The following is a 57,671-nucleotide window of genomic DNA, read 5'->3' as shown; positions in this document are numbered from 1 at the left end:
TCCTGGTCGACGTGCGTGACGACGTACACGTCGATCGGGCCGTCGAGCTCGGCGAGCACCGGCTTGATCCGCCGGTAGGTGCCGCGCCGCCCGCCGTCGACGAGGATCCTCCGCTGAAAATCGCCATTGCCGTATTCGAGGAGCAGACAGTCGCCGTCCTCACCGGGCATCATCCTGAGCCGGATCATCACGCATCCCCTTCGCGCAGGTCGAGAATCAGGAACGGCTCGCGCATGTCGGCCAGCCAGGACAGCCGGCGAGCCTGGTCGAGGCGGCGCACGCACTCGAAGTCGTCGGGGAAGGCGGAGAGCCCGTCGATGAGCCAGGCGAGGCCGAGGGTGTAGTACGGGATGCCACGATCGAAGGCCTCGATCAGCACATCACGTGCCGTGAGCCGGTCCGCGGTGGACCGCGCGCGGCGCAGCAGCCTCATGCCGCGGAGGATCGCCCCGTCGCTGAGCCACGTGAAGCCCTCCCGCAGCCGCTCCAGCCAGGGATCCCAGTACGTCTCGCCCTCCGTGTGATCGGTGCCGAGCAGGACATAGGCTCCGGCCGCGGCCGCGATCGGGTTCTCGAACTTGGAGTACAGCAACCCCTCGACATCGCTGAAGAGCTGGGCTGCCGTGTCCAGGGCGCCCTGCGCCATGTACGCGAGCCCCGCGCCGACCGCCGGGTCGCGGACGGCCACGGCGACGGCGCTGCCGGTCGGACTCTGCCGCAGATTGACGAGCACCTCGACCTGGGAGGTGCCCCAGGGGAGCGGGAGCGTGACCAGCCGTGTGGACATGGCTGTCTCCACGATCAGGAACTGCCGTTCGCCGACCGGGCCGGCGGGGGCGCCCACCGGACCGTCGGGGCCGAAGCGGTACAGCGGAGAGATCGCGTCCCCGAACTCGGGTCTCGGCAGCACGCCGACCGGCCCCCGCGCGATCTCAGGTGCGACCGGCCCGCCTGTCCGGTCCTTGTCCAGCGCCAGCATCGAGGCGAAGGACCAGCTCGGGGGCGTGGAGTCGCCGACCCAGGTGACGACCGCGCTCTGATCAGGGGCCGACTCCGGGATCACCCCGTCCGGGCCGGGGGCGGGGGCCACCATGGACCGCGATCCCCGCGACTCCGCGAGCGGAATCTCCGAGGAGCTGTCGTGGTACACCCGGTTCCGCTCGATGTTGCCCAGGAGGTACTGCCAGGAGTGCGACTCGTACGGCGAGTCCACCATGTTGAGCCTGACCGGGGTCGGAGGACCCTCGCGTGCCTCCGCCTCCGCCGAGAGCACGATGCCGGACGGGAGCCGCGCGGACACGACGTAGCGCCCCGCCGGCACCTCGTACTCCTTGGGGGTGGGAGCGTCTCCGCACGGGATGAGGATGTTGGTCCTCGTCACGCCCTGGGGGTCGGCCGGATAGATGTCGCCGACGATCACCGCGCCGTCGGCGAGGTCGTTCTCGTAGTCCGACAGCAGCAGACTGACGGCGAGAGTCGCGCTCATGGCTTGGCCAATCCGATGTGGCGCAGCGGTGGGTGGGTGACGAGGGAGGCCCTGCGTACGTCGCCGGGGCCGACAGTGGCCTCGATCTCATAGGTTCCGAGCGACAGATCCTGGGGCCACTCGGCGTTGGGGGTCTCGGCCTCGAACACGGGGCCCCGCCGGCGCTCCGGTTCGCCGGTCCCCCGGACGACGAACTCGGCGCGATCGTTGTCGTGGGCCGGGTCGCAACCGATGTAGACCGGGACGACCGGGTCGTGCGTCAGCACATGGAAGTCGAAGTTGAACGCCTCCGGATTGACCGGTACCTGAACTCCGGCGACGGTGCCCGCGAACTGACGCTCCGCCATGAAGAGCCGCATCGCGAGCGACAGGGAGTCCACGCTGACCCGCCAGACGTTGTTGTGGATGTTCTGGCTGCCAGGACCCTTGAGGCTCCGGATGAGTGCTTCCGTGAAGAGGCTGACGGAGTCGTGCCGTGCGTGGGACTTCTCGCCGTCCAGTGTGGCGTAGTAGACAGCGTGCTGGCGTTTCTTCGCGGATCCCTCCGGGCGCTCCTCCCCGCCGGAGATGGGCACCTTGCCCCGGTTGTCCGTGCCGAACCGACTGATGAGCCGGTCGGAACTGGCCCGGCAGGCGTCCACGAAGAAGATCTGCTGGCTGGCGAGACACCGGTTCAGCCCCCTCCAGAGCGCGCCGAAGTCCAGCGCGCCGTTGAAGGGGCTCTCCTCGTCGGCGAACATGTCCGAGGCGAAGAGGGACACGTCGGTGCCCTGCGAGACGCCGTGACCGCAGAAGTAGAAGACGAGCCGGCTGTCCTCGTCGGCGTCGCCCCTGCGTTTCCACTCCTTGACCGCCGCCTCGATGTTGTCGATGGTTGCGGCTTGGACGACATGCTCCTCGTGTGTCGTCGGATGGACGAAGGGTGAGGGCGTGGCCTCACTCAGCAGCAGCGCCACGCTGGCCAACGGCTTGAGCGGTTCGTTGTAGCCGTTGATCAACCATGTCGCGAATGCGCGCGCCGACAGGGGTGGCGAGGACAGCTGTCGCATTCCCGCGGCACCGACATGGGTCGTCGGGGACTCACCGCCGTCCAGATGCGTGTACTTCCCGACCCCGATGACGAGCGCGTGTGTGGACGCGGGGCCCGCGTTCTCGTCCAGGTGAACCGTGAATCCGGTCATGGAACCTCCGTGTGACACACCGGCAGGCCGGTGGGAGGCTTTGCTCTTATTATAAGAAAAGGGGTGGTACATGTCCCTCGGAGGCCATGATGGGAAAGAACATCGTGGTGTGCCTGGACGGGACGGGCAACCAGCTCAAGGCCCGCGGGAACACCAATGTCGTCACGCTCTACGAGATGCTCGACCTCCGCGACCCCACGGCGCAGATCGCCTACTACGACCCCGGTGTCGGCACGTTCTCCGCCGCCGGCGCCTGGACGGTCCCGGCCCGCAAACTCTCCAAGCTCCTCGGGCTCGCCTTCGGCGTCGGACTCAAGGAGAACCTCGCTGAGGCGTACACGTATCTGATGCACCATTACGAACCCGGCGACCGGATCTACCTCTTCGGATTCAGCCGGGGCGCGTACACCGCTCGGGCCCTGGCGGGGCTGCTGAAAGCGGTCGGTCTGCTCCGCCCCGGTTCGGAGAACCTCGTCCCGTACGCGATCGCCGTCTACGCCAAGAACCACACCTGGACCGACGACGACTGGAAGCAACTGCACCAATTCGCCGATGCGTTCAGCAGGAAGGTGGACGAACGGACCGGAATCCCCGTTCACTTCATGGGGATCTGGGACTCGGTGAAGGCCGCCGGCATCCTGCGCTGGAATCTGCGCTGGCTCTTCACCCGGCGGATCCCCAACGTGGGGCGCGTCCGCCACGCCGTCTCCATCGACGAGAAGCGCCGACCGTACGAGGAATACCTCGTCCTGCCCCCGGAGGACCCGGGGTCACCGGGCCCGCTCATCGATGAAGTCTGGTTCGCCGGGGTCCACTCCGACGTGGGCGGCACCTTCGACGACGACCCGAAGCTGCCCGCCGTCACGCTCAAGTGGATCGTGGACGGCGCACTCGATTCGGGCCTGCTCCTCAAGGAGAGGACGTACACCAAGCGCCTCACCCTCGACCCCGGCCACGCGCTGGGCACGGTCCACCGCATGGGCGCCGTCTGGGCCCTGCTCACCTACCGCCGCCGCCGCGTTCCCCCGAGCGCCCACGTGCACGAGAGCGTACGGCTGCGCATCGAGACCGACACGGCATACGCGAGACGCATCCCGGCCGGCGTGATCTGGGCGGACAAGGAGTGGCTGACTCCGCACCCCCGCGCCGGGTGACCGGATCGCAGGCGCCCACGGCGAGGCAGACCGGTCAGGAATCGAGAAGCGCGGGCCCCGGGCCGGAGCTAGCGTGACGGTCACGAAGACACTCCGCCCGACAGATGGAGAGACGAAAAGCATGGCCACGAGGAAGAGCACGCGCCCGCCCGCGCCGCACGTCGCCGACAGCCACGAAGTGATCCGTGTGCACGGGGCGCGCGTGAACAACCTCAAGGACCTCAGCATCGAGATCCCGAAGCGCCGGCTGACGGTCTTCACCGGTGTCTCCGGCTCGGGCAAGAGTTCGCTGGTCTTCGACACGATCGCCGCGGAGTCGCAGCGGCTGATCAACGAGACGTACAGCGCCTTCGTGCAGGGCTTCATGCCGACGCTGGCCCGGCCCGAGGTCGACGTGCTCGAAGGGCTGACGACCGCGATCATCGTCGACCAGCAGCGGATGGGTGCCGACCCCCGCTCCACGGTCGGCACCGCCACCGATGCCAACGCGATGCTGCGCATCCTCTTCAGCCGGCTCGGGAAGCCGCACATCGGCCCGCCCAGCGCGTACGCCTTCAACGTCCCCTCCGTCCGGGCGAGCGGTGCCATCACCGTCGAGCGCGGTGCCCAGAAGGCGGTGAAGGCGACCTTCAAGCGCACGGGTGGCATGTGTCCGCGCTGCGAGGGCCGGGGCACGGTCTCCGACCTCGACCTCGCCGAGCTCTTCGACGACTCCCTGTCGCTCGCCGAGGGCGCGATCACCGTCCCCGGATACAAGGGGGGCGGCTGGAACTCCCGGCTCTACAGCGAGTCGGGATTCTTCGACCCGGACAAGCCGATCCGCAAGTACACGAAGAGGGAGCTGCACGACTTCCTCCACCGCGAGCCGACCAGGATGAAGATCGCGGGCATCAACATGACCTACGAGGGGCTGATCCCGCGGATCCAGAAGTCGATGCTCTCCAAGGACAAGGAGGGCATGCAGCCGCACATCCGGGAGTTCGTGGAGCGGGCGGTCACCTTCACCACCTGCCCCGAGTGCGACGGCACCCGGCTCAGCGAGGGCGCCCGGGCGTCGAAGATCAAGCGGATCAGCATCGCCGACGCCTGTGCGATGCAGATCAGCGACCTGGCCGCATGGGTCCGCGGCCTCAAGGAGCCCTCGGTGGCGCCGCTGCTCACCGCGCTTCAGCAGACCCTCGAGTCGTTCGTGGAGATCGGCCTCGGCTACCTCGCGCTCGACCGGCCGTCGGGCACGCTGTCCGGCGGCGAGGCGCAGCGCGTCAAGATGATCCGTCACCTCGGTTCCTCGCTCACCGATGTCACCTACGTCTTCGACGAGCCCACCGCGGGCCTGCACCCGCACGACATCCAGCGTATGAACGACCTGCTCCTGCGGTTGCGGGACAAGGGCAACACCGTGCTGGTCGTGGAGCACAAGCCCGAGGTCATCGAGATCGCCGACCATGTCGTCGACCTCGGGCCGGGCGCCGGTACGGGGGGCGGCACCGTCTGCTTCGAGGGCACCGTCGAGGGGCTGCGAGCCGGCGGCACCATCACCGGCCGCCATTTCGACGACCGGGCCTCCCTCAAGGAGACGGTGCGGACGCCCACCGGCAAGCTGTCGATCCGCGGCGCGACGACGCACAACCTGCGCGACGTCGACGTGGACATCCCGCTCGGGGTGCTCGCCGTCGTCACCGGCGTCGCCGGCTCCGGCAAGAGCTCGCTCGTGCACGGGTCGATCCCCGCGGGCGAGGGTGTGGTGTCGGTCGACCAGGGCGCGATCCGCGGCTCGCGACGGAGCAACCCCGCGACGTACACCGGACTGCTCGACCCGATCCGCAAGGCGTTCGCCAAGGCCAACGACGTGAAGCCGGCGCTGTTCAGCGCCAACTCCGAAGGCGCCTGCCCCACGTGCAACGGCGCCGGCGTCATCTACACCGACCTGGCGATGATGGCGGGGGTCGCCACCACCTGTGAGGAGTGCGAGGGGAAGCGGTTCCAGGCATCGGTGCTCGAGTACCACCTCGGTGGCCGCGACATCAGCGAGGTGCTCGCGATGTCGGTGACGGAAGCCGAGGAGTTCTTCGGCGCAGGCGAGGCGGCCACGCCGGCCGCCCACCGCATCCTGGAGCGGCTCGCCGACGTCGGGCTCGGCTACCTCAGCCTCGGCCAGCCGCTCACCACGCTGTCCGGGGGCGAGCGTCAGCGGCTGAAGCTGGCCACTCACATGGCCGACAAGGGCGGCGTCTACGTCCTCGACGAGCCGACCAACGGCCTGCACCTCGCCGATGTCGAGCAGTTGCTCGGTCTGCTCGACCGGCTCGTCGACTCCGGCAAGTCGGTCATCGTCGTCGAGCACCACCAGGCGGTCATGGCGCACGCCGACTGGATCATCGACCTCGGCCCCGGCGCCGGCCACGACGGCGGACGGGTCGTCTTCGAGGGCACCCCCGCCGACCTCGTCGCCGCCGGCTCCACCCTGACCGGCGAGCACCTCGCGGCGTACGTCGGCGCCTGACCGGGTGCGGGGCGGGCGCCGGCGGCTTCGCCGTGGCGTGCGAGACGGTCACGGGCGTTCCGTGACCGTCCGGTGAGGGCGGGGGACCGGCTCGGCCCCCGCTCCCTCGGCCCGGGTCAGTCGAGGAACTCTCCCTCGCGTGCCACGACGACTCCGCCGTGCACGACCATGTCCCGGCGGGGCATGTCCACGACGACCTGGGGCAGGCACTCGCCCCGTACGAGGACGAAGTCGGCCGGGGCGCCGGGCTCGAAGTCCGCGTGGGCGAGGCCCATGACGTCGGCGCCGCCGTGGGCCGCGACGCGGTAGCAGTCCGTCAGCTCCTCGTCGAGGCGTACGTCCGTCACCCAGCCGAGCAGATGCGCGCGGTGCAGCATGTCGGCGTTGCCGAACGGGCTCCAGGAGTCGCGCACGCCGTCGGAGCCGAGCCCGACCCGTACGCCGTGCTCGCGCAGCCGGGCGATCGGCAGGACCAGGGAGTCGGACGGCGCCACCGTGGTCAGGGCGATGTCCTGGTCACCCAGGTCGGCGGCGAGGGAACCGAGTTCGACGTCCGTCAGGCCGGGCAGGCAGAAGACGTGGCTGACGGTGACCTTGCCGGCGAGGGACAGCGCACGCGTGCGGTCGATGATGCCGCGCATGGCCTTGATCCCCTTCTCGCCCCGGTCGTGCAGGTGGATGTCCACGCCGACGCCGTGCCGGTCCGCGATGCCGAAGACGAGGTCGAGCTGCTCGTCGAGGGCCTGGTCGAAACCGATCGGGTCGATGCCGCCGATCATGTCGATCGTGCCCGCGCGCGCCGCCTCCTCCAGGAGCTCCGCCGTGCCCGGGGTGCGGATGACGCCGTGCTGCGGGAACGCCACGATCTGGACGTCGAGGGCGTGGCGCAGCCGCTCACGGGCCTCCGCCACGCCCTCGACACCCGCGAGGCCGTAGGCCGGTGCCACATCGGCGTGGGCGCGCATCGCCCGCGTGCCGCGGGTGACCGCGTGGGACATCAGGCCGTACGCGCGCTCCCCGACGGACCGGCGCTGGCTGCGGAACAGCTCCACGTCCTGCGCCACGTAGTCGGCGATGCCGCTCGCCGGTCGCCGCGACACCCAGGAGCCGCCCCAGGTCGTCTTGTCGGGGTGGATGTGCGCGTCCACGAGGGACGGGAGCGCGATCCTGCCGCCGCCGTCGACGACCTTCGCGCCGCGGGGCGCGGGGCCCTCCGAGATACGGCCGTCGACGACCACCAGGTCCGTGGACTTCGCCGCACCGAACGGGCGTACGTCGCGGAAGACCACCGCCCTCGCGCGGTTCCCGGCGGAACCGGCCGGCGCGTTCGCGGCCTGGGCCTGGGCGCCGGCGTTGGCGTTCGCCTGGGCGGGGGCGGCGGCCATGGCGGCCGTCGCCCCGGCCAGAGCGGCGGCGCCCGCCAGCATCGTGCGGCGGGAGAGGGCGTGGGGGGCGGGCGAGGAGGGGGGCACGGGGACTCCTTCGAGGGGTGACATGGGGGTCCGTACGAGAGGGGGCGATCCGTATCGGCCATCCGCCGTCGCGCCTCCTCGGGGAGTAGGGGCGACGGCTCCCCGATTTTGTATACCAAGTGCGAGAGGTGGGGCAAGGGTGACGGCCCTACGGTCGAGAAGTGCCTGGGAATGGGTCATTCCGAGGGATTCCCGAGGTGGGCGCCTAGCTTCTGGTATACAAAGAGTCTCAGGTGTCGCCGAACAGGGAGCGCAGCGCGACGGCCCTGCTGTCGCGCACGTGCAGCAGGGTGCTCGCCCCTGCCGCCTCCGCGTCGCCGGCGGCGATGTGCCGGTACATCTCGGCGTGCTGGGCCCTCATGTGCGCCGGCTCCTCGCGGAGCCCGAACAGCAGGCGCAGCTGCCAGCTCAGCTGTTCCATGGTGCGCGCCAGCAGCGGATTGCCCGACAGCTCGACGACGCCCTCGTGGAACGCCGTGTGCGCGGCCACCTCGCGCGTCCCCTCGTCCGCCGCGGCCGCCGACTCGGCCTGACGCAGCGTCGCCTCCAGGGTGGCGAGACCCGCGGCGCCGCCCGCGGCCGCGGCCCGGGCCGCCAGGCGCGAGGCCTGGACCGCCAGCGGCTCCCACACTTCGTAGAGGTGTTCCACGTCGGCGCGCTCCAGGCGGCGTACGCGTACGCCGCTGTGCGGGAGAAGTTCGAGGAGCCCTTCGGCGACCAGCGCGCGCAGCGCCTCGCGTACCGGTACCCGGGACATCCCGAGTTCCTCGGCGACCTCCCGCTCGACGAGGCGGGCGCCCTGCGCGTACCGCCGGTCGACGATCCGCTGCAGGACGGCCTCGCGCGCTCGCGCGCTGAGCGAGGCCGTTGAGCCGGTCCTGCTGTCGTCCGCCACGTTCCCGGCCCTTCGTTCGGCATGTCCCGGGCGAGGATACGTCCGGCGAGGTGTCCGTCACGTCAGGAGGCGTTCCGCACGCCGTCGGCGACCCACGGGGCAGGCCCGGACACGGTGTGACGCGCCGTCAACAACCGCGTGTCGGCAACACCACGCGCCGTCAACGCCCGCGTGCCGTCAACACCCACGCGCCGTCGACGTTCCCCGGCTCGGCGAGAGGCGGCACAGGCCGTGGGCCCCCGGGCAGACCTGCGGGGTGGCACGTTCGGGGGAGTGGTGGTGATCGGCGGCTGCCCGGGGGCGCGTGCTGAGCGTGGCGCGGGAGAGGCCGTCCTGGAGGGCGTCCGCGAACCCAGGACCCACGAAGGCGTCCCATATGGACGCCTCGGTGGGCAGGGAAGAGCTGGTGTGCGACGTCATGGCTGTTCCTCCGATCTGCGGTGGTCAGGAGAGGGCGGGGCGGGACCGGGACACGACCTCGGTCGCGATCTCGGAGACGGTCGGGTTGCCGAGCAGCACCTCACGGTCGAGGGGGACGCCGCACCAGCGCTCGACCTCGTGCGCGAGGAGCGTGCTGTTCGCGGAGTCGATGCCGTACGCGGACACCGGGACCTCCGGGTCGACGTCGCCTGGGGCCAGCTCCAGCAGCTGCGCGAGCAGGCCGCTGATCCGGGCCACGGCCTCCTGTTCGGTCAGGGTGTCGCCGAGCACGGGCCGCCCGGTCGTCGCGGTGCTGTGAGGGGTAGCGGTCATGGGGGGCGCTTCTTTCATCGGAGGCCGGACCACTGGGCGAGGACGGGAATCCGCCCGGCGCCCATGTCCTGGCCGCAGGCCTGACGTCGGATCTTTCCGCTGGTGGTCCGGGGGAGCTTGTTCCGGCCGACCGCGTAGACGGTGACTGCGGCCGGTACGGCCTTGGCGACCGCGATCGCGGCGCTGCGCAGCGCGTCCCCCAGGACCTCGGGGTCGCGCTCGGTGGTCTCCACGGCCACGGCGAGACCCCTGCCGCGGGAGAGCCCGGCCGGGCCGGCGAGGTCGTCGAGTGACCATGCGGCCGCGCGCTGCGCCGTGAAGGCGGGGTGGGCGGACGTCACGAGGTCCTCGGCGTCCTGCGGGAAGTAGTTCTGGCCACCGATGATCACGAGCTCCTTGATGCGGCCGGTCACGAACAGCTCGCCGTCGTGCAGGAAGCCCAGATCGCCCGTGCGGACGAAGCCCGTGGCGCCGTCGGTGCCGTCGGCACCGGCGCCGTACGGCCGGGCCGTGAACGTCTCCGCGGAGAGCTCCGGTCGCCCCCAGTAGCCGCCGCAGTTTCCGGGGGAGCGCACCCAGATCTCGCCGATGACCCGGTCCGCCAACGGCCTCCGGCTCTCCGGGGCGACGATGCGGACGTCCGCGCCCGGTACCGGCGGGCCGCTGCTGACGAGCTCGATCCCCGCTGCCGACGACCCGGTGAGTTCGGCGCGACCCGCGGCCAGGGCCTCCCGGTCGAAGCGGCGGATCGTCGTCCGGCCCAGGGGGAGGCCGAGCGTCACGCTGAGGGTGCACTCCGCCAGCCCGTACCCCGGGGAGAAGACCTCGGGGCGGAAGAAACTCGGCCGGAAGGCCGCGGCGAAACGGCGCAGCGTACTCGCTCGGACGGGCTCGGACCCGTTGGCGGCGACGCGCCACGTGGCCAGGTCGATGGCGGCGCGCTCACGCTCGGGGATGCGCTGCACGCACAGGTCGTAGGCGAAGTCGGGCGCGGCGGAGAAGACGTCCTCCTCCGCCTCGATCGCCCGCAGCCACACGCGCGGATCCCGTACGAAGGTCGACGGCTCCATGGTGACCACGGAGGCGCCCGAGACCAGGGGGAGAACGACGGAGGTGCACAGCCCCATGTCGTGGAAGAGCGGCAGCCAGTTGACGATCGTGGTCTCGGGCTCGATCTCGCAGCGGTCGCGCATCGCGGACTGGTTGGCGATGAGGTTGCGATGGCTGACCACGACGCCCCGGGGGTCGCCGGTCGAGCCGGACGTGTACTGGAGCAGCGCCGTCGCCGAAGGATCGGCCGCGGCCTCCGGCGACGTGAGCCGGGGAACGTCGGGCCGGCCGGGACGCCGTACGGGAACGTAGCCCACGCCGGGCACGGGACCGGGACCGGCCGCCGCGGCGTCCTCGGGGGTGGGGACCAGGACGGCCCGGGGTTCGCAGTCCCGGCAGATGCCCTCGAGCCGGTCGGCACGGACGGTGCCGCCGGGGCGCGCGGCCGGGCGAAGCGGGGGGACCGGCACCGCCACCATCCCCGCGTACAAGCAGGCGAAGAAGCCCACGTGGAAGTCGAGTCCGGGCATGGCCGGGACGACGACACGATCGCCGGGGACACCGACGGCGCGCAGGTCCGCGGCCAGCGCACGCGCACGGGCGTCGAGCTGGGCCGCGCTGAGCCGGTCCATCGGCCGGCCCGAGGCGTCGAGCGCGGTGAGGAACGGGAGATCGGCGAGGGGGCCCGAGGCGCGCGCCGTCAGCGCCTCGACGAGGGTGGCCGGCGGCTCGGTCGGTGGGAGGGGGGCCAGAGTTCCCGCAGTGCTGCGATGGAGGCTCATCGGTGTCCTTAGGAAGGTCGGGCGGTCGGGCAGGACCGTGGGCGGAGGTCGGTCGTCCCCCTCGGGGGTTCCGGGAGCAGGGCCGCCCGGCGCTCCGGACGGCGCGGTCCCGTCATGCGTCCGCCCCGCCCTGATCGAGCCACTCGGCGAACGCGTCGAGGTCGGGCAGGATCAGCGTGGAGCAGGCCAGCACGGCGAGGTTCTGGCGCATGGCGGTGATGGATACGACGGTTCGTCCCGCGCGGTGTGCGGAGAGCAGTTCGGCGGCCGTCCCCATGCTGGGTTCGTGACCCGGCAGCCAGGCCACGCAGACGTCGCTGCGGGCGGCGAGCAGGGTGAGCCGGTGGAACATGTCGGTGAGCTCGACGAGTTCGGGAGCGAGGTCCCGCCGGCGTACGACGGGTGAGCCCGCGAGCGCCGCGTGGGCGGCCCGGACGTCGGCGGGGTGTTCGGCCTCCCACCGCGCCATGAGGACGCCCGGGTCGTGGATGACGGCCCGGGGCATGCGGTCGAGGATGCACGAGCGCAGTGCGAGCCGGTACGACTGGTCGAGCACGGCGGATCCGGACCGCGATCCCTGCATCGTTCCCGCGAGGAAGAACGACCTGGCGGTCCGGCCGGGCGTCGGCCGGGCGAGCGCGGGCGGCGTGGCGGCCTCCGGCAGATCGCGGGTGCTGGTCATTCGTCCTCCACCGGGTAGTCGGCGAGCACGAGTGAGGCCGGTGCGGCGGCCCGGTGCAGCGCCGCCGCCTCCAGGAGGAACCCGACCAGCTCCTCGTACGGAACTCCCATGGCGTCGGCGACCAGTTCGGCGGTGCGGCCGAACGAGGACGAGGCGTGACGCGAGACGGCACCCTGGTTGTCCTTGCCGATCAGCAGTGCGGCGTCGGCGCGTACGCCGGTGGGCCGGCCGGCCATGGGCAGGATCACCTCGGCTATCTGTCGCTCACCGGGGTGGACCACGCGGACGGAGACGCTGTGCTGTTCCGGGTGGAGCAGCAGCGGCCGGACCCGGTCAGCGGGTGGAGGCACCTCGGTCAGCCTCGTGCCGGGCCGCAGGGTGAAGGACCGGCTCAGTACGTTGTGGCCCCTGCGCGGGCTGTAGCGCAGATAGTCCAGTCGCACGGAGTCGTCCGCCAGGCGCCAGGTGGCGCGGACGCGGCTCGGCGCGGGGGAGCCGTCGGCTCGCACCCGGAAGGGGTAGGCGTCCACCGTCTGTCGTACGACGCCGTCCTCGGCGGCCGCGCGGTCCAGACGCAGGGGGGTGCGGTGGAGCAGGTACGGGTCGAGCAGAGCCAGACCGTCGGCGTCGGGGAACAGGGCGGCGACATGCCTGCCGTCCGCCGGGTACTCCACCGCCGCGCCCGTCCGTGCCGCCACCAGGCGGCCCGCCTCGAAGGATTGCCAGGCGCAGGACGCTCCGTACGACCGGGGGACCGCACGGCCACCGAAGTACTCGTGCAGCTGGGTGGCGCTGTTGTAGGGGTAGCTCGGGAGGAGCTCGTCGAGCACCTCCGAAAGTGCCGTGGCACGGCCCTCGCCGTTCGGTGCGCGCAGGGCGTGCGGTTCGTCGGTGCTGGTGTGCACGACCGTGTTCATGTCCGGCCTCCTGACCGCCGGCGGCACGCGCCCTGTGCCGCGCCCGGCCTGTCGTACGGGAAGGGAACCGGCCCGGTGCCGCCATCACACGGGGGAATGAGCGGCGGGTCACCGGGCCGGGGTCTGGGATCCGCGTCGTCAGTCGTTCCGGCGAATGGGCTCGCCGACGGACCGCATATGACGCAGCGTTTCACGATGGAACGCGACAAGTCCCGTCTGGTGGTAAGGGATGCCGAGTTCGGCGCAGTACCGCTCGGTGATGATCTGTGCTTTGGGCAGAGCCTGCGTCGGCATGCTCGGGAACAGGTGGTGCTCGATCTGGTAGTTGAGGCCACCCATGAGAACGTCGACGAATGGGCCGCCCTTCACGTTCCGCGACGTCAGTACCTGGCGGCGCAGGAAATCGAGGTCGTCCTCGTTCGTGAGCATCGCCATCCCCTTGTGATTGGGGGCGAAGACACAGCCCAGATACATTCCGAAGAGTGCCTGGTGCAGGACGACGAAGGCGATCGCCTTTCCCACGGGGAGTACGGCGAAGACTCCCCCGAAGTAGAGGGCGAAATGCCCGACGAGCAGCACACCTTCGAGGACGGGCCGCTTGGTCGTGGGCCGGCCCAGCGCACGGAAGCTGTTGACGCTGAGGTTCCACCCTTCCAGGGTGAGCAGCGGGAAGAACAGCCTGGACTGGTGCTTCCCGATGAACCGGGGCAGCCCCTTGGCGGCCCTGGCCTGCCGCTTCGACCAGACCAGGATGTCGGGGGCGACGTCCGGGTCCTTCTCCTCGTGGTTCGGGTTGGCATGGTGCCGGTTGTGCTTGTTCATCCACCAGCCGTAGCTCATTCCGAGCAGCAGATTGGCCACGAAAAGACCCCAGATCTCACTGGGGCGGCGCTTGGAGAACACCTGCTTGTGCGCCAGATCATGGGCGAGCAGAGCTATCTGACCGAACACCACGGCCATGGCGGCGGCCAGCAAAAGCTGCAGCCAGGTGTCGCCCAGAGCGACGAGGCAGAATCCGCCGGCACCGATGGCCACACCGACCAGCGTGAACCGCACGGTGTACGAGAGGGGCCGCCGTCGCAGAAGTCCCGCGTCCGTCATCATCCGGGACAGCACCGCGAAGTCGCTTCCCGTCGATCGGACGGGGAGAACACGAGGCGGCGAGACCGTGGCTTCGATCGTCATGGCTTCGAGTCTGCGCACCGGAAAGCCACCTGTGATCCCGTGAGCGCCCCTATTCGGAAGACGGCCGACCCCACTGTCCGCGCGGTCGCCGAATAGGGGTTGGGAGGCTCCTCCGTCCCCACCTAGGCTCACGGCGCCCGAAGACCACAACCGGAGGAGTTCCCATGGGGCGCGTGCAGGACAAGGTCATCGCGATCACCGGAGCCGCGCGGGGCCAGGGGCGCAGTCACGCCGTCCACCTCGCGGAGGAGGGCGCCGACATCATCGCCGTCGACCTGTGCGCCGACGTGCCCGTCACCGGCTACGCCGGTCCGACGCCGGAGGACCTGGAGGAGACCTTACGGCTCGTGGAGAAAACCGGCCGGCGCGCCTTCGGCCGGCAGGCCGACGTGCGCGATCGGGGCGCACTCCGCGCCGCGTTGGCCGATGGGGTGGCGGAACTCGGCCGACTGGACGCGGTCGTCGCCAACGCGGGCATCATCGCGATCGGAGCCGACCGGCCCGTGGACGCCTTCACGGCCACGGTGGACATCGATCTGTCCGGGGCGATCAACACGGTGCACGCGGGGCTGACGCACCTCGGGCCCGGCGGCTCCGTCGTCGTGATCGGTTCGGTGGCGGCGCTCATGCCGGGACACGGCGAGAACCCCGGGGGGCCGGGCATGGCCGGCTACATGTTCGCCAAGCGCTGTCTCGTCGACTACGTGAACACCCTCGCGGTGGAGCTCGGACCGTCGGGCCGGCGGATCAACGCGGTGCACTCGGCACTCGTCGGCACCCCGATGATCCTGAACGAACGCATGCACAAGGTGTTCCGTCCGGACCTGGACGCCCCCGGTCTGGACGACGCACTGCCCGCGTACGACCGGCTCACCGCCCTTCCGGTGACGCACCTCGAGCCGTCCGACATCTCCCACGCGGTGCTCTACCTGGTCTCCGACGAGTCCCGCTATGTCACGGGCCTTCAGCTCAGGGTCGACGGCGGCCAGATCGTCAAGGCAGGTCTGTGACGGCGCGCCCGGAGCCGAGCCCCGCGGGCGTGTCCGTCATGGACTCGCCCGCGGGACCGAGGGCGATGGCGGTGAGGCCGAGTCCGCCGCCGACGAGCCACCGGCCGGCGAGGACGGGCACGCGCCGCCCCGCCACCACGGGCCCGGGGACGAGCAGGCGCGCCATGAACCGGCCGTCGGGGAGAAGCGTGATGTCGGCCTCGTCGAAGTCCAGCCACTCCCGGGTCAGCGGAAACCACACCTTGTAGACGGACTCCTTGGCGCTGAACAGCAGCCGGTCCCAATGGATTCCGGGATGCGCGCTGCCGAGCCGGGCCAGCCGGTCACGTTCCGCAGGCAGCGCCACGGTCTCCAGCACCCCCTGAGGCAGCGGCTTGTGCGGCTCGGCGTCGATGCCGAGTCCGGCCAGCGCCGTGGCGTGGGCGAGTACCGCGCCGCGGTAGCCGGTGCAGTGGGTCATGCTGCCGACCAGGCCGGCCGGCCACCGCGGCTCGCCCTTGGGGCCGGGGAGGATCGGCGCGGCGGGCAGCCCGAGTTCGGCCAGGGCGAGCCGGGCGCAGCGGCGGACCGTGTGGAAGGAGTCGCGGCGCTCGGCCACGGACCGGGCCACCACCGCCTCCTCCTCGGGGTACGGCGTGACCGCGTCGGCATCGTCGAACCGCTCGGCGCAGGCCACGGCGGCCGGCAGGAGCTCGTCGATCACTTCTGCTCCCAGTCCGGGAAGATCTCCCGCGGAATCGTGCGTACGATCCCCCGGGCGCGCCACTCGCGGGGGTACCCGAGGGAGACCTCCTCGAACCGGACGCCGTCGTGCCAGGTGGTGCGGGGGATGTGCAGATGGCCGTAGACGACGGCGGCGGTCGGGAACCGCAGGTGCCAGTCCGCCGTCAGCTCCGTTCCGCACCACTGGGCGAATTCCGGGTATCGAAGAACCCGCGTGGGGCCGCTGACGAGCGGATAGTGGTTCACCAGCACGAGGCGCGTTCCGGAATCGACCTCCGCGAGCCTTTTCTCGGTGATCTCGACCCGGCTGCGGCACCATTCGGCCATTCCCGCATGCGGGGTGGGGTGAAGCATGTACTCGTCCGTGCACACCACCCCCGAAGCGTGGGCGCGCGCGAGCGACTCCGCCACCGTCAACGACGTATCCGGCCGAAAACTGTAGTCGTAATGCACAAAGAGCGGCGCGATCGTCAGGCGCTCCTCGGGGCCCTCCCAGACCGGATACGGATCCTCCGGCGTCACGACACCCAGGCCGCGCATGAGCTCCACGAGATGCAGATACCGCTCCTCGCCCCGCAGTTGAACCGGGTCGTGCGGCACCGTCCACAATTCGTGGTTTCCGGGAGCCCACACCACGGTGGAGAATCGGCCGGCGAGCAACCTCATGGTGGTCTCGATGTCCGTGCTGATCTCGCCGACGTCTCCCGCGACCAGGAGCCAGTCCTGGTCGGAGGACGGACGAATGGTCGAGACGATGTCTCTGTTGTCCGCCATGCCTGCATGAAGATCGCTGACAGCAAGGAGCTTGGGAATGGGCACGACGTCTCGTCCTCACATACGGAAGGTGAGGAATTTCTACGGCAGGGCCGCCCCCTACCGGTACCCCTAGGCCCCCCTGTCCCGCGTGGACAGTCTTCGAGCCAACGTCAACCGGCCTGGACCACATGTGATTCAAGTCACGGCGCCCGACCTTGTCGGGGTGTAGAAAGTTGAAGGAGCGCGACGGGGGCGCGGACCTCCGGCGATCGCTCGCGGAAGTGAATGCAGTGGGGCGCTCATCTAGATGCGTGAACGTGTGACGGGGCATCAGTCTGACCGATTTCAGCCCCGAGCGGGAGCGCATCTTTTGCTTTGGGGGAAATTTGTTTTTAGCTGAACGCAGTGGCTGCCTGCATGCCCTGGACGAACTTCTGGCCGAATGTTCTCGGGGCAGCGGAAGCGTGGCGCTGGTCAGTGGAGGACTGGCCAGTGGGAAGACGGAGCTGCTCAACTACTTCGCGGACCAGGCCGCGGAGCGGGGTGCGATCGTCCTGAGGGCGACCGGCTCCAAGACCGAACAGGCCCTGCCGATGGGAGCGATGAGCCAGCTCTTCCAGGACGCCACGCTGCCCGCCGAACTGGTGGAGCGCGCCGGGACGCTGATCGCCTCGGCCGCGCAATCCCTGAACGGCGACGAACCCATGGAGGAGATCGGCCCTCACAACGCCCAGGGGGCGCGGGACCTGTGCGCGCTGATCCTCGAACTGGCCGCCGACCGCCCGGTGGTCATCGGAATCGACGACGTCCACTTCGTTGACAACGCTTCCCTCCACACCCTCCTCTACCTCCAGCGCCGCATACGCTCCGCCCGGATCCTGCTCGTCCTCAACGAATGGTCGCGGCCCAGGATGGCCAGGCCCTTCTTCCACGCCGAGATCACCCGACAGCCCCACCACCGCATCCGGCTCGATCCGCTCTCCCGCGCCGGCGTGCACGAACTGATCGCCCACGCCCTGGGCGAGCGGGCGGCCGCCCGCCTCGCCAGCTCCGCCTACGCACTGACCGGCGGCAATCCCATGCTGGTCAACGCGCTCATCGAGGACTGCGAGAGGCGCACGGACCAGGACGCCTCCGACGGACCCGGCCAGATCGTCCCGGGAGCCTTCTTCGACCAGGCCGTCCACAGCGTCCTGCACCGATGGGAGCCCGCGCTCCTCGAAGTGGCCCAGGGGCAGGCCGTCCTGGGCGAGCACGCCTCACCCGCACTCATCGCCCGGCTGCTCGGAGTGATGCCGGAACGGGCGGCGGAGATGCAGGACATCCTCGGCACCGCCGGGCTGCTCGGCCCGTCGAGCTTCCCGGAACCCGTGGCCGCCGCTGTGCTCGGCAGCCTCGACGCCGAGGAACGCTCCCAACTCCACTCCATGTGCGCGGAGCTGCTGCACAAGCTGGGATCCAGCACCGCCGAGATCGCCGTACACCTGCTCGCCGCCGACCGGGCGGTCGGCCGGTGGGCCATGGAGGTCCTCAGGGACGCCGCCGCACAGGCGCTGGCCGGCAACGATGCCGAGCACGCGGCAGCCTGCCTCGAACTGGCCCTGGAAGCCTGTACCAACGACACCGAACGCCTCGCGATCACCGCGATGCTGGCCCGCGCGGCCTGGCGCGTGAACCCGGCGGCGATCATTCCGCACCTCGACACACTCCGCGGCGCGGTCCGCGCCGGAAGCCTCAACGGACGCGATGTCATCAACGTGATCCGCTACCTGCTCTGGCAGGGCGACTTCGACGGCGCCGCCGAGATCATGAACGACCCGAACGCGATGGGCGATCTGGACGACGCCCAGCACGCGGCCGAACTCAGCCTCATCTTCCTGGCGATGTGCGGCCCGTCGCACACGCTTCCGCGCCGTGCCTCGCCCGTCACGGCAGGGGCTCCCGAGATCGGCGGTCCCTTCGGCAACCCCTGGTCACGCGCCACCGCCACCCTCACCGACGTCCTGCAGCGGGAGTCCCCCGAAGCGGCCGTCGTGAGCGCCGAGTACATCCTGCAGAGCTGTCGGCTCAGCGACACCACCCTGGAGATCACCGCCTTCGCCCTGCTCGCGCTCCAGTTCTCCGGCCGGCCCGATCTCGCCGCGATGTGGTGCGACGGACTGATCGAAGAAGCCGTACGCCGCAGAGCCAACACCTGGCAAGCCGTACTCGGCAGCGTCCGGGCGGAGATCGCACTCCGACAGGGCGACCTCGCCATCGCCGAGGCCAAGGCCGAGGCGGCGTTCAGCCGGCTCCAGCCCAAGGGATGGGGAGTCCTGATCGGACTTCCCATCTCCACTCTGGTCATGGTCCACACCGCGCTCAACCGCCACGACCGCGCCGCCGAGCTGCTCACCCTCCTCGTCCCCGACGCCATGTTCGACACCTCCTTCGGCCTGCTCTACCTCCGCGCCCGCGGGCACCACCATCTCGCGGTCGACCGTGCCCTGGCCGCGCTCAGCGACTTCCAGGCGTGCGGGGAGAAACTGCGCCACTGGAACGCCGACGTCCCCACCCTCATGCCCTGGCGCAGCGACCTCGCCGAGGTCTACCTCAAGCTGTCACGACCCGAGGTGACCAGGGAACTGGTGGAGCGGCAGCTGGAATTACCCGGGGCGCAGAACAGTGTCGTCCGCGGCATCTCTCTGCGCGTCAAGGCGGCGGCCGGGGAGCTCAGCCAACGGCCCCGGCTGTTGAAGAAGGCCGTCGAACTCCTTCAGGACTCCGGCAACCGGCTGGAACTCGTCCGCGCACTGGCCGACCTGAGCTCCGCCTACCAGAGCCTCGGCGACTTCGCCCGTGCCCGCACCAGCGGCCGGCGCGCCGTGCAGGAGGCCAAACTCTGCTACGCCGACGCCGTACCGGCACAGCTCCTGCGGGGACTCCCCGGTGAGGTGGTCGTCGCGGAGCGGGAGAAGAAGGAGGAACCGGCCCCCGCCAAGGGGGACACCTCCATGGCACTGAGCGACGCGGAGCGCCGGGTCGCGACGCTGGCCGCCGTCGGCCACACCAACAGAGAGATAGGAAACAAGCTCTACATCACCGTGAGCACGGTGGAACAGCATCTGACCCGGATCTACCGAAAGCTCCAGGTCAGCCGCCGCGACGAACTCCTCGAAGGACTTCAGCTGCGGCGCGAACCCGAAGAACTGCTCGACGGCCGGGACAGCGGGGGGCTGACCGCCGAGCACGAGCTGTAGAGAGCGAGACCGTAAGGAACCGGGAGCGGGGGAGCCGGGATATCCGGGGGAACGAGCGGTGGGGGCCGGGGGCCGGGGGCGTACGTCAGCCCCCGGCCCCCGGCCCTGCTTCAGGGCCTCGCCACCCGGGCGCGCGCGCAGTCGGCGAGCAGCCGATTGACCTCCGCCGCGTGCGGAGCGAGGAAGAAGTGACCGCCGTCGAACACCTTCAGTTCGAAACTCCCCGAGGTGTGATCGCCCCAGGAACGAGCCTCGTCCACGGTCACCTTCGGATCTTTGTCGCCGACCAGCGCGTACACCGGACAGGACACATCGGGTCCCGGCCGGTACCGGTACGTCTCCGCCGCCCGGTAGTCGCTGCGGATCGCCGGCAGGATCATCCGTAACAGCTCCTCGTCCCCGAGCACGCCCGGTTCCGTCCCGCTGAGCTCCTTCAACTCGCGTACCAGACCCTCGTCGTCGCGCCGGTGCACGAACTCGTCACGGTGCCGCGACGGCGCCCGACGGCCGGAGGCGACCAACGCCGCGGGGACGACACCCTCCCGCTCCAGCCGGCGACCCACCTCGAACGCCAGCGAGGCGCCCATGCTGTGGCCGAAGAGAACCAGCGGCCGATCAGCCCACGGACGCAACTCACCGACCAACAGGTCGGCCACGTCGTGGAGATCACCGATCCCCGCCTCGTGGCGCCGGTCCTGACGCCCCGGATACTGCAGGGTGATCACGTCCACGTCCGGCGCCAAGGCCCGCGACACCGGGAAGTAGAACGACGCGGAACCTCCCGCGTGCGGGAAGCAGACCAGCCGCACAGGGGCGTCGGCGGATGGGTGGAACCTGCGGATCCACGGACTGCTCGCCCCTCCCGTTACCTCTCCCACGACTTCCGTCTCCTTCCGCTGAACCCGGGTGTTCTGTGTTGTCGCGAAGTGAATATCCTGCGAGGATCAACTCGACTGCGCTTCCGGCGCAGGTTATTGGGGCGCCACTGCGCTGGGCAAGACATTCTCGAATCGACAGTGGTAGCCCCCGAGTCCGAAGGCTCCGGGACCCCCTTCAATAGGGGCGCATAGGGGCGGGCTAGGGGTGGGCGGACGCCGCTGACCTGCGTAGCGTACGAGCATATGCGCCGCAGGTGGGTTTAACGACGTGTCTCGAATCCGGCGCCACAGGCGAAATACCGTTCCACAATTCTGAATTCCTGCCCGGATCAGTGAGGAGACGTTGGGTGGAAAACGAGGAGAAGCTTCTCGACTATCTGAAGCGGGCGACAGCCGATCTTCGTGAAGCTCGACGACGTCTGCGAGATGCCGAGCGCAGGGAGAACGAGCCGATCGCGATCGTCGGCATGAGCTGCCGCTTCCCCGGCGACGTCACGTCGCCGAACGACCTCTGGGCGCTGGTCTCCCAGGGCCGTGAGGGAGTCACCGACTTCCCCCGGAACCGTGGTTGGGACGTCCAGGGCCTCTACGACCCCGAGCCCGGCAAGCCCGGTCACACCTACGCCAAGGCCGGCGGGTTCCTGCACGACGCGGCGGACTTCGACGCCGAGTTCTTCAGCATGGGGCCGCGGGAGGCGTTGGCGACGGACCCCCAGCAGCGGCTGTTGCTGGAGGCGTCGTGGGAGGCGATCGAGCGGGCGGGTATCGACCCGTCGTCGTTGAAGGGTTCGCAGACCGGTGTCTTCGCCGGCGTCATGTACCACGACTACGCGTCGCGACTGCCTGCGATCCCCGACGAACTCCAGGGCTACATCGGCAACGGCAACACCGGCAGTGTGGTGTCGGGCCGTGTGGCGTACGCCCTGGGACTTGAGGGCCCGGCCGTGTCGGTGGACACGGCGTGCTCGTCGTCGCTTGTGGCACTGCACTGGGCCATCCAGGCCCTGCGTCGGGGCGAGTGCACTCTCGCCCTGGCAGGTGGCGTGACCGTCATGCCGACCGCCGAGACCTTCGTCGAGTTCAGCCAGCAGCGTGGTCTGGCGGCGGACGGGCGTATCAAGGCGTTCGCGGAGGCTGCGGACGGTACGGCGTGGGGCGAGGGTGTGGGGGTGCTACTGGTCGAGCGGCTCTCCGACGCTCAGCGCAACGGCCACCAGGTTCTGGCGGTGGTGCGGGGTTCGGCGGTGAATCAGGACGGTGCGAGCAATGGTCTGACGGCGCCGAACGGTCCGTCGCAGCAGCGGGTGATCCGAGCTGCGCTGGCGAATGCGGGTCTGTCTGCTTCGGACGTCGATGCTGTCGAGGCGCATGGGACTGGTACGACGCTGGGTGACCCGATCGAGGCGCAGGCGCTCCTTGCGACGTACGGTCAGGAGCGGCTGGAGGGGCGGCCGTTGTGGCTGGGCTCGGTGAAGTCGAACCTGGGTCACACGCAGGCTGCGGCTGGTGTCGCGGGGATCATCAAGATGGTTCAGGCGATGCGGCACGGGGTCCTTCCCAAGACGCTCCACGTTGACGAGCCTTCCTCGCACGTGGACTGGTCGGCGGGCGAGGTCGAGTTGCTGACGGAGTCGCGTGCGTGGGAGTCGGCCGATGGGGCTCCGCGTCGTGCGGGTGTGTCGTCGTTCGGTATCAGCGGCACGAACGCTCACGTGATCCTCGAGGAAGCGCCAGCCGTCGAGGCGGGTACGTCCGAGACTGGTACTGGCTGGCCGTCGGGTGTTCCGGTGCCGTGGGTGGTGTCGGGACGTACGGCCGAGGCGCTGCGCGCGCAAGCCCAGCGGCTGCACCGCCTCGCTGTCGATTCCGACCGCTCGCCGGTCGACATCGGCTTCTCGCTGGCCTCCTCGCGCGCCGTCCTCGATCGCCGTGTCGCACTCTTCGGCGCCAACCGCACCGAGCTCCTGGTGGCTCTGGAGGCGCTGATCGCCGACGAGTCCGGCGAGCGCGGAGACGCCGTGTCCGAGGGTAAGTCGGCGTTCTTGTTCACGGGGCAGGGGTCGCAGCGGGTGGGGATGGCGGCGGGTCTTGCCGTGGCGTTCCCGGTGTTTGCGGCGGCTTTGGACGAGGTGTGTGGGCTGCTGGACGCGCAAGGTGTGTTCGAGCGTCCGCTGCGTGAGGTGATTGCGGGGGAGGGCGCTGAGGGTCTGCTGAACCAGACCGTCTATACCCAGTCGGCGTTGTTCGCCGTCGAAGTGGCGCTGTTCCGTCTGGTGGAGTCCCTTGGTGTCCGGCCTGACTATCTCGCGGGTCACTCGGTCGGTGAGATCGCCGCCGCGCACGTGGCCGGGGTGTTCTCCCTCGAAGACGCTTGTCGGATGGTGGTTGCACGCGGCCGTCTCATGCAGGCTCTGCCTGCCGGCGGTGTGATGGTCGCGGTGCGGGCGAGCGAGGCGGATGTGCTGCCACTGCTCGCAGGTCGTGAGGCCGAGGTGGGCATTGCCGCTGTCAACGGGCCGTCGTCGGTGGTGATCTCCGGCGCCAAGCCGGCGGTGGACAAGGTGGTTGAGGTCCTGGTGGAGCGGGGGATTGCCGCGATTCCGTTGTCGGTGTCGCATGCGTTCCACTCGCCGTTGATGGATCCGATGCTGGAGGAGTTCGGGCAGGTCGTGCGGGGCCTGTCGTTCTCCGAGCCCCGTCTCGCGATCGTGTCGAACGTAACCGGCCAGCTTGCTCAGGCGGCGGATCTGACCAATCCCGAGTACTGGGTCCGGCATGTCCGTCAGCCGGTTCGTTTCGCGGACGGCATCCGCGCCCTCGAATCCGCCGGTGTCACCACGTATCTCGAACTCGGCCCCGACGGTGTCCTGTCGGCGATGGCCCAGGCCTGCCTCGACAAGCCCGAGAACGCGCTCCTCACCCCGGTCCTTCGCCGTGACCGCGACGAGCCCACCACCTTCCTCGCCGCCCTGGGCGCGGTCTTCGAAGCGGGTGTCGACGTCGACTGGGCCGGCCTGTTCACGGGTACCGGCGCTCAGCGCGTCGACCTGCCCACGTACGCCTTCCAGCGCGAGCACTACTGGCTCGACGCGGGCCCCGCGGCGATCGGCGACGCGACGGCGCACGGTCTGACTGCGACCCCCCACCCGCTGCTCAGCGCCGTGCTGGACTTCCCCGACTCCGACGGGCTGGTGCTGACCGGCAGGCTCGGTCTGGACACACACCCCTGGCTCGGAGACCACGCGGTGTTCGGCACCGTGATCCTTCCCGGCTCCGCCTTCGTGGAGATGGCGATCCAGGCGACCGAACAGGCCGGCCGCACGGTGGTCGAGGAACTCACCATCGGTGCGCCGCTGGTGATACCCCCGACCGGTGGCGTGCGCGTCAAGGTGGTCGTCGGCGCCTCCGACGAGGTGGGCAAGCAGTCGCTGACCGTCTACTCCCAGGCCGTGGACGGCGATGTCACGGCGCCGTGGGCGCGTCACGCCGAGGGCGTCGTCGGCGACGAGGCCGAGGAGGGGGAGCCGTACGACCTCACGGTCTGGCCGCCGGAGGGCGCCGAGGAGGTGTCCATCGGCGATGCGTACGAAGGGCTCGTCGGCCGTGGTTACGGCTACGGTCCCGTGTTCCAGGGGCTGCGGCGGGCCTGGCTGCGCAACGACCGCGAGATGTTCGCCGAGGTGTCGCTGCCCGCGCAGGCCCGAGGCGACGGTGAGGCGTGCGGGCTGCACCCGGCGCTGCTCGACTCCGCCTTCCACGCCTCGCTGTTCGTGGAACCGGGTGGGCCGAGCGTGCCGCGTCTGCCGTTCTCCTGGCACGGGATCAGGCTGTACGCCGCCGGTGCCACGACCGTCCGCGTGCGCTGCGACTCGAACGGCCCCGACACGGCGCAGGTCGACATCGCCGACGCGACCGGCGCCCCGGTCGTCTCGGTGCACCACCTGGTGGCGCCGCCGATCTCGGACGACCAGCTGCGGCTCGCCGGGTCCGAGAGCACGGACAACCTGTTCCGGCCGACCTGGCAGGAGGCGCCGGCCTATCCGTCGGCGCCCGAGGAGGGCGCCCGCCGGTGGGCGATCGCCGGTTCGGCCGGTGCCTCGTGGGAGGCCGTCGCCCGCCGGACGCTCGACGCCTATGAGGACGTCGCCACCCTCGCGGCCGCCGTCGACGACGGCGCGGCCGTCCCGGACATCGTGCTGCTGCCGTGCCCGCCCGCCGGTTCGGTGGACGGCGCGGACGTGCCGACGGAGCTTCGCGCCGTGGCCGGGCGGATGCTGGCCGAGGTCCGGGCGTGGCTCGCCGACGAGCGGTTCGCCTCCTCGCGCCTGGTCGTGGTGACATCGGGAGCGGTGAGCACCGCCGCCGGTGCTGCCGCGGACGGAGCGGTCGACCTCGTGACAGGGCCCCTGTGGGGCCTCGTGCGGTCGGTGCAGGCGGAGAACCCGGACAGGCTGTCCCTGATCGACTGGGACGGCGGCCGCGGGACGTCGTCGGCGCTCCGCTCCGCCGTACTGTCCGGTGAACCCGAGTCGGCGGTGCGTGGGGGCGTGGTGCTGCTGCCGCGCCTGGTGCGAACCCCCGCGCCGGTGGAGGGCGCGGACCAGGAGGTCTTCCGCCCCGACGGCACGGTGCTCGTCACCGGGGGTACGGGCGGACTCGGAGCCCTCGTCGCCCGCCATGTGGTGGAGCGGCACGGTGTACGGCACCTGCTGCTCGTCAGCCGGCGCGGACCGGACGCCCCGGGCGCGGAGGAGCTGCGCAAGGCGCTCGTTGCGGCGGGCGCCGAGACGGTCGCCATCCAGGCCTGCGACGTGTCCGACCGTGACGCCCTGGCCGCCCTGCTCGACGCCGGCGAGGCAGGCGGCAGGCGTCCTCCGCTGACCGGCGTGATCCACACGGCGGGCATCGCGGACAACGGCGTCGTCGAGACGCAGACGCCGGAGCGCCTCGACGGCGTGCTGCGGCCGAAGGCCGACGCCGCCTGGCATCTGCACGAGCTGACCCGGGACATGGACCTGAGCGCCTTCGTCCTGTTCTCCTCCTCGGCCGGGCTGCTGGTCGGCGGTGGTCAGGCCACCTACGCGACGGCGAACGTGTTCCTGGACGCGCTGGCAGCCCACCGGCGCGCCGCGGGGCTGCCGGCCGTGTCACTCGCCTGGGGCCTCTGGGCGTCCACCGACGGTATGGCCGGACAGATGGGAGCCGCTGATCTGCAGCGGATGCACCGGCTGGGCATGCCGCCCCTGGAGACCGAGGAGGCGCTGCGGCTCTTCGACGTGGCGGTCGGCTTCGACGAGGCGGTTCTGGTGCCGATCCGACTGGACCTCGCCGCCCTTGCGAACCGCACGGACGACCTGCCGGCCGTCCTGCGCGGCATGGGCCGGGCCCGTACCAGGCGTCCTACCCGTAAGGCGGCCGTGACGGCAGCCCCCAGCAGGGGGCTCGCCGAGCGCCTCGGCGGCCTCTCGGAGGCCGAGCGTGCCCGGCAGCTCCACACCATCGTCCGCGAGCACGTGGCCGGCGTGCTGGGCCATGCCTCCGGCGACGCGGTCGCCCCCGACCGCGCGTTCAAGGACATGGGCTTCGACTCCCTGGCCGCCGTGGAGCTGCGCAACCTGCTGAACAAGGCGACAGGACTGCGCCTGCCGACGACCCTGGTCTTCGACTTCCCGTCGCCCGCCGCGCTCGTCGACCACCTGGTCACCGAACTGGCACCCGTCGACGCGGCCCCCAGGTCCCTGGAGGCGCAGCTCGAACTTCTGGAGGCGACGCTGGCCCAGGCCGGCCCGGAGGACGACCACGCCGCTGTCACGGCTCGTCTGAAGGGGCTGCTGCGCCGGTTGACGGAGCACCAGGCCGGTTCGGGCGGGCAGGTGTCGGCGCAGCAGTTCGACGAGGCGACGGACGACGAGCTGTTCGACTTCCTCGACAACGAACTCGGTATCTCCTGACCGTCCGAGCGCCCGACGGGTGTTCACGCGGTGGCCGGTCGCACTCGGCCACCGCGTGAAACCCACGCCCCCTCCCACGGCTCCCCCCGCATGCCCCACCACCGTTCGCCCCTCCCGACCCTTGAGAAGGCTGAGACATCGATGGCGCACGACGACAAGCTCCGCGAATACCTCAGGCGGGCGACGACCGACCTTCAGGACACCCGCCGCAGGCTGCGGGAGGCCGAGGACGCCCAGCACGAACCCATAGCGATCATCGGCATGAGCGGGCGCTACCCCGGGGGCGTCACCTCCCCCGAGGACCTGTGGCGGCTGGTGTCCGACGGCGTCGACGTGGTGTCGGACTTCCCCACCGACCGGGGCTGGAACACCGACGCGGTGTACGACCCCGAGCCCGGCAAGCCCGGCCACACCTACGTCCGCCGGGGCGGATTCCTGCACGACGCCGCCGAGTTCGACGCCGACTTCTTCGGTATCAGCCCGCGCGAGGCCCCGGAGACCGACCCGCAGCAGCGACTGCTCCTCGAAGTGTCCTGGGAGGCCCTCGAAAGGGCGGGCATCGACCCCACCGCGCTCAAGGGCAGCAGAACGGGCGTCTTCGCCGGTCTGATGCACCACGACTACCCGCGCAGCACCACCGCGGGCAGCATCGTCTCCGGCATCGTCTCCTACACGTTCGGCCTCGAAGGGCCCGCCGTGACCACGGACACGGCGTGCTCGTCCTCCCTGGTGGCGCTGCACCTGGCCTGCCAGTCCCTGCGGGCCGGCGACTCCACCCTCGCCCTCGCCGGCGGCGTGTGCGTCATGGCGACACCCCAGCTGTTCATCGAGTTCAGCCGGCAGCGGGCCCTTTCACCGGACGGCCGCTGCCGGTCCTTCGCCGCCGACGCCGACGGCGCGGGCTGGTCGGAGGGCGCCGGGATGCTCGTCCTGGAACGTCTCTCGGACGCGCGCCGCAACGGACACCCCGTGCTGGCCGTCGTACGCGGCTCGGCCGTGAACCAGGACGGCGCGAGCAACGGTCTGATGGCGCCCAACGGGCCCGCGCAACAGCGGGTCATCCGGGCCGCGCTGCGGAACGCGGGCCTGGCCGCCACGGACATCGACGCCGTCGAGGCCCACGGCACCGGCACCACCCTCGGCGACCCCATCGAGGCCCAGGCGATCCTCGCCACGTACGGGCAGGACCGTCCCGACGACCGACCGCTGTGGCTCGGCTCGATCAAGTCGAACATGGGGCATCCGCAGGCCGCGGCCGGAGTCGCGGGCGTGATGAAGATGATCCTCGCGCTGCAGCACGAGACCCTGCCGCGCACCCTGCACGCCGAGCGGCCGACTCCGCACGTCGACTGGTCGGCGGGGCGGGTGAAACTGCTCACCGACGAAGTGCCCTGGCCCGGTGGAGAACGTCCGCGACGCTTCGGCGTCTCCTCGTTCGGCATCAGCGGCACGAACGCCCATGCCGTCATCGAGGAGGCTCCCGCCCACGTCGTCGACGACGCGACCACGGCCCCGGACGAGCAGGACTCCTCGCAGACGACCTCGGCTGCGGTGCCGGTCGCCTGGCCGCTGTCCGCGCGCGACGAAACGGCCCTGCGGACCCGGGCCGCGCAGCTGCACACCCACGTGCTCGACAGGCCCGGACTCGTCCCCGCCGACGTGGCCCACTCCCTCGCCACCACCCGCTCGCTCTTCGAGCACCGAGCCGTGGCCGTCGGCAACGACCGGACGGAACTCCTCGCCGCCCTCGAGCACATCGCCAAGGGGCAGGGCCTGGCCCAGGGCACCGGCGAGCACCCGGCGGGGCCGGTGCGGACGGGCGGCAGGACCGCCTTCCTCTTCACCGGTCAGGGCGCCCAGCGCCCCGGCATGGGATCGGAGACGTACACCGCCCACCCCGTCTTCCGCGACGCCTTCGACGAGGTGTGCGCCGCGCTGGACGGCAGGCTGCCCCGGCCGCTGCGCGACGTGGTGTTCGCCGCCGAGGGATCGGACGAGGCGGCGCTGCTCGACCGTACGGTCTTCACCCAGGCCGCGCTCTTCGCCACCGAGGTCGCCCTCTACCGCCTCGTCGAGTCGCTCGGCGTACGCCCCGACGTGCTCATCGGCCACTCGGTCGGCGAGATCGCCGCCGCCCACATCGCAGGCGTGCTGTCCCTGCCCGACGCGGCGGAACTGGTCGCCGCACGCGGCCGGCTGATGGAGGCCCTGCCCGAGGGCGGCGCCATGACTGCTGTACGCGCCTCCGAACAGGAAGTGGTGCCCCTGCTCGACGGCCTGGAGGAGCGGCTCGGCATCGCCGCGGTCAACGGCGAAGCGTCCGTCGTCCTCTCGGGAGACGAGGACGCCGTCGCCGAGGTCGTGGGCCGTCTCGCCGAACGCGGCGTCGACACCCGGCAGTTGCGGGTCAGCCACGCCTTCCACTCGCCCCGCATGGACGACATGCTCGACGCCTTCGCAGACGTCCTCGCCGGCCTCACGTTCGACGAGCCCGCCATCCCGGTGATCTCCAACGTGACGGGCCGGCTCGCCGAGGGCGACGACCTGCGCACTCCCGACTACTGGGTGCGGCACGTCCGCGGCACGGTCCGCTTCCACGACGGCGTGCGAGCGCTCCGAGCCGAGGGCGTCACCACCTGCCTGGAAATCGGCCCCGGCGCCACCCTCACCGCCATGGCGGGCGAGACCCTCGACGACGACGCCCTGTGCCCTCCGCTGCTCCGGCCCGGCACTCCCGAACCGGAGACGGTCATGGCGGCCCTCGTCGCGCTCCACGAGCACGGCGTCGACGTGGACTGGGCGGCCTACGCCGGAACCGGGCGCCGCCACGTCGACCTGCCCACCTACCCTTTCCAGCGGCACCGCTACTGGGCCGACCCGGAGACCGACCCCACCGGGATCCCGGCGAAGTCCGGTGCGGCGGACGGCGCCTTCTGGACCGCCGTCGAGGGGCGCAACCTCGACGGGCTCGCCCACCTCCTCGACGCCGACGACGACGGCCGCGCGTCGCTGGAGACCCTCCTCCCGCTGCTCTCCGACTGGCACCGGCAGAGCGTCGACCAGGCCGTCGTCGACGGCTGGCGCTACCGGATCGCCTGGCGTCCGCACCCCGGTGGACACGAGGGCACCCTCGACGGCACCTGGCTGCTCGCGGTGCCCGCAGACGGTGTGACCGAGGCGTGGGCCGACGGGGTCGAGCGGACTCTCACCGAGCGCGGCGCCACCGTCGTCCGCCTGCGAGCCACCGAACACGACTCCGACCGCGCGCAGATGACCGACCACCTGACCCACGCCCTCGCCGGCGCCGCACCCCTGACAGGCGTGGTCTCCCTGCTCGGCCAGGACGAAGCCCCGGACACCGCCGCGCACGCCGCGCCACGCGGGCTGACCACCACGGTGGCGCTCGTCCAGGCCCTCGCGGACCTGGACGTGTCCGCACCGGTGTGGAGCGTGACGCGCGGAGCCGTGGCAGCGGGCCGGTCCGAGACCCTGCCCCATCCCGTACAGGCCCAGATCTGGGGCCTGGGACGAGTCGTCGCCCTGGAGAACCCGGGACTGTGGGGCGGCCTCGTCGACCTCCCCGCCGCGGACACCGCTGCCGACACGCAGGCCGCGGCGGAGGAACGACCCGACGACAGGCTCCTCGAGCGGCTCGCCGACGTCCTCGCCGAGCCCGCCGGTGAGGACCAGCTCGCCGTACGGTTCGCCGGGACCTTCGTACGCCGTCTCGAGCGCGCCACCGGCGCCACCAGCCCGCCCCGCGGCACCTGGCAGCCCACCGGCACGGTCCTGGTGACCGGCGGCACCGGAGCCGTGGGCACCCTGGTCGCCCGCTGGCTGGCCCGAGCGGGCGCCGAACACCTCCTGCTCACCAGCAGGCGCGGGGAACAGGCCCCCGGCGCCCTCGAACTCAAGCAGGAACTTACCGCGCTCGGTGCGCGCGTCACCATCGCCGCCTGCGACGCCGCCGACCGGGACGCCCTCGCGGCCCTGCTGAAGGAACTGCCCGCCGACGCCCCGCTGACCGCCGTCATGCACGCGGCCGGAGTGCTCGACGACGCCACCGTCGGCTCCCTCACCCCCGAGCGCATCGCGGGCGTACTGCGTCCCAAGGCCGATGCCGCCCGCAACCTCCACGAGCTCACCCAGGACCTGGACCTGACCGCCTTCGTGTCGTTCTCCTCGATCGCCGGTCTGCTCGGCGGCGCGGGACAGTCCGCCTACGCCGCGGCGAACGCGTACCTCGACGCCCTCGCCGACCACCGCAGGGCCCGGGGCCTGCCCGCCGCCTCCGTCGCATGGGGCCCCTGGGGCGGTGGCGGCATGGCGGCCCAGGACGACGTCCAGGAACGCGCCTGGTGGCGCGGCCTGACAGAACTCGACCCCGACCTCGCCGTGGCCGCCCTGCACGAGATCCTGGAGCGGGGCGAGACCGGCATCGGCGTCGTCGACGCCGACTGGTCCGAACTGGCGCCGGCGTTCACCGCGGGCCGGCCGAGCCCGCTCATCCACCAGCTGCCCGAGGTCGCGGACGCGCTGAGCACCCGGAGCCTCCACACATCGACGGCGACGGGTGCGGCCGACGCCACCGCCCTCGGCGAACGGCTGGCGTCCCTGACCGCGGAAGAGCAGCGCACGACCCTCCTGGACCTCGTACGCGGCCAGGTGGCGACCGTCCTCGGGCACGAGGAACCGGGCGCCGTGCAGCCGGGCCGCGCCTTCAAGGAGATGGGATTCGACTCCCTGACCGCCGTGGACTTCCGCAACCGCATGAACGCAGCCACCGGCCTCAAACTCCCGGCGACCCTGCTCTTCGACTACGCCAACCCCGCCACCCTGGCCGAGCACCTGCACGGCGAGATCGCACCGGCGGAAGCGGGCTCGGCCGCGGGCGTGGCCGCCGAACTCGACCGCATGGAGGCCGTCGTCGCCTCCATGGCCCCGGAAGAGATCGAGCGAACCAAGGTCGTCCCCCGTCTGCAGGCCCTCCTGGCCCGCCTCAACGAGGCGCACGGCCCGCAGCAGGGCGCCGCGGTCGCCGACCAGCTGAAGGCCGCATCGGCCGACGAACTGTTCGACTTCATCGACAAAGAACTAGGGATCTCCTGACCGGGTTCCTGGAATCTTTATCAACAGAATTGGTGAGGCCCTGATGGGGAACGAAAAGAAGCTGCTCGACTATCTCAAGCGGACGACTGCCGACCTGGCCCAGACGCGGCAGCGGCTGCGTGACATCGAGTCGGAGCCGATCGCGATCGTAGGGATGGCCTGCCGCTTCCCGGGTGATGCGCGGTCGCCCGAGGACCTCTGGAACCTGGTCCTCGACGAGACCGATGCCATCGGTGAATTCCCCCAGGACCGTGGGTGGGACATCGGCGACATGTACGACGACGATGCCCACCAGGCCGAGAGCGGATACACCCGCAGCGGCGGATTCCTGCACGGTGCCGCCCGGTTCGACGCCGAGTTCTTCGGCATCAGCCCGCGCGAGGCCATCGCCATGGACCCCCAGCAGCGGCTGCTTCTCGAAGCGTCATGGGAGGCGATGGAGCGGGCCGGAATATCCCCCGACACCCTCAAGGGCGGGCCGGTCGGCGTCTACACCGGAACGAACGGTCAGTCCTACTTCGGCATGAAACTGCCGGAGGAGTCCGCGGCCTACATGACGACCGGCACCAACGGAGCCGTCCTGTCCGGCCGTATCTCCTACGTCTTCGGTTTCGAGGGTCCTGCGGTCTCGGTGGACACGGCGTGTTCGTCGTCGCTGGTCGCCCTGCATCTCGCGGTGCAGGCCCTGCGACGCGGAGAATGCTCCCTCGCGTTGGCGGGTGGCGTGACCGTGATGGCGACCCCTGACCCCTTCATCGCCTTCGGCAAGGCGCGCGGTCTCGCGGCCGACGGCCGGTGCAAGGCCTTCGCCGACGCGGCCGACGGCACCGGCTGGAGCGAGGGCGCCGGCGTCCTGCTGGTCGAGCGGCTCTCCGACGCTCAGCGCAACGGCCACCAGGTCCTGGCGGTCGTGCGTGGTTCGGCGGTGAATCAGGACGGTGCGAGCAACGGCATCACGGCGCCGAACGGGCCTTCGCAGCAGCGGGTGATTCGTGCCGCGCTGGCGAATGCGGGTCTGTCCGCTGCCGATGTGGACGTGGTCGAGGCGCATGGGACGGGTACGACGCTGGGTGACCCGATCGAGGCGCAGGCGCTGCTCGCGACGTACGGCCAGGGACGGAGTGCCGACCGCCCGTTGTGGCTGGGTTCGATCAAGTCGAACCTGGGTCACACGCAGGCGGCGGCTGGTGTCGCGGGCATCATCAAGATGGTTCAGGCGATGCGGCACGGGGTGCTCCCCAAGACGCTGCATGTCGACGAACCGTCGTCGCACGTGGACTGGTCGGCCGGCCATGTCCGGCTGCTCACGGCACGCACCCCCTGGGAGCGCGGGGAGCAGCCGCGTCGTGCGGGTGTGTCCTCCTTCGGCCTGAGCGGCACGAACGCTCACGTCATCCTCGAGGAGGCACCTGAGGCCGGGGTGGACCAGGAGGCGGGTGAGCCTGACGCAGCTCCTGATGTGCGGGAGTGGCCGTCGGGTGTTCCGGTGCCGTGGGTGGTGTCGGGGCGTACGGATGAGGCGTTGCGGGCGCAGGTCGCACGCTTGGGTGAGTTCGTCGGGGCGGCGGGGGCCGGGGTGTCTCCGGTGGATGTGGGGTTCTCGCTGGCGTCGTCGCGTGCGGTGTTCGACCGGCGTGCGGTGGTGTTCGGTGCGGCGTTGGGTGAGGTGGAGCCTGGTCGGCGGCTTGAGGGTAAGTCGGCGTTCTTGTTCACGGGGCAGGGGTCGCAGCGGGTGGGGATGGCGACGGGTCTTGCCGTGGCGTTCCCGGTGTTTGCGGCGGCTTTGGACGAGGTGTGTGGGCTGCTGGACGCGCAAGGTGTGTTCGAGCGTCCGCTGCGTGAGGTGATTGCGGGGGAGGGCGCTGAGGGTCTGCTGAATCAGACCGTCTATACCCAGGCGGCTCTCTTCGCTGTCGAGGTGGCGCTGTTCCGTCTGGTGGAGTCTCTCGGTGTTCGGCCTGACTATCTCGCGGGTCATTCGGTGGGTGAGATCGCGGCCGCGCATGTGGCGGGAGTGCTCTCGCTTGAGGACGCGTGCCGGATGGTGGTGGCGCGGGGTCGGTTGATGCAGGCTCTGCCTGCCGGCGGTGTGATGGTCGCGGTCCGGGCGAGTGAGGCGGATGTGCTGCCACTGCTCGCAGGTCGCGAGGCCGAGGTGGGTGTGGCTGCGGTCAATGGGCCGTCGTCGGTGGTGATCTCCGGCGCCAAGCCGGCGGTGGACAAGGTGGTTGAGGTCCTGGCGGAGCGGGGGATTGCCGCGATTCCGTTGTCGGTGTCGCACGCCTTCCACTCGCCGTTGATGGATCCGATGCTGGAGGAGTTCAGGCAGGTCGTGCGGGGCCTGTCGTTCTCCGAGCCCCGTCTCGCGATCGTGTCGAACGTGACCGGCCAGCTCGCTCAGGCATCGGATCTGACCGACCCGGAGTACTGGGTGCGACATGTCCGTCAGCCGGTCCGCTTCGCGGACGGTATCCGCGCTCTCGAATCGGCGGGTGTGACGACGTATCTCGAACTCGGTCCGGACGGTGTCCTGTCGGCGATGGCCCAGGGGTGCCTGGACCAGCCCGAGAACGCCCTCCTCACACCCGTCCTTCGCCGTGACCGTGACGAACCCACCACCCTCCTCACCGCCCTCGGCGCGGTCTTCGAAGCCGGTGTCGACGTCGACTGGGCGGCCCTGTTCGCCGGGATCGATGTCCGGCGCGTCGACCTGCCCACCTACGCCTTCCAGCACGAGCACTACTGGCTCGCCCCGTCCGCCGAGGCGGGCGATGCCACCGCGTTCGGACTTGCAGCGACCGACCACCCCTTACTGGGCGCCGCCGTTGAGCTCCCCGACTCGGGCGGCATCGTGCTGAGCGGGCGACTCGGTCTCGTCAGCCATCCATGGCTGGCCGACCACGTCGTCTCCGGCAGCGTCGTCGTACCGGGCACAGCCCTGGTCGAAATGGTGCTGCGCGCGGGCCAGGAGGTCGGCTGCGACCGTATGGAGGACCTGGTCCTCGAAGCACCGCTCGTCCTTCCGCAGCGTGGCGCCGTGCAGGTGGTCGTGCTGCTCTCCGCGCCGAACGACGACGGCACCCGCGCCGTACGGCTCTACTCGCGCGGCGCGGACGTCGACACCGAGACGGCCTGGACCGGCCACGCCACCGGTGTCGTCGCCGCCGCCCGCGGCGCAGCCGAGTTCGACTTCGCCGTCTGGCCGCCCGCGGGTGCCGAACCCGTCGCCCTCGACACGGTCTACGACGACTTCGCCGCCGGCGGACTCGCGTACGGCCCGGTGTTCCGGGGTCTGGTGGCGGCCTGGACCCGGGACGGGGAGGTGTTCGCCGAGGTACGGCTCCCCGAGGACGCGTACGGCGACGCGGCGGCATTCGGCCTGCATCCCGCCGCCTTCGACGCGGCCCTGCACGCGGTGAGCATGTCGGACGCGGTGTCGCAGGGAGGACTGCCCTTCGCGTGGTCCGACGTCGAACTGTTCGCCGGTGGTGCCACGCATCTTAGGGTCCGCGTGCGGGCCGTTCCCGGCCGGGACGCGGCGGCGCTGGACATGGCTGATGCGACGGGCAGCCCCGTGCTGTCCGTCGGGTCGCTGGCCGTCCGTCCTGTCTCGGCCGAGCAGATCAAGGCGGCTTCCGCGCACCACGACTCGCTGTTCCAGGTCTCGTGGACGCCGGTCCAGGGCGATGTCGCCCCGGCTCAGGGCACCTGGACCGTCCTCGGCGACGACGCCGATGAGTGGGGACAGCAGCTGGGCGTCGAGCTCGTCCCGGCCGGCGGTCCGGCTGATTTCGTCCTGCTGCCCGCCTGCGTCACCGACGATCCGGCCGCGCCCCTTCCGGACGACAGCGCCGAAGCCGTGCACACCGAGACGGTACGGGTACTCAGCGCCGTCCAGGACTGGCTCGCGGACCCCCGCTACGAGGCTTCGAAGCTCGTGGTCGTGACGCGAGGTGTCGCCGTCGTGGACGGCGACACGGTTCGAACCGGCCCTCACCTGGCCGGTGCTGCCGTCAGCGGCATGATCCGCTCGGCGCAGGCCGAGAACCCCGGCCGCATCGTTCTGGTCGACCTCGACGACGACACGGCGTCGGCGCCTGTACTGCTCGCAGCCGTCGCCCTGGGCGAGGACCGTCTCACAGTTCGCGGCGGCCGGATTCGTGCCGCCCGACTCACCCGTCTCACCGCCGCCGACGAGGCGGCCGGGCCGACGTGGTCGAACGACGGAACCGTGCTGCTCACGGGTGCGACCGGTGGCCTCGGCGCCCTCTTCGCCCGACACCTCGTCCAGGCACACGGCGTCCGCCATCTCCTCCTCACCAGCCGTCGGGGCAGCGCCGCCCCCGGCGCGAACGCCCTGCGCACCGAACTCCTGGACGCCGGCGCGCAGACCGTGACCATCGAGGCCTGCGACGTCGCGGATCGCACGGAACTCACAGCACTCCTCGCCGGGATCCCGGACGACCGCCCGCTGACCGGAGTCGTCCACGCGGCCGGTGTTCTCGACGACGGAACCATCGCTTCCCTCACCCCGGAGCAGGTGCACTCCGTCCTGCGTCCCAAGGTGGACGCCGCCTGGCATCTCCACCAGCTGACCAGGGAACTCGGCCTGACCGACTTCGTGCTGTTCTCCTCGGCCGCGGGCGCCCTCGGCGTCCCGGGCCAGGGGAACTACGCCGCCGCCAACGCCTTCCTGGACGCCCTCGCGCAGCAGCGACGGGCCGAGGGTCTGCCGGCCACCGCCCTGGCCTGGGGCCCTTGGGCGGAGGGCGGAGGCATGGTCGGAACACTGAGCGACTCCGACCGGTCCCGCATGTCGCGTGGCGGCGTCGTTCCGCTAGGTGCCGACGAGGGCCTGGCCCTCTTCGACTCCGCCCGTCGGACCGGCCAGGCCGCACTCGTACCCGTACGGCTCGACATGGCGGCACTCCGCGCGCAGGGCGAGGCACTGGACATGCTGTTCCGGGACCTGGTCCCGGCGCCGCGCCGTACGGCGACGCGGGCCGTAGCCACCTCCGGATCGGGCACGCTCGCCGGGCGCCTCGCCGGGCTCGAGCGGGCCGAGCAGCAACACCTGCTGCTCCAGATCGTGCGTACCCAGGTCGCGAACGTCCTCGGCCACACCTCGCCGGACGCTATCGAACCCGACCGCGCGTTCAGCGAGCTGGGTTTCGACTCACTCTCCGCCGTCGAGCTGCGCAACGCGCTCAACTCGGCCACCGGACTGCGGCTGCCCGCCACCCTCGTCTTCGACTACCCGTCGTCGACGTCACTCGCGAACCACATCCACGAGGCACTCGTCGGCTCGGACCATGTGCCTGACGAGGCGCGGAGCCGGGCCTCCCGCGGCACGTCGGGCGCCATGGCCGGGACCTCCGACGACCCGATCGTGATCGTCGGCATGTCCGCCCGCTACCCCGGTGGAGTCACGACACCCGACGAGCTGTGGGACCTTGTCCTCGAAGGCCGTGACGCGATCTCCGCGTTCCCGGAGGACCGGGGCTGGGACACCCGGCGGCTGCACGACCCGACCCGCGAGCGCCCGGACACCAGTTACGTCGACCAGGGCGGATTCCTGCACGAGGCAGCGGAGTTCGATGCCGCGTTCTTCCGGATCAGCCCCAACGAAGCACTGGTCATCGATCCCCAGCAACGGCTTCTTCTCGAAGCGTCCTGGGAGGCGATGGAGCGGGCCGGCATCGACCCCGCATCCCTCAAGGGCAGCCGAACCGGTGTCTTCGCCGGCGTGATGTACCACGACTACCCGACCAGCCACGCCATGGGCAGCGCCGTATCCGGTCGTATCTCGTACAGCTTCGGCTTCGAGGGTCCTGCGGTGTCGGTGGACACGGCGTGCTCGTCGTCGCTGGTCGCCCTGCACTGGGCGATCCAGGCACTCCAGCGGGACGAGTGCGAGCTGGCACTCGTCGGTGGTGTCGCCGTCATGGCCACCCCGGAGGTCTTCGTCGAGTTCAGTCGTCAGCGTGGTCTGGCGGCCGACGGGCGTATCAAGGCGTTCGCGGAGGCTGCGGACGGTACGGCGTGGGGCGAGGGTGTGGGTGTGCTGCTGGTCGAGCGTCTGTCGGATGCTCGGGCCAAGGGACATCAGGTCCTGGCGGTGGTGGCTGGTTCGGCGGTGAATCAGGACGGTGCGAGCAACGGCATCACGGCGCCGAACGGTCCTTCGCAGCAGCGGGTGATTCGCGCCGCGCTGGCGAACGCGGGTCTGTCCGCTGCCGATGTGGACGTGGTCGAGGCGCACGGGACGGGTACGACGCTGGGTGACCCGATCGAGGCACAGGCGCTGCTCGCGACGTACGGTCAGGAGCGTGTGGAGGGGCGGCCGTTGTGGCTGGGTTCGATCAAGTCGAACCTGGGTCACACGCAGGCGGCGGCTGGTGTCGCGGGGATCATCAAGATGGTTCAGGCGATGCGGCATGGGGTGCTGCCGAAGACGCTGCATGTCGATGAGCCGTCGTCGCATGTGGACTGGTCGGCGGGTGAGGTTGAGTTGCTGACCGAGTCCCGTGTGTGGGAGTCGGTGGACGGTGCTCCGCGTCGTGCGGGTGTGTCGTCGTTCGGCATCAGCGGCACGAACGCTCACGTGATCCTCGAGGAAGCGCCGGCGGCTGAGGTTGTGGTTCCTGCTGGTGTGCGGGAGTGGCCGTCGGGTGTTCCGGTGCCGTGGGTGGTGTCGGGGCGTACGGATGAGGCGTTGCGGGCGCAGGTCGCACGGTTGGGTGAGTTCGTCGGGGCGGCGGGGGCCGGGGTGTCTCCGGTGGACGTGGGGTTCTCGCTGGCGTCGTCGCGTGCGGTGTTCGACCGGCGTGCGGTGGTGTTCGGTGCGGCGTTGGGTGAGTTGGGTGAGGTGGAGCCTGGTCGGCGGCTTGAGGGTAAGTCGGCGTTCTTGTTCACGGGGCAGGGGTCGCAGCGGGTGGGGATGGCGGCGGGTCTTGCCGTGGCGTTCCCGGCCTTCGCTGAGGCCCTAGACGAGGTGTGTGGGCTGCTCGACGCTCAAGGTGTGTTCGAGCGTCCGCTGAGTGAGGTGATCGCGGGGGAGGGCGCCGAGGGGCTGCTGAACCAGACTGTGTACACCCAGTCGGCACTCTTTGCTGTCGAGGTGGCGCTGTTCCGTCTGGTGGAATCCCTCGGTGTCCGGCCTGATTACCTCGCCGGCCACTCGGTGGGTGAGATCGCGGCCGCGCACGTGGCCGGGGTGTTCTCCCTCGAAGACGCCTGCCGGATGGTGGTCGCACGCGGCCGTCTCATGCAGGCACTGCCTGCCGGCGGTGTGATGGTCGCGGTCCGGGCGGGCGAAACCGATGTATTGCCCCTCCTTGTCGGCCTTGAGGCCGAGGTGGGTGTGGCTGCGGTCAACGGGCCGTCGTCGGTCGTCATCTCCGGCGCTGCAACCCCCGTGGACAAGGTGGTTGAGGTCCTGGCGGATCGGGGAATCGCCGCGATTCCGTTGTCGGTGTCGCACGCCTTCCACTCGCCGTTGATGGATCCGATGCTGGAGGAGTTCCGGCAGGTCGCGCGGGGCCTGTCGTTCTCCGAGCCCCGTCTCGCGATCGTCTCGAACGTGACCGGCCAGCTCGCTCAGGCATCGGATCTGACCGACCCGGAGTACTGGGTCCGCCATGTCCGTCAGCCGGTCCGATTCGCGGACGGAGTCCGCACCCTCGAGGACGCGGGTGTGACGACGTACCTCGAACTCGGCCCGGACGGTGTCCTGTCGGCCATGGCCCAGGCCTGCCTGGACAGGCCCGAGGACGCCCTCCTCACCCCCGTCCTCCGCCGCGACCGCGACGAACCCACCACCTTCCTCACCGCCCTCGGCGCGGTCTTCGAAGCCGGCGTCGACGTCGACTGGTCGGCCCTGTTCACCGGCACCGGCGCTCAGCGCGTCGACCTGCCCACCTACGCCTTCCAGCACGAGCACTACTGGCTCGACGCAGTGACGCCAGTAGCCGGCGGGTCTGCCGAGCACCCCTTCCTCACCTCCTCGATCGAACTGGCCGAGGGCGACGGCGGACTGTTCACCGGAAGGCTGTCCGTCCGCGCCACGCCGTGGCTGGCGGATCACGCCTTCGGCGGGACCACGTTGTTCCCCGGCACGGGGTTCGTCGATCTCGCTCTGCACGTGGGCGAGCGTGTGGGCTGCGGCCGTGTCGCCGATCTGGTGCTGGAGGCGCCGCTCGTGGTTCCCGACCAGGGTGGGGTGGACGTCCAGATCTCGGTCGGCGGCCTGGAGCCGGAGGGGACGCGTCGCTTCACCGTCCACGCCAGGCAGACGCACGCGGACGCCGATGTGCCCTGGACGCGGCATGCGACGGGTGCGCTCTCGGCCGAGTACACGGAACCGTCGTTCCACCTGGGCGTGTGGCCCCCGGTCGGTGCCGAGCCCATCGCGCTGGACGGCATGTACGAGAGGTTCGCCGATGGCGGCCTGATCTACGGACCGGCCTTCCAGGGGCTCGTGGGCGCCTGGCGGCACGGTGACGACGTACTGGCCGACGTCGTGCTCCCGGAGGAGGTGGCAGAGGGCGAGGAGCGCTTCGCTCTCCACCCCGCGGTCCTGGACGCGGCCCTGCACGCCATCGGGCTGGCCCGGAACGCGGAGCAGGCCGAGCTGCCGTTCGCATGGACCGACGTTGAGCTCTTCGCGACCGGGGCGACCCGCCTCCGGGTGAGGCTGCGGCCGACGACCGGACAGGGATCGATGGCCCTCGACGTCGCCGACGCGCAAGGACGGCCGGTGGCCTCCGTGGGGTCGCTGGCCCTGCGCCCGGTTGCGGACGGCGCGATCGGTTCCGGCACGGGGACGTCTTCCGACGCCCTCCACCAGGTCGCCTGGGTCGAGACCACGATGCCGACCCTCGACAGGGACGGCACCTGGATGGTTCTCGCCGCCCGTCCCGACGACCTCGGGAGCCGGCTGGATGCTGTCGCCGTGACGGATCTGGACGGGGTGGAGGACGGAACCGACGTACTGCTTCTGCCGACAGGTGCCTTCACGGCGGGCGCGTCCGCTCCGGTCGACGCGTCGCCGGACGCCCTGCGGGCCGAGATCGATCGTGTCCTGTCACTGCTCCAGGCATGGCTGGCGGACGAGCGGTTCGCGGCAGCGAGGCTCGTCGTCCTGACCAGGGGCGCGGTGGAGGCCGGCGCCGCCGGCCGGACCGAGGGCGGGGCGCAGACCGATCCGGTCGGCGCGGCCGTCGGCGGCCTGGTCCGTTCGGCACAGGCTGAGAACCCTGGCCGAATCGTCCTCGTCGATCTGGACGACGAGGCGTCCCTGCGCGCGCTTCCCGGGATCCTCACGTCGGGGGAGGAGCAGGTCGCGGTCCGCGAGGGGGCCGTCTACGTGCCGCGTCTGGTCCGGGCTCGGCAGACCGCGGAGGCGGAAGCGGTGTCGCCGTGGGACGCGGAAGGGACCGTGCTCATCACGGGCGCAACCGGTGGTCTCGGTCCGGTGTTCGCACGGCATCTGGTCGCTCGGCACGGAGTGCGGCACCTGCTCCTGATGAGCCGGCGGGGCGAGGGCGCCCCGAACGCCCCCGCCCTCCGGAAGGAACTGGAGGCGCTCGGCGCCGAGTCGGTCGCCTTCGCGTCCGTCGACGTCGCCGACCGCGAAGCCCTGGCAGAGGTCCTGGACGGACTGTCCGACGCGCACCCGCTGACCGGTGTCGTCCACGCGGCCGGAGTCCTCGACGATGCGACCCTCGCCTCCCTCACCCCCGAGCGTATGGCCAACGTCCTGCGCCCCAAGGCGGACGCGGCGTGGCATCTGCACGAGCTGACCCGGGAACACGCGCTGAAGGCCTTCGTCCTCTTCTCGTCAGTGGGTGGTGTTCTCGGCGGCCCCGGACAGGGCAACTACGCGGCGGCCAACGCCTACTTGGACGCCCTGGCCCGGTACCGGGCCGCGGCCGGCCTTCCGGCCGCCTCCCTCGCCTGGGGGCTGTGGGGCACGGACGGCACGGACGCCACGGGCGGGATGGCCGGCGGCCTGTCGGAGGCCGATGTGCAGCGAGCCGCCCGCTCGGGCATCGCACCGCTGCACGAGGAGCGGGGCACCGCGCTCTTCGATGCGGCCATGGCCACGGGCGCTCCTGTCTCCGTCCCCGTGGCACTGGACCTCAAGGCCCTGGGCAGGGCAGGTGCTGCCGAGCTTCCGGGGCTGTTCCGCGGACTCGTACGGACGCCTGTCCGGCGGCGAGCCGTGGGCAGCGAAGCCGTCGGCGCCGACGCGCTGAAGCGACGCCTCGCCGGAGCCGCCACCGAGGACGAGCAGGAGGCGATCCTCGTCGCCCTGGTGCGCCACCAGGCCGCACTGGTGCTGGGCCACAAGGACGCGGACGGCATCGAGGCGGAGCGGGCGTTCAACGAACTCGGCTTCGACTCGCTGACGTCCGTCGAGTTCCGCAATCGCATGGGGGAGGAGACCGGGCTCCGGCTGGCCGCCGGCCTGATCTTCGACTACCCCAGCATCCGGGTACTGGCCCGGCACCTCAGGGAGCAACTCGCCCCGCAGATCCCGGCGGACCCGGACCGGCTCGCCGCCGACCCGGAGGCCCGGGTGCGGCTCGCGCTGCAGACGATTCCGCTGTCCCGGCTCCGGGAGTCCGGACTCATGGACAGCCTCCTCGAACTGGCCGGCCTCGACGACACCGACGGGCAGCCGTCGGGCGACGGGGAGGCCGGCATCGAGGACATCGACGAGATGGACACCGAGAGCCTCATCTCGATGGCGCTCAACGACACGACGCGGGAGGCCTAGTCCACCATGGCCCAGAACGAAACGAAGCTCGTCGAGGCGCTGCGCTCCTCGCTCAAGGAGACCGAGCGGCTACGGGAGCAGAACCGCAAGCTCGTGTCGGCCACACGCGAACCGATCGCCATCGTGGGCATGGCCTGCCGGTTCCCGGGCGGTGCGGCGGACCCCGACGAACTGTGGGAGTTCGTCCGCGACGGCAAGGACGGCATCACCCCGTTCCCCGACGACCGCGGCTGGGACCTCGCCCGCCTCTACGACCCGGCAGGTGAGCGGACCGGCACCACGTACAGCACGGACGGCGGATTCCTGCACGACGCGGGGGACTTCGACGCCAAGTTCTTCGGCATCGGCCTGCGTGAGGTGGCCGGGCTCGACCCGCAGCAGCGGCTCATGCTGGAGGCGTCGTGGGAAGCCATGGAGCACGCCGGTATTCCGCCGGCGACGCTGCGCGGCACCAGGACCGGCGTCTACTCCGGCGTGATGTACCACGACTACCCGAACAGCTTCGGCAGCGGGAACATCGTCTCCGGCCGCGTGTCCTACACCTTCGGGCTGGAGGGGCCGGCAGTGTCGGTGGACACGGCGTGCTCGTCGTCGCTGGTCGCCCTGCACCTCGCGGTGCAGGCGCTGCGTCGTGGCGAGTGCGACCTCGCGCTCGCCGGCGGCGTCACCGTCATGGCGACACCGGGTACGTTCGTGGAGTTCAGCCGTCAGCGCGGCCTGGCGCCCGACGGCCGTTGCAAGGCGTTCGCCGACGGAGCCGACGGCACCGGCTTCGCCGAGGGTGTGGGTGTGCTGCTTGTCGAGCGTCTGTCGGACGCTCGGGCCAAGGGCCATCAGGTCCTGGCGGTCGTGCGTGGTTCGGCGGTGAACCAGGACGGCGCGAGCAACGGTCTGACGGCGCCGAACGGCCCGTCGCAGCAGCGCGTGATCCGCGCCGCCCTCGCCAACGCGGGGCTCTCCGCTTCGGACGTCGATGCCGTCGAGGCACACGGGACGGGCACGACACTGGGTGACCCGATCGAAGCCGACGCGCTCCTCGCGACGTACGGCCAGGACCGCAGTGCGGACCGCCCGTTGTGGCTGGGTTCGATCAAGTCGAACCTGGGTCACACGCAGGCCGCAGCCGGTGTCGCCGGCGTCATCAAGATGGTTCAGGCGATGCGGCATGGCCTGTTACCGACGACGCTGCATGTCGACGAGCCGTCGTCGCACGTGGACTGGTCGGCGGGCGAGGTTGAGCTGCTGACGGAGTCGCGTGCGTGGGAGACGGCTGATGGTGCTCCGCGTCGTGCGGGTGTGTCGTCGTTCGGCATCAGCGGCACGAACGCTCACGTGATTCTTGAGCAGGCTCCTGCGGTCGAGGCTGGTACGTCTGAGGCGACGGGTGTGGGCTGGCCGTCGGGTGTTCCGGTGCCGTGGGTGGTGTCGGGGCGTACGGCCGAGGCGCTGCGCGCGCAAGCCCGGCGACTGGTCGACCACACGACCGGCCGTGGCGCGGGCCACTCCCTGACCGACGTGGGCTTCTCCCTGATCAAGTCGCGGGCCGTCCTGGAGCACCGCACTGTGGTGCTCGGTGCCGACGGGGACGAGCTCCGGGCTCGCCTCGAAGCCGTGAGCCGAGGGGAGAACGCCCCGCGTGCCGCCCGCACGGGAAGCAAGTCGGCGTTCTTGTTCACGGGGCAGGGGTCGCAGCGGGTGGGGATGGCTGCGGGTCTTGCTGCGGCGTTCCCGGTGTTCGCTGAGGCTTTGGACGAGGTGTGCGGGCTGCTGGACGGGCAGGGGGTCTTTGAGCGTCCGCTGCGTGAGGTGATCGCGGGGGAGGGCGCCGAGGGGCTGCTGAACCAGACCGTCTACACCCAGTCGGCTCTCTTCGCCGTCGAGGTCGCGCTCTTCCGTCTGGTCGAGTCTCTCGGGGTCCGGCCTGACCATCTCGCCGGCCACTCGGTCGGTGAGATCGCGGCCGCACATGTGGCGGGAGTGTTCTCGCTCGAAGACGCGTGCCGGATGGTGGTGGCGCGGGGTCGGTTGATGCAGGCTCTGCCTGCCGGCGGTGTGATGGTCGCGGTGCGGGCGAGCGAGGCCGACGTACTCCCTCTACTCGCCGGTCGTGAGGCCGAGGTGGGTGTGGCTGCGGTCAATGGGCCGTCGTCGGTGGTGATCTCGGGTGCGGCGAGCGCCGTGGACGATGTCGTTGCGACCTTGGAGGCTCGTGGCGTCTCGGCGCAGCAGCTCGCGGTGTCGCATGCGTTCCACTCGCCGTTGATGGATCCGATGCTGGAGGAGTTCCGGCAGGTCGTGCGGGGCCTGTCGTTCTCCGAGCCGCGTCTCGCGATGGTGTCGAACGTGACCGGCCAGCTCGCTCAGGCATCGGATCTGACCGACCCGGAGTACTGGGTGCGTCATGTCCGTCAGCCGGTCCGCTTCGCGGACGGTATCCGCGCTCTCGAATCGGCGGGTGTGACGACGTACCTCGAACTCGGCCCGGACGGTGTCCTGTCGGCGATGGCCCACGGGTGCCTGGACAAGCCCGAGAACGCGGTCCTCACCCCGGTCCTCCGCCGCGACCGCGACGAACCCACCACCTTCCTCACCGCCCTCGGTGCGGTCTTCGAAGCCGGCGTCGATGTCGACTGGTCGGCCCTGTTCACCGGCACCGGCGCTCAGCGCGTCGACCTGCCCACCTACGCCTTCCAGCGCGAGCGCCACTGGCTCGATGCGGGCCATGACGCAGGTGACACCGCTGCCCTCGGCCAGGTGGACGCCGGGCACCCCTTCCTGCGGGCGGGTGTCGAGCTTCCCGACTCCGGGGGGTTCGTCCTCACAGGGCGGATCGGGCTCGACAGGTACCCCTGGCTGGCGGACCACACCGTCTCCGGCGCGGTGATCCTGCCGGGTGCGGCCTTCAGCGATCTCGTGCTGCGCGCGGGCCGGCAGGTCGGCTGCGAACGGATCGGTGAGCTGGTCCTCACGGCACCGCTCGTCCTGCCGGAGCGTGGGGCCGTCGTCCTGCAGGCCGTGGTCGCCGCGGAGGACGAGCGCGGCGAGCGCGAGGTCCGGGTGTACGCGCGGGCTGCCGGTGCGGTGGAGGGGACGGAGTGGACGCTCCACGCGACCGGAACGGTGGGGGAGAGCCGCGCCACGTCGGCGTCGGCGTTCGACCTGTCCGCCTGGCCGCCGTACGGCGCCCGACCCGTCGACGTGGACGCGGTGTACACGGATCTGGCCGCGGCCGGCCTGGAGTACGGGCCCGTCTTCCAGGGGCTGACGGCCGCCTGGACGGCCGACGGGGAGGTGTTCGCCGAGGTCGAGCTCCCCGAGAGCGCCTACGGTGACGCCGAGTCGTTCGGGATTCATCCCGCGCTCCTCGACGCGGCCCTGCACGCGGTGAGCCTGTCCGGCTCCGTGGGCGAGGGCGGGCTGCCCTTCGCGTGGACGGACGTCGAGGTGTTCGCGACCGGCGCGACCGCTCTGCGTGTACGCGTACGGACGGCCGGGGCGGCGGACGGGACGGGGACACAGGGGGCGGTGGCGCTCGACCTCGCCGACGAGGCGGGGCACCCGGTGGCGTCCGTGGGTTCGCTCGTGGTGCGTCCGTTGCCGGCCGAGCAGCTCGCGGCGCGGAGCGTACTGTCCGAAGCGCTGTTCCAGGTGGACTGGGTCCCGGTTCCGGGTGCCGTTACCGCCACCGCCCCCGACGCGTCCCGGTGGGCCGTGCTGGGCGGCGGCGGAACGGGCTTCGACCACCAGGTGACGGTGTACGACGGCTTCGCCGCCCTCGTCGAGCGCCTCGACGCGGGCCAGGACGCGCCCGAGGTCGTCGTTCTGCGTCAGCCCGTCCCGCACCCGACCGCCGTGACCGGACCGACCGCGTCCGCCGGCACCACCACCCCCACCGGCACCAGTACCCCCACCCCCGGCACCCCCACCCCCGCCACCCCCGGCCTCACGGAACACGCGCACGCGACGGCCCGGCACACACTGGAGGTGCTGCAGGGCTGGGTCGCGGACGCGCGGCTCGAAGGGTCGCATCTGGTGGTCGTCACGGGAGGGGCGGTGGCCGTCACCGCCGACGAGACCGTGCCCGGACTCGCGGAAGCGCCCGTCTGGGGTCTTCTGCGCTCCGCGCACGAGGAGTACCCGGGCCGGTTCACCACGGTCGACGTCGGCACGGACGGCGCGGGGCTCTCCCTGGAGACGCTCGCCGCCGCGGCAGACCTCGACGAGCCCGAGGTGGCCGTCCGCGCCGGCCGGCTGCTGGTCCCGCGGCTGCGTAAGGCGACCAGGCCCGAAGGGAGCAGTGGGTCCGCACCCGACACCGGGTCGGAGGACGGGACCGGGGCGATCGCCGTCGACCCCGAGGGCACCGTTCTGATCACCGGAGGCACCGGTGGACTCGGCAGCGTCGTGGCACGTCACCTGGTCGAGCACCATGGAGCGCGCCATCTGCTCCTCGTCAGCAGGCGTGGCGAACAGGCGCCAGGGGTAAGCGAGTTGACCAGGACGCTCGCCGACGCGGGGGCCAAGACCGTGACGGTCGCCGCCTGCGACGTGGCCGACCGGGCGGCGCTGTCGCGGCTCCTCGGGGCCGTGCCGTCCGACCGTCCGCTGACGGCGGTCGTGCACACGGCCGGAGTCCTGGACGACGGGACGCTCACCTCCCTGACCCCCGAGCGCCTGGCGCGAGTCCTGCGCCCGAAGACGGACGCCGCGGTGCTCCTGGACGAGCTCACGCGTGGCAGCGACCTTTCCGCCTTCGTCCTGTTCTCCTCCCTGGCGGGCACGCTGGGGAGTGCGGGTCAGGGCAACTACGCGGCGGCCAACGCGTTTCTGGACGCCCTGGCGCAGCGGCGCAGGGCCGCGGGTCTGCCCGCCGTCTCGCTCGGCTGGGGCCTGTGGACCGCCGGGGACGGCATGGCCGAGTCGATCGGAGACGCCGAACGGCAGCGCCTCGCGGCCTCCGGCATCCTCGCGCTCTCGGGCGACGAGGGGCTCGCGCTCTTCACCGAGGCCCTGCGTTCCGAGCGGGCCGCCCTGCTGCCCGTACGGCTCGACACGGCGCCCATCCGGGCCCGTGCGGACGTGGTCGAGGTGCCCGCGCTGCTGCGCGAACTGGTGCGGGTGCCGGCGCGGCGGGCGAGGCGGGCGGACACGCCCGGCGGGCTGCCCGACGGTTTCGCGGCGCTGCCCGAGGCCGAGCGGGAACGGATCCTGCTCGACCTCGTCCTCACGCGTACCGCGGTGGTCCTCGGCTACGCGTCCGCCGAGGAGGCGGAGCCCGACCGGGACTTCCTGGAGGCGGGGGTCGACTCGCTGTCGGCGATGGAGATCCGCAACCTGGTGAACAAGGCGACCGGAGCCGACCTGGCGACCAGCGCGCTGTTCGACCACCGCACCCCGGCGGCGCTGGCGGCGTACCTTCGGGAGCGGCTCGCCCAATCCGCCGGAGGGAGCGGGCGGCCGGCCGCGGGCGCGGACCGGGACGGGGAGACCCCCGAGACCTTCCGCGGACTGTTCCGGCAGGCGATCCTGACCAGCAATCTGCCGGGCGGCATCCGGCTCCTGAAGGCCGCGGGACACATCCGTCCCTGGTTCCATTCGCTGGCCGAACTGGAGGAGTCTGCCTCGGCCGAGGGCGGCTCGGGCACCGTGTTCCCCGAGCCCGTCCGGCTGGCGCGCGGGCCGCGGGGTCCCCGGCTGGTGTGCCTGCCGTCGCCGATGGCCATGGGTGGCGCGCAGCAGTACGCGCGGTTCGCCGCCCGCTTCCGGGAGGTGCGCGACGTGATCGCCCTGCCCGTCCTCGGCTTCCATCCGGCGGATCGTCTTCCGGCGACGGTTCCGGCGGCGGTCGAGGCGTTCGCGGCGCACATCGCGCGGGCGGCCGACGGTGAGCCGTTCGTGATCGTCGGCTACTCCTCGGGCGGTCAGTTCGCCCACGCCGCCGCCGAGCACCTGGAGCGCGCCGGCACCCCCGCCGCGGGTGTCGTCCTGCTCGACTCCTACTTGCCGAACACGGGCGACGACGACAACGCGTCGACCGGTTTCTGGGGCCAGATGATGGCCGGCATGTTCGACCGGGAGGACGACTTCGGCGGGTTCAACGTCACCCGGCTCGGCGCCATGGGACGGTACGTCGAACTGATCGGCGGGCTGCGGCCCGAGGAGATGAAGACGCCCGTGCTGTTCGTCAGGCCCACGGACTCGTTCGTCGCCACGCCGGACCCCGGCGAGGGCGACTGGCGGGCGCACTGGCCGACGGCGCACCACCTCGCCGAGGTGCCGGGAACCCATTTCACCATCATCGAGAACAACGCGGTGGAGGCGGCCGAGGTCGTCGAGGAATGGGTCCGGGCGACCTGCGCCTGAAACTGCCGACGGCCGCGGAATCGCCGTGGTCAGGGGTTCGTAGGGGCCGATTAGGGGTCTACGGGGGTGGGGTGGACGTATACCGTGCCATGAAACTCAACTCCCTTGTCATGCGCCGTTGATACGGAGAATTCAACCCCTGTGAACTCGGCTGCACGGTCCGGATTCGGACGACTTCCGGACAATTCTGAGAGGAATCGATGATGTCAAGACCGCCGAGTGCCAAGGGCATTGTTTCTTTCGGTGAATACAAGACCTGGTATCGCGTGACCGGAGATCTCGGCGCCGACCGGCCGGCCGTCGTGGTGCTGCACGGCGGCCCCGGCAGCACCCACGACTATCTGCTGGCCCTCACCGAACTGACCGACGCCGGCTGGCCGGTGATCCACTACGACCAGCTCGGGAACGGCGGCTCCACGCACCTTCCCGACCGGGGCGAGGACTTCTGGACCGTCCAGCTCTTCAAGGACGAACTGGACAACCTGCTCCGCGAGCTGGGCGTGGCCGACAACTACATCCTGTTCGGCCAGTCGTGGGGAGGCATCCTCGGCGCGGCGCACGCCGCCGAGCGGCCGTCGGGGCTGCGCGGACTGGTGATCGCCAACGCCCCTGCGTCCTATGTCCTGTGGCTCCAGGAGATGGAGGTCCTGCGGGCCGGGCTGCCCCAGGACGTCCAGGAGACGCTGCGCCGGCACGAGGCCGCGGGGACGACGGACAGCGAGGAGTACTTCACGGCGATGCGGGTCTTCTACGACCGGCACGTCTGCCGCGTCGTGCCCTGGCCCCGGGACTTCGTCGCCTCCTTCATGGAGATCTACGACGACCCGACCGTGTACTACACCATGAACGGTCCCAACGAGTTCCATGTGATCGGCACCCTCAAGGACTGGTCGGTCGCCGACGAGGTGCACCGGATCGAGGTGCCCACGCTGCTGCTGACCGGCCGGCACGACGAGGCGACCCCCGCGACCGTGCAGCCGTACTTCGACCACATCCCCGAGGTGAGGTGGGAGATCCTGGAGAACTCCAGCCACCTTCCGCACCTGGAGGAGCCCGAGCGGTTCAAGGAGATCGTGCTCGGCTATCTCGACGGGCTGCTCGCGGAAGCGGAGGGGGGATGACCTACGGCCGGCGGATCCGCAGCTACCCCTTCGGTCCGTCCGAGGCACTGGCCCTCGATCCCACCTACGCGGAGCTTCGCACCGAGGAACCGCTCAGCCGGGTCCGGCTGCCGTACGGTGAGGACTCCTGGCTCGTCACCCGCTACGACGACGTACGCCTGCTGCTGAGCGATCCCCGCTTCAGCAGGCGTCGTGCGATCGCCGGAGACCCTCCCCGGCTACGGAAGGACGACGCCTCCGGAACCGGGCTGCTCGGCATGGATCCTCCCGGCCACGCCCGTACCCGGAAGATCACGGCGAACGTCTTCACGGACCGCCGCGCCCAGGTGATGCGGCAGGACACCGAGCAGGCCGTCGCCGCCCTGGTCGACGAGGTGGCCGGACGGTCCGAGGGGCAGCGCGCGTTCGACCTGGTCGACTCGCTGGCCTTCCAGATTCCGGCCGCCGTCATCGGCCGCCTGCTGGGCCTCCCGGCCGAGGACCACCTCAGGATCAGAGGCTGGTCGCAGGACCTGATGTCCACCGCCGAGGACGACGGGGGGAGGGCGCGCCGGGCGTACGAGGCGCTGTTCGCGTACGTGGAGGAGCTCGTCGCCGCCCGGCGCGCGCACCCTGCCCCCGATCTCGTGAGCCTCCTGGCGGAGAGCTGGGACGAGGGAACGCGATGCACGGACGAGGAACTCACCACCCAGGTCGTCGGACTGATCACCAAGGGAGCGGAGACCACCGCCTCCCAGATCCCCAACTTCGTGTACGCGCTCCTCACCCACCCCGACCAGTTCGACCTGCTGCGCCGCGAACCCGGCCTCGTGCCCCGGGCCGTGGAGGAACTGCTGCGCTGGATCCCCTTCCACACCGTCTCGCTCTTCCCCCGGTACGCCACCGAGGACGTCCGGTTCAGAGACGTGACGGTGCGGGCGGGCGAGTACGTGCTGCCGTCCCTCGCGTCGGCCAACCGCGACCCGGAGGTCTTCGCCGATCCGGAGCACCTGGACATCACGCGCGTACACAACCCGCACGTCTCCTTCGGACACGGCGTGCACCACTGCCTCGGCTCCCAGCTGGCCCGGACGGAGCTGCAGATGACGCTCATGGCCCTTGTACGGCGCTTCCCCGGGCTCGCCCTGGCCGGCGACCCGGCCGACGTGCCCTGGCGACCGGGGCTGGTGCGCAGCCCCCGCAGCCTGTGGGTGAGCTGGTGAGCGCGCCGTCCGGGCCCCGAGAAACGAAAGGTACGTCCATGAGCACCGCGATCCGCGCGGAGAACGCGATCGTCTTTCCCGGCATGAGCGCCTCACCCTTCGCGGAGGTGGGAAAGTTCATGCTGATCAACCCCGCGGCGCGGGAGTTCGCCGCGCGGGCGGACGACGTCCTCGGCTACCACCTGATCGACCGGTTCCGCGACGACCAGGACGGCGGGGACTACTCGGAGGCCGCGCAGGTCGCCTTTCTCGTCAACTGCCTCGCGTCCGCCCGCTGGGCCGCCGACACGCTCGGGTTCGTCCCCGAGGTGTGCACCGGCCCCAGTTTCGGGGAGAAGGCCCTGGCCGCGTACACCGGTGCGCTGTCCTTCGAGGACGCCGTCCGGATGACGGCCGAAGGGGCCCGGTGCATGGAGGACTACTTCCGTACCGCGCACCAGGACGTGGTGACGCATTCCTTCCTGCGGACGCCGGCGGACAAACTGGCCGAACTGTTCGCCGAGTTCGACGCGCGCGGCGAGTTCCACGAGGTGTCCTGCCACGTGGACCACGACTTCCACATGGTGTCGATGCGCGAGTCCAGCCTGGAATGGTTCCTGCCCATGCTGCGGTCCCGGGGCGGCATGTCGCTGTACACCATGCGGCCGCCCGTGCACTGCACGGCGTTCGGCCCGCTGCGGGCCAAGGTCGAGAAGGAGGTCTTCTCCGGCCTGGACTTCCACGACCCGCGGCTGCCCGTCGTCGCCGACCAGGACGGCGCCGTGCTGACCACGGCCGAGGGGGTGCGCACGATGCTCCTCGACAGCTTCGTCACGCCCATGAACTGGCCCTCCGTCGTCTCCTCGCTGAAGGCGCTGGGCGTGCGCACGGTGTGCGTGGCGGGCCCCGACGCCCTCTTCGGGCGGGTCCCCGTGACGCGCGAGACCTTCGAGGTCGTGCCGGCGTCCCCCGCCGTCGCCATGCGCCCCCGCTCACGCCCCAGGCGCACCGCGGCCACGGCCCGGCAGGCGTAGCGCCGGGCACCGCACGACCTCTCGCACGACCACCGCAATTCCCTTCCAACCACACCACCACCAGAGCAGGGAGCCCCTCATGTGGGACGAGACATTCGAAGAGACACTCCGCGGCTATCTGCCCTTCATGGGCGAGGACGAGCAGCTCGCCCCCGACACCCCGCTGCGTGACGTCGGCCTCGACTCCCTGGGCACCGTCGAACTGCTGGCCGCGCTGGAGCGCGCCTACGACGTGCACTTCCAGGACGAGGCCCTGAGCCTGGAGACCTTCCAGACACCGGCCGTCCTCTGGGCCGCGCTGTCGGCGCTGATCCACCAGGCCGCCTGATGGGCGGTCCGTCCGATCCCGCACTCGCGGGTCGGTTCCTGCGCGGACTGGCGGCCGCCCCACGGGGCGCCGCCTTCCGCGCGGGCGCCGAGACCCTCACGTACGAGCAGACCCACGAACGCGCCCTGCGCTGGGCCGGTTCGCTGCTCGCGGCGGCCGATGGGAAGCCCACGACCGTCGGCGTCCTCGCCGCCAAGGGCGCCACCGCCTACACCGGCATCCTCGCGGCGCTCTACGCGGGCGCCGCCGTCGTGCCGCTCCGCCCCGACTTCCCGCAGGCCCGCACCAAGGCGATGCTGGAGGCCGCGCCGCTCTCCGCGGTCGTCGCGGACGGCCCGGGCAGCGCCGCGCTGCCCGGACTGCTCGGGCCCGGCAGCCACGTCCCGGTGCTCGTCCCGGAGGAGAACACCGTCCTCGGCGCCGGGCTGCGCCGCGTCGACGTACGGGACCGCCACGCACTCGACGCGCCGCGACCCGTGCTCCCGCAGGACACCGCCTACATGCTGTTCACCTCCGGCTCCACCGGCCGGCCCAAGGGCGTGCCCCTCACCCACGGCAACACGCACCACTACTTCGAGCTGCTGGACCGGCGCTACGACTTCACGCCCGACGACGTCCTCTCCCAGACGTTCGACCTGAACTTCGACTGCTCGCTGTTCGACCTCTTCTGCGCCTGGGGGGCCGGCGCGACCGCGCACTGGATCCCTCCGCAGGGATACCGCGACCTGCCCCGGCACCTGGCCGAACACGGCGTCACCGTCTGGTTCTCCACACCGAGCGCAATCTCCCTGGCTCGGCGTACCGGCGCACTCGCCCCCGCGGCCATGCCCGGCCTGCGCTGGAGCTTCTTCGCCGGCGAGGCGCTCAAGTGCCAGGACGCGCAGGACTGGCAGCGCGCGGCGCCCGGCTCGACGCTGGAGAACCTCTACGGCCCGACCGAGTTCACCGTCACCATCGCCGCCCACCGCTGGGATCCCGAGGTCTCACCGGGCCTCTCCGTCAACGGCGTCGTCCCCATCGGCACGATCCACGAAGGTCACGACCAGCTCCTCCTCGACGCCCACGACCGGGCGGTCGCCGACGAGGGCGAACTGTGCATCACGGGCCCGCAGATGGCGCCCGGCTACCTCGACCCCGGGGACGACGCCGGCCGCTTCCTGGAACGGGACGGCCGCACCTGGTACCGCACCGGCGACCGCGTCCGGCGCGTCGGCGACGCCTCGGACCCGCAACTCGCCTACCTGGGCCGCATGGACGCACAGGTGCAGCTCCAGGGCTGGCGGGTCGAACTCGCCGAGATCGACCACGCGCTCGCCGGCGTCGACGGCGTCACCGAGGCCGTCACCGTCGACGCCGTCACCGACGACGGCACCCAGCTCGTCGTCTACTACACCGGACCCGAGCCCGTGCGCCCGTCCGCGTTCGCCAAGCAGCTGGGCGAGGTCCTACCGCGGGGGCTCCTGCCCAAGCGATATGTACATCTCGATGAATTGCCCCTGAATGCCAACCGGAAAGTCGATCGCAAGGAACTGCGGAATCGTGCCGCGGCAGCCCTGATTGCCGACCGCTGAGTACGCGGCGGCAATAGGGGGAACTAGGGGTGGGACGGCAGGGTCGGCTCCGACTAACGTTGCCAGGGATTTGAATCCCCTCCATTCGAGGTTCGTACCGGTGAAATAGCCGGTACGAACCTCGGAGCCGGCGACAGGAGAATGGCCTTGGACCCCCTTTCCGTCGGGGACCGAATAACCGGCGCGGCAGCCGGTACGGCGAATTCGTCCCGCACCAGACTCGTTCACGAACTGCTGGCCGAAGCGGCGGCCGACTCGGCAGCGTCGAAGGCGGTCACCGACGCCTCGGGAACGTGGACCTACGCCGAGCTCGAGGCCGCTGCCCAGGCGTTCGCGTCCTGGCTGTCGGACCAGGGCCTCGGGCGCGGCGACCGGCTGGTCGTCCAACTCCCCACCACACGGGAGCTGGTCGCCATGTTCTTCGGCGCGGCCATGCTCGGTGTCGTCTTCGTCCCCCTCAACCCCGGGATGAAGACCTTCCACCTCGCCCCCGTCCTCAAGAACGCCGAACCGTCGCTCGTCCTGGTGAGCCCCGCCTCCCTGGAGACCGTCGGCGCCCTGACCGGAGCCGTCGTCCGCGACCAGGACTCCGTCCTGGTCGAGGTCCGCAAGCACGCCGACACCGACTCCCGCGCCCCGTACACCCCTGTCGAACCGGACGACGTGGCGGTCCTCGTCTACACCTCCGGATCGACCGCCGCCCCCAAGGCCGTGATCTGCCCCCACTCCCAGATCACCTTCGCCTCCGCGGCCATCGAGAACGTCATCGGCTACCGCCCGGACGACGTCGTCTTCTGCCGCTTCCCGATCTCCTGGGACTACGGCCTGTACAAGGTGCTGCTCTCCGTCATCGGCCGATCCGAGATCGTGCTCGCCGACGGCGCCTCCGACCTCGTGCTGCTGCGCCGCATCCGGGAGACCGGAGCCACCATCGTGCCGATCGTGCCGTCGCTCGCCGCCATGATCGTCCGCCTCGCGGAGCGCGAGGACGACCCCGCGCCCCGCGTACGGCTGTTCACCAACACCGGCGCCGCACTGCCCCAGGCCACCATCGACGAGCTGCGGGCCCGATTCCCCGGCAGCCAGGTCGTGCGCCAGTACGGACAGACCGAGTGCAAGCGCATCACCGTCATGCCACCGGACCAGGAGCACGAGCGGCCGGACGCCGTGGGACTGCCACTGCCGGGCACCGAGGTACTGATCCTGGACGAGGCGGGCAACCCCCTGCCGGCCGGCGAGACCGGCGAGATCGTCGCCGTCGGCCCGCACGTGATGCCCGGCTACTGGCGCAACGCCGAGCAGACCGCCAAGGCGTTCCGCACCGACCCCGCCACCGGCGGGCTCCGTCTGCACACGGGCGACTACGGCCGCCTCGACGACGACGGCTATCTGTACTTCGAGGGCCGGCGCGACGACATGTTCAAGCGCAAGGGCGTCCGCATGAGCACCGTCGAGATCGAGTCCGCCGCCACGGACATCGACGGCGTGCGCGCCGCCGCCGTCCTGCCCCCGGAAGGCGACCGCGACCTCGTCCTCTTCGTCGAGACGCAGCGCGGCAGGCACGAGATCCTGCGCGAACTCAACGCCCGCCTGGAGGCGCAGAAAGTGCCCTCCATCTGCCACGCGGTCGACGCGATACCGCTCACCCAGAACGGCAAGAACGACAGGAAGAAGCTCATCGAGCTTCTCGAGGGGACCCAGAAGTGACCCGTTACGCGGACCTCGCGGAGCGCTACGGCACTCCGCTCTACGTCTACGACCTCGACCGGGTCGAGGCGGCCAGGGACGACCTCTTCGCCGCGCTCCCGGAGGAGTTCGAACTCTTCTGCGCCGTGAAGGCCAACCCCCACCCGGAAGTGCTCCGTGCGCTCCGGGAGGGCTCGGACCGCGCCTGCCGCGCCGAGATCAGCTCCACCGGCGAACTGGCCGCCGCCCTGACCGCCGGATTCGACGCGGGGGAGTGCCTCTACACCGGCCCCGGCAAGACCGACGGCGAACTGGACGAGGTACTCGCCAAGGGCGTGCGGATGTTCTCCGTGGAGTCCCTCACCGACCTGCAGCACATCGGCGCAGCGGCGACCCGGCTCGGCATCGTCGCCGAGGCCCTGCTCCGTATCAACAGCGTGTCCGCGAGCGCCACCACCAGCATCCGGATGACCGGCGCCCCCTCGCAGTTCGGCATCGACAGCGAGACCCTCGCCGACCTGATGCCCGGCCTGCGGGCCGTGGAAGGCGTACGCCTCGCCGGCGCCCACTTCTTCCCCCTGAGCAACGCCCGCGACGAGGACGCGCTCATCGGCGAGTTCCGCAACACCATCGCCGTCGCCGCGGCCATGTTCGCCGAGACCGGCATCGAACCGCGCTTCCTCGACATCGGCGGCGGATTCTCCGCGCCCTACGCCGTCCCCGGACAGCGCCCCGTCTACACCCGGCTGCGCGCCGCCCTTCAGGAGGCGCTCGACGAGCACTTCCCCCGTTGGCGCCAGGGATTCCCCACCGTGGCCTGCGAATCGGGCCGCTACCTCGTCGGCGACAGCGGCTCCCTCCTCGCCGGAGTCGTCAACATCAAGGAGAGCCGCGGCCGTACGTTCGTCATCCTCGACGCCGGCATCAACACCTTCGGCGGCATGTCCGGCATCGGCCGGCTGCTGCCCGTCGCGGTCAGCCCCGACCCGGAGGGCGCGGACACCGGCGACTGGCGCAAGGCCAGCCTCGTCGGCCCGCTGTGCACGCCGGGCGACGTCCTCGGCAGGGACGTCAAGCTGCCGCCCCTCGACGGCGGCGACGTGATCGAGATCCCCAACGCCGGCGCCTACGGCCCCACGTCGAGCCTTCTGATGTTCCTCGGCAGGCCCGCCCCCGTCGAAGCCGTCGTCCGCGGCGACGACGTCGTCTCCGTCTCCCGTATCGAGCACATCAGGACCACCGTATGAGCCTCCGAGACACGATCCTTTCCGACAGCACCCCCGTCGCCACCGGCGGACTGCCCGCCGGCGCCCGGCGCGAGACGGTCGTCGTCAGCGGCCTCTCCTCGGACGCCCACACCTGGAACCTGGTCTTCCTGCAGCTGCTCATCGAGGAGCTCGGCTACGACGTCGTCAACCTCGGGCCGACCGTCCCCGACGAACTCCTGGAATCCGAGATCCGGGAGCACAACCCGGCCCTGGTGGTCATCAGCAGCGTCAACGGGCACGGCTACCAGGACGGGCTCCGCGTGATCCGCAAGCTCCGCGCCGTGCCCGCCCTGGCGGGGACCCCGATGGTGATCGGCGGCAAGCTGGGCATCTCCGGCGGTGAGGACGACGCGCACATCGAGGAGCTCGTCGCCGCGGGCTTCGACGCCGTCTTCGAGGACGGCCGGACCGAGCGGGGCTCCTTCGAACGCTTCATAGGAGCGCTGCCGCAGCGGGCACTCACGTGACCGACGCGCAGCGGCCCGCCGTCCGGGCGGGCGTCGCGCGCGCCCACCCGGACTTCGGCCGACATCATCGCGACGCGCAGCACATCCTGCCGCGACGTGATGCCCCCCCCCTCGCCTACGAGCGACACCACCACCAGGACGCC

At 71.0% G+C, this 57,671-nt stretch carries 30 protein-coding genes (1 of these 30 running past the window's edge); 16 read left to right on the top strand and 14 right to left on the bottom strand.

Translation table 11 applies throughout. From position 1 onward, the window contains the following. The 3 genes in view from ABZ939_RS34280 to ABZ939_RS34270 are tightly spaced (each overlapping or abutting the next) and all read right to left on the bottom strand, a layout consistent with a single transcriptional unit that may run on beyond the window. Positions 1 to 188, bottom strand: partial view of a hypothetical protein gene (locus ABZ939_RS34280; RefSeq protein ID WP_361864063.1) — the 5' portion only. Its footprint begins 853 nt before the window's first position; only the first 188 of its 1,041 coding nucleotides appear in the window; it begins with the start codon at positions 186 to 188; its stop codon lies off the left edge, out of view. Next, positions 188 to 1,486: a hypothetical protein gene (locus tag ABZ939_RS34275; RefSeq protein WP_361864061.1), complete on the bottom strand. Its 1,299-nt coding sequence runs from the start codon at positions 1,484 to 1,486 to the stop codon at positions 188 to 190. Before ABZ939_RS34275 ends, ABZ939_RS34280 begins: the two co-directional genes overlap by 1 nt. After that, on the bottom strand, positions 1,483 to 2,667 hold the full coding sequence (locus ABZ939_RS34270) for a caspase family protein (protein WP_361864059.1): 1,185 nt from the start codon (positions 2,665 to 2,667) through the stop codon (positions 1,483 to 1,485). Before ABZ939_RS34270 ends, ABZ939_RS34275 begins: the two co-directional genes overlap by 4 nt. Before the next feature lie 86 nt (positions 2,668 to 2,753). Between ABZ939_RS34270 and ABZ939_RS34265 the strand changes: the two genes are divergently transcribed. Together ABZ939_RS34265 and ABZ939_RS34260 are read left to right on the top strand one after the other, a co-directional pair. Next, complete coding sequence (locus tag ABZ939_RS34265) at positions 2,754 to 3,821, top strand: DUF2235 domain-containing protein (protein WP_361864057.1); 1,068 nt, start codon at positions 2,754 to 2,756, stop codon at positions 3,819 to 3,821. Positions 3,822 to 3,942: 121 nt separating this feature from the next. Continuing rightward, positions 3,943 to 6,324, top strand: a complete 2,382-nt coding sequence (locus ABZ939_RS34260; protein ID WP_361864055.1) for an excinuclease ABC subunit UvrA — start codon at positions 3,943 to 3,945, stop codon at positions 6,322 to 6,324. 116 nt (positions 6,325 to 6,440) lie between these two features. On the opposite strand, the gene ABZ939_RS34255 is transcribed toward ABZ939_RS34260, so the two are convergent. The 8 genes from ABZ939_RS34255 to ABZ939_RS34220 all read right to left on the bottom strand — a co-directional run bounded on the left by ABZ939_RS34255 (position 6,441) and on the right by ABZ939_RS34220 (position 14,060). Beyond that, on the bottom strand, positions 6,441 to 7,796 hold the full coding sequence (locus tag ABZ939_RS34255) for an amidohydrolase family protein (RefSeq protein WP_361864054.1): 1,356 nt from the start codon (positions 7,794 to 7,796) through the stop codon (positions 6,441 to 6,443). A 229-nt stretch (positions 7,797 to 8,025) separates the two neighbouring features. Further along, positions 8,026 to 8,691 (bottom strand): GntR family transcriptional regulator, encoded by a 666-nt coding sequence (locus ABZ939_RS34250; protein ID WP_361864052.1) that lies wholly within the window; start codon positions 8,689 to 8,691, stop codon positions 8,026 to 8,028. A 177-nt stretch (positions 8,692 to 8,868) separates the two neighbouring features. After that, positions 8,869 to 9,111: a hypothetical protein gene (locus ABZ939_RS34245; RefSeq protein WP_361864050.1), complete on the bottom strand. Its 243-nt coding sequence runs from the start codon at positions 9,109 to 9,111 to the stop codon at positions 8,869 to 8,871. Positions 9,112 to 9,135: 24 nt separating this feature from the next. Continuing rightward, the gene (locus ABZ939_RS34240; RefSeq protein ID WP_361864048.1) at positions 9,136 to 9,444 is read right to left on the bottom strand and encodes an acyl carrier protein; all 309 of its coding nucleotides are present in this window, start codon (positions 9,442 to 9,444) and stop codon (positions 9,136 to 9,138) included. Between the two features lie 14 nt (positions 9,445 to 9,458). Further along, positions 9,459 to 11,276, bottom strand: a complete 1,818-nt coding sequence (locus ABZ939_RS34235; protein ID WP_361864046.1) for a fatty acyl-AMP ligase — start codon at positions 11,274 to 11,276, stop codon at positions 9,459 to 9,461. 112 nt (positions 11,277 to 11,388) lie between these two features. Next, positions 11,389 to 11,958 carry a hypothetical protein gene (locus tag ABZ939_RS34230; RefSeq protein WP_361864044.1) on the bottom strand — a complete coding sequence of 190 codons (570 nt, stop codon included), beginning with the start codon at positions 11,956 to 11,958 and terminating at the stop codon, positions 11,389 to 11,391. Then, a complete protein-coding gene (locus ABZ939_RS34225; RefSeq protein ID WP_361864043.1) occupies positions 11,955 to 12,875 on the bottom strand; it encodes a hypothetical protein in 921 nt (306 codons plus the stop codon). Before ABZ939_RS34225 ends, ABZ939_RS34230 begins: the two co-directional genes overlap by 4 nt. Before the next feature lie 138 nt (positions 12,876 to 13,013). Then, positions 13,014 to 14,060, bottom strand: coding sequence for an acyl-CoA desaturase (locus tag ABZ939_RS34220; RefSeq protein ID WP_361864041.1), 1,047 nt, complete (start codon positions 14,058 to 14,060; stop codon positions 13,014 to 13,016). Between the two features lie 164 nt (positions 14,061 to 14,224). Between ABZ939_RS34220 and ABZ939_RS34215 the strand changes: the two genes are divergently transcribed. Beyond that, positions 14,225 to 15,070, top strand: a complete 846-nt coding sequence (locus ABZ939_RS34215) for a mycofactocin-coupled SDR family oxidoreductase (RefSeq protein ID WP_361864039.1) — start codon at positions 14,225 to 14,227, stop codon at positions 15,068 to 15,070. Here the strand turns inward: ABZ939_RS34215 and ABZ939_RS34210 are convergent. Together ABZ939_RS34210 and ABZ939_RS34205 are read right to left on the bottom strand one after the other, a co-directional pair. Then, entirely contained in the window at positions 15,054 to 15,773 is a 720-nt protein-coding gene (locus tag ABZ939_RS34210) for a 4'-phosphopantetheinyl transferase superfamily protein (RefSeq protein WP_361864037.1), read from the bottom strand. The two genes, ABZ939_RS34215 and ABZ939_RS34210, sit on opposite strands and share 17 nt — an antisense overlap. Continuing rightward, a complete protein-coding gene (locus ABZ939_RS34205) occupies positions 15,770 to 16,567 on the bottom strand; it encodes a metallophosphoesterase (protein WP_361864035.1) in 798 nt (265 codons plus the stop codon). The genes ABZ939_RS34210 and ABZ939_RS34205 overlap by 4 nt, the downstream gene beginning before the upstream one ends. Positions 16,568 to 16,935: 368 nt before the next feature. Between ABZ939_RS34205 and ABZ939_RS34200 the strand changes: the two genes are divergently transcribed. Further along, positions 16,936 to 19,788, top strand: coding sequence for an AAA family ATPase (locus tag ABZ939_RS34200; RefSeq protein WP_361864033.1), 2,853 nt, complete (start codon positions 16,936 to 16,938; stop codon positions 19,786 to 19,788). Between the two features lie 110 nt (positions 19,789 to 19,898). Here ABZ939_RS34200 and ABZ939_RS34195 read toward each other — a convergent pair whose 3' ends face one another. Next, on the bottom strand, positions 19,899 to 20,666 hold the full coding sequence (locus tag ABZ939_RS34195; RefSeq protein ID WP_361864031.1) for an alpha/beta fold hydrolase: 768 nt from the start codon (positions 20,664 to 20,666) through the stop codon (positions 19,899 to 19,901). A 347-nt stretch (positions 20,667 to 21,013) separates the two neighbouring features. On the opposite strand from ABZ939_RS34195, the gene ABZ939_RS34190 reads away from it, so the two are divergent. The 12 genes from ABZ939_RS34190 to ABZ939_RS34135 all read left to right on the top strand — a co-directional run bounded on the left by ABZ939_RS34190 (position 21,014) and on the right by ABZ939_RS34135 (position 57,528). Next, positions 21,014 to 26,617: a type I polyketide synthase gene (locus tag ABZ939_RS34190; RefSeq protein WP_361864029.1), complete on the top strand. Its 5,604-nt coding sequence runs from the start codon at positions 21,014 to 21,016 to the stop codon at positions 26,615 to 26,617. Positions 26,618 to 26,758: 141 nt separating this feature from the next. Further along, positions 26,759 to 31,726, top strand: coding sequence for a type I polyketide synthase (locus tag ABZ939_RS34185; RefSeq protein WP_361864028.1), 4,968 nt, complete (start codon positions 26,759 to 26,761; stop codon positions 31,724 to 31,726). Between the two features lie 43 nt (positions 31,727 to 31,769). Continuing rightward, the gene (locus tag ABZ939_RS34180) at positions 31,770 to 42,509 is read left to right on the top strand and encodes a type I polyketide synthase (RefSeq protein WP_361864026.1); all 10,740 of its coding nucleotides are present in this window, start codon (positions 31,770 to 31,772) and stop codon (positions 42,507 to 42,509) included. Positions 42,510 to 42,515: 6 nt separating this feature from the next. Next, positions 42,516 to 48,872 carry a type I polyketide synthase gene (locus ABZ939_RS34175; protein WP_361864024.1) on the top strand — a complete coding sequence of 2,119 codons (6,357 nt, stop codon included), beginning with the start codon at positions 42,516 to 42,518 and terminating at the stop codon, positions 48,870 to 48,872. A 203-nt stretch (positions 48,873 to 49,075) separates the two neighbouring features. Next, positions 49,076 to 49,993, top strand: a complete 918-nt coding sequence (locus tag ABZ939_RS34170) for a proline iminopeptidase-family hydrolase (protein ID WP_361864068.1) — start codon at positions 49,076 to 49,078, stop codon at positions 49,991 to 49,993. Continuing rightward, entirely contained in the window at positions 49,990 to 51,195 is a 1,206-nt protein-coding gene (locus ABZ939_RS34165; protein WP_361864022.1) for a cytochrome P450, read from the top strand. The genes ABZ939_RS34170 and ABZ939_RS34165 overlap by 4 nt, the downstream gene beginning before the upstream one ends. Before the next feature lie 38 nt (positions 51,196 to 51,233). After that, positions 51,234 to 52,208, top strand: a complete 975-nt coding sequence (locus tag ABZ939_RS34160; protein ID WP_361864021.1) for an ACP S-malonyltransferase — start codon at positions 51,234 to 51,236, stop codon at positions 52,206 to 52,208. Between the two features lie 79 nt (positions 52,209 to 52,287). Next, positions 52,288 to 52,536, top strand: coding sequence for a phosphopantetheine-binding protein (locus ABZ939_RS34155; protein ID WP_361864019.1), 249 nt, complete (start codon positions 52,288 to 52,290; stop codon positions 52,534 to 52,536). Beyond that, positions 52,536 to 54,107 (top strand): AMP-binding protein, encoded by a 1,572-nt coding sequence (locus tag ABZ939_RS34150; RefSeq protein ID WP_361864017.1) that lies wholly within the window; start codon positions 52,536 to 52,538, stop codon positions 54,105 to 54,107. The genes ABZ939_RS34155 and ABZ939_RS34150 overlap by 1 nt, the downstream gene beginning before the upstream one ends. 231 nt (positions 54,108 to 54,338) lie before the next feature. Then, a complete protein-coding gene (locus ABZ939_RS34145) occupies positions 54,339 to 55,814 on the top strand; it encodes an AMP-binding protein (protein ID WP_361864066.1) in 1,476 nt (491 codons plus the stop codon). After that, complete coding sequence (locus ABZ939_RS34140) at positions 55,811 to 57,040, top strand: type III PLP-dependent enzyme (RefSeq protein ID WP_361864015.1); 1,230 nt, start codon at positions 55,811 to 55,813, stop codon at positions 57,038 to 57,040. The genes ABZ939_RS34145 and ABZ939_RS34140 overlap by 4 nt, the downstream gene beginning before the upstream one ends. Further along, entirely contained in the window at positions 57,037 to 57,528 is a 492-nt protein-coding gene (locus tag ABZ939_RS34135) for a cobalamin-dependent protein (RefSeq protein ID WP_361864013.1), read from the top strand. The genes ABZ939_RS34140 and ABZ939_RS34135 overlap by 4 nt, the downstream gene beginning before the upstream one ends. The last annotated feature ends 143 nt before the right edge of the window (positions 57,529 to 57,671 follow it).

This window comes from Streptomyces sp. NPDC046712 (genome assembly GCF_040645695.1).
In the GTDB taxonomy this organism is placed as follows: domain Bacteria; phylum Actinomycetota; class Actinomycetes; order Streptomycetales; family Streptomycetaceae; genus Streptomyces.
Note: the sequence above shows the minus strand (reverse complement) of the source record. Positions and strands in the feature narration are given on the sequence as shown.

Bases quoted from the DNA above. Each gene is read 5' to 3' on its own strand.
- ABZ939_RS34135 (WP_361864013.1), top strand. From the start codon at position 57,037: ATGAGCCTCCGAGACACGATCCTTTCCGACAGCACCCCCGTCGCCACC.
- ABZ939_RS34150 (WP_361864017.1), top strand. From the start codon at position 52,536: ATGGGCGGTCCGTCCGATCCCGCACTCGCGGGTCGGTTCCTGCGCGGA.
- ABZ939_RS34165 (WP_361864022.1), top strand. From the start codon at position 49,990: ATGACCTACGGCCGGCGGATCCGCAGCTACCCCTTCGGTCCGTCCGAG.
- ABZ939_RS34175 (WP_361864024.1), top strand. From the start codon at position 42,516: ATGGCCCAGAACGAAACGAAGCTCGTCGAGGCGCTGCGCTCCTCGCTC.
- ABZ939_RS34155 (WP_361864019.1), top strand. From the start codon at position 52,288: ATGTGGGACGAGACATTCGAAGAGACACTCCGCGGCTATCTGCCCTTC.
- ABZ939_RS34215 (WP_361864039.1), top strand. From the start codon at position 14,225: ATGGGGCGCGTGCAGGACAAGGTCATCGCGATCACCGGAGCCGCGCGG.
- ABZ939_RS34230 (WP_361864044.1), bottom strand. From the start codon at position 11,958: ATGACCAGCACCCGCGATCTGCCGGAGGCCGCCACGCCGCCCGCGCTC.
- ABZ939_RS34180 (WP_361864026.1), top strand. From the start codon at position 31,770: ATGGGGAACGAAAAGAAGCTGCTCGACTATCTCAAGCGGACGACTGCC.
- ABZ939_RS34225 (WP_361864043.1), bottom strand. From the start codon at position 12,875: ATGAACACGGTCGTGCACACCAGCACCGACGAACCGCACGCCCTGCGC.
- ABZ939_RS34260 (WP_361864055.1), top strand. From the start codon at position 3,943: ATGGCCACGAGGAAGAGCACGCGCCCGCCCGCGCCGCACGTCGCCGAC.
- ABZ939_RS34265 (WP_361864057.1), top strand. From the start codon at position 2,754: ATGATGGGAAAGAACATCGTGGTGTGCCTGGACGGGACGGGCAACCAG.
- ABZ939_RS34220 (WP_361864041.1), bottom strand. From the start codon at position 14,060: ATGACGATCGAAGCCACGGTCTCGCCGCCTCGTGTTCTCCCCGTCCGA.
- ABZ939_RS34185 (WP_361864028.1), top strand. From the start codon at position 26,759: ATGGCGCACGACGACAAGCTCCGCGAATACCTCAGGCGGGCGACGACC.
- ABZ939_RS34235 (WP_361864046.1), bottom strand. From the start codon at position 11,276: ATGAGCCTCCATCGCAGCACTGCGGGAACTCTGGCCCCCCTCCCACCG.
- ABZ939_RS34245 (WP_361864050.1), bottom strand. From the start codon at position 9,111: ATGACGTCGCACACCAGCTCTTCCCTGCCCACCGAGGCGTCCATATGG.
- ABZ939_RS34275 (WP_361864061.1), bottom strand. From the start codon at position 1,486: ATGAGCGCGACTCTCGCCGTCAGTCTGCTGCTGTCGGACTACGAGAAC.
- ABZ939_RS34205 (WP_361864035.1), bottom strand. From the start codon at position 16,567: ATGGCGGACAACAGAGACATCGTCTCGACCATTCGTCCGTCCTCCGAC.
- ABZ939_RS34160 (WP_361864021.1), top strand. From the start codon at position 51,234: ATGAGCACCGCGATCCGCGCGGAGAACGCGATCGTCTTTCCCGGCATG.
- ABZ939_RS34240 (WP_361864048.1), bottom strand. From the start codon at position 9,444: ATGACCGCTACCCCTCACAGCACCGCGACGACCGGGCGGCCCGTGCTC.
- ABZ939_RS34170 (WP_361864068.1), top strand. From the start codon at position 49,076: ATGTCAAGACCGCCGAGTGCCAAGGGCATTGTTTCTTTCGGTGAATAC.
- ABZ939_RS34270 (WP_361864059.1), bottom strand. From the start codon at position 2,667: ATGACCGGATTCACGGTTCACCTGGACGAGAACGCGGGCCCCGCGTCC.